The sequence below is a fragment of the Ureibacillus sp. FSL E2-3493 genome (assembly GCF_038077515.1).
Lineage (GTDB): Bacteria > Bacillota > Bacilli > Bacillales_A > Planococcaceae > Ureibacillus > Ureibacillus halotolerans.
Genome location: NZ_JBBOPK010000001.1, coordinates 1,354,488 through 1,412,158, shown reverse-complemented (window position 1 = coordinate 1,412,158; position 57,671 = coordinate 1,354,488). Strand labels below are relative to the sequence as shown.

59 protein-coding genes and 1 other RNA gene (1 of these 60 only partly in view) are annotated in these 57,671 nt (G+C 35.9%); 4 read left to right on the top strand and 56 right to left on the bottom strand.

Features of this window, described 5'->3' with window-relative positions; all coding sequences use genetic code 11:
• Positions 1-127: 127 nt before the first annotated feature.
• The 6 genes from rnpB to MHH69_RS07180 all read right to left on the bottom strand — a co-directional run bounded on the left by rnpB (position 128) and on the right by MHH69_RS07180 (position 5,287).
• Positions 128-508: RNase P RNA component class B (gene rnpB / locus MHH69_RS07205), an RNA gene on the bottom strand.
• A 58-nt stretch (positions 509-566) separates the two neighbouring features.
• Entirely contained in the window at positions 567-872 is a 306-nt protein-coding gene (gene gpsB / locus MHH69_RS07200; RefSeq protein ID WP_122970941.1) for a cell division regulator GpsB, read from the bottom strand.
• Positions 873-1,142: 270 nt separating this feature from the next.
• Complete coding sequence (locus MHH69_RS07195; protein WP_341362008.1) at positions 1,143-2,396, bottom strand: ribonuclease H-like domain-containing protein; 1,254 nt, start codon at positions 2,394-2,396, stop codon at positions 1,143-1,145.
• A gap of 5 nt (positions 2,397-2,401) precedes the next feature.
• Entirely contained in the window at positions 2,402-4,678 is a 2,277-nt protein-coding gene (locus tag MHH69_RS07190) for a DEAD/DEAH box helicase (RefSeq protein WP_122970939.1), read from the bottom strand.
• Positions 4,671-5,039, bottom strand: coding sequence for a YppE family protein (locus MHH69_RS07185; RefSeq protein ID WP_122970938.1), 369 nt, complete (start codon positions 5,037-5,039; stop codon positions 4,671-4,673). Before MHH69_RS07185 ends, MHH69_RS07190 begins: the two co-directional genes overlap by 8 nt.
• Before the next feature lie 50 nt (positions 5,040-5,089).
• A complete protein-coding gene (locus tag MHH69_RS07180) occupies positions 5,090-5,287 on the bottom strand; it encodes an endonuclease (RefSeq protein ID WP_122970937.1) in 198 nt (65 codons plus the stop codon).
• Between the two features lie 279 nt (positions 5,288-5,566).
• Between MHH69_RS07180 and recU the strand changes: the two genes are divergently transcribed.
• The 3 genes from recU (at position 5,567) to MHH69_RS07165 (ending at position 10,359) form a co-directional block, all read left to right on the top strand.
• Positions 5,567-6,211: a Holliday junction resolvase RecU gene (gene recU / locus MHH69_RS07175; RefSeq protein WP_122970993.1), complete on the top strand. Its 645-nt coding sequence runs from the start codon at positions 5,567-5,569 to the stop codon at positions 6,209-6,211.
• Positions 6,212-6,237: 26 nt separating this feature from the next.
• Complete coding sequence (locus MHH69_RS07170) at positions 6,238-8,904, top strand: penicillin-binding protein 1A (RefSeq protein ID WP_122970936.1); 2,667 nt, start codon at positions 6,238-6,240, stop codon at positions 8,902-8,904.
• 121 nt (positions 8,905-9,025) lie between these two features.
• Positions 9,026-10,359, top strand: a protein-coding gene (locus tag MHH69_RS07165) for an IS3 family transposase (RefSeq protein WP_341361629.1) whose coding sequence is annotated in 2 segments (ribosomal slippage) — positions 9,026-9,413 and positions 9,413-10,359 — 1,335 coding nt in all. Because the reading frame shifts where the segments join, the coding sequence is not laid out codon by codon here.
• Positions 10,360-10,430: 71 nt separating this feature from the next.
• Here the strand turns inward: MHH69_RS07165 and MHH69_RS07160 are convergent.
• From MHH69_RS07160 to MHH69_RS07085, 16 genes are all read right to left on the bottom strand, one after another.
• Complete coding sequence (locus MHH69_RS07160; RefSeq protein WP_122970935.1) at positions 10,431-10,781, bottom strand: YpoC family protein; 351 nt, start codon at positions 10,779-10,781, stop codon at positions 10,431-10,433.
• On the bottom strand, positions 10,774-11,439 hold the full coding sequence (nth, locus tag MHH69_RS07155; RefSeq protein WP_122970934.1) for an endonuclease III: 666 nt from the start codon (positions 11,437-11,439) through the stop codon (positions 10,774-10,776). Before nth ends, MHH69_RS07160 begins: the two co-directional genes overlap by 8 nt.
• 10 nt (positions 11,440-11,449) lie before the next feature.
• Entirely contained in the window at positions 11,450-12,172 is a 723-nt protein-coding gene (locus MHH69_RS07150) for a DnaD domain-containing protein (RefSeq protein ID WP_122970933.1), read from the bottom strand.
• A gap of 86 nt (positions 12,173-12,258) precedes the next feature.
• Positions 12,259-13,554: an asparagine--tRNA ligase gene (gene asnS, locus MHH69_RS07145; protein WP_122970932.1), complete on the bottom strand. Its 1,296-nt coding sequence runs from the start codon at positions 13,552-13,554 to the stop codon at positions 12,259-12,261.
• Between the two features lie 66 nt (positions 13,555-13,620).
• Entirely contained in the window at positions 13,621-14,814 is a 1,194-nt protein-coding gene (locus tag MHH69_RS07140; RefSeq protein WP_122970931.1) for a pyridoxal phosphate-dependent aminotransferase, read from the bottom strand.
• 15 nt (positions 14,815-14,829) lie between these two features.
• The gene (locus tag MHH69_RS07135; RefSeq protein WP_122970930.1) at positions 14,830-15,312 is read right to left on the bottom strand and encodes a cell wall elongation regulator TseB-like domain-containing protein; all 483 of its coding nucleotides are present in this window, start codon (positions 15,310-15,312) and stop codon (positions 14,830-14,832) included.
• 30 nt (positions 15,313-15,342) lie between these two features.
• Positions 15,343-18,156, bottom strand: coding sequence for an ATP-dependent DNA helicase DinG (gene dinG / locus MHH69_RS07130; RefSeq protein WP_341362007.1), 2,814 nt, complete (start codon positions 18,154-18,156; stop codon positions 15,343-15,345).
• 306 nt (positions 18,157-18,462) lie between these two features.
• Positions 18,463-18,846 (bottom strand): aspartate 1-decarboxylase, encoded by a 384-nt coding sequence (gene panD, locus MHH69_RS07125; protein ID WP_341362006.1) that lies wholly within the window; start codon positions 18,844-18,846, stop codon positions 18,463-18,465.
• On the bottom strand, positions 18,839-19,702 hold the full coding sequence (panC, locus tag MHH69_RS07120; RefSeq protein WP_341362005.1) for a pantoate--beta-alanine ligase: 864 nt from the start codon (positions 19,700-19,702) through the stop codon (positions 18,839-18,841). The genes panD and panC overlap by 8 nt, the downstream gene beginning before the upstream one ends.
• Complete coding sequence (gene panB / locus MHH69_RS07115) at positions 19,702-20,538, bottom strand: 3-methyl-2-oxobutanoate hydroxymethyltransferase (RefSeq protein WP_341362004.1); 837 nt, start codon at positions 20,536-20,538, stop codon at positions 19,702-19,704. The genes panC and panB overlap by 1 nt, the downstream gene beginning before the upstream one ends.
• A gap of 495 nt (positions 20,539-21,033) precedes the next feature.
• Entirely contained in the window at positions 21,034-22,017 is a 984-nt protein-coding gene (locus MHH69_RS07110; RefSeq protein WP_122970925.1) for a biotin--[acetyl-CoA-carboxylase] ligase, read from the bottom strand.
• Complete coding sequence (locus MHH69_RS07105; RefSeq protein WP_341362003.1) at positions 21,995-23,179, bottom strand: CCA tRNA nucleotidyltransferase; 1,185 nt, start codon at positions 23,177-23,179, stop codon at positions 21,995-21,997. The genes MHH69_RS07110 and MHH69_RS07105 overlap by 23 nt, the downstream gene beginning before the upstream one ends.
• Positions 23,176-24,312, bottom strand: coding sequence for an N-acetyl-alpha-D-glucosaminyl L-malate synthase BshA (gene bshA, locus MHH69_RS07100; RefSeq protein ID WP_122970923.1), 1,137 nt, complete (start codon positions 24,310-24,312; stop codon positions 23,176-23,178). The genes MHH69_RS07105 and bshA overlap by 4 nt, the downstream gene beginning before the upstream one ends.
• A 202-nt stretch (positions 24,313-24,514) precedes the next feature.
• A complete protein-coding gene (gene mgsA, locus MHH69_RS07095; protein ID WP_122970922.1) occupies positions 24,515-24,919 on the bottom strand; it encodes a methylglyoxal synthase in 405 nt (134 codons plus the stop codon).
• Positions 24,920-24,933: 14 nt separating this feature from the next.
• Entirely contained in the window at positions 24,934-25,731 is a 798-nt protein-coding gene (dapB, locus tag MHH69_RS07090) for a 4-hydroxy-tetrahydrodipicolinate reductase (protein WP_122970921.1), read from the bottom strand.
• 2 nt (positions 25,732-25,733) lie between these two features.
• Positions 25,734-26,066 (bottom strand): nucleotide pyrophosphohydrolase, encoded by a 333-nt coding sequence (locus MHH69_RS07085; protein ID WP_122970920.1) that lies wholly within the window; start codon positions 26,064-26,066, stop codon positions 25,734-25,736.
• 283 nt (positions 26,067-26,349) lie between these two features.
• Between MHH69_RS07085 and MHH69_RS07080 the strand changes: the two genes are divergently transcribed.
• Positions 26,350-27,198, top strand: coding sequence for a YitT family protein (locus tag MHH69_RS07080; protein WP_122970919.1), 849 nt, complete (start codon positions 26,350-26,352; stop codon positions 27,196-27,198).
• A 63-nt stretch (positions 27,199-27,261) separates the two neighbouring features.
• Here MHH69_RS07080 and MHH69_RS07075 read toward each other — a convergent pair whose 3' ends face one another.
• The 34 genes from MHH69_RS07075 to sleB form a co-directional block, all read right to left on the bottom strand.
• Positions 27,262-29,463, bottom strand: coding sequence for an outer membrane protein assembly factor BamB family protein (locus MHH69_RS07075; RefSeq protein ID WP_241559267.1), 2,202 nt, complete (start codon positions 29,461-29,463; stop codon positions 27,262-27,264).
• A gap of 179 nt (positions 29,464-29,642) precedes the next feature.
• A complete protein-coding gene (locus MHH69_RS07070) occupies positions 29,643-30,317 on the bottom strand; it encodes a zinc metallopeptidase (RefSeq protein ID WP_122970991.1) in 675 nt (224 codons plus the stop codon).
• 62 nt (positions 30,318-30,379) lie between these two features.
• The gene (locus MHH69_RS07065) at positions 30,380-30,979 is read right to left on the bottom strand and encodes a DUF1405 domain-containing protein (RefSeq protein ID WP_122970918.1); all 600 of its coding nucleotides are present in this window, start codon (positions 30,977-30,979) and stop codon (positions 30,380-30,382) included.
• A gap of 114 nt (positions 30,980-31,093) precedes the next feature.
• Positions 31,094-31,882, bottom strand: coding sequence for a menaquinol-cytochrome c reductase cytochrome b/c subunit (locus tag MHH69_RS07060; RefSeq protein WP_122970917.1), 789 nt, complete (start codon positions 31,880-31,882; stop codon positions 31,094-31,096).
• Between the two features lie 46 nt (positions 31,883-31,928).
• Positions 31,929-32,603 (bottom strand): menaquinol-cytochrome c reductase cytochrome b subunit, encoded by a 675-nt coding sequence (gene qcrB / locus MHH69_RS07055; protein ID WP_122970916.1) that lies wholly within the window; start codon positions 32,601-32,603, stop codon positions 31,929-31,931.
• A 21-nt stretch (positions 32,604-32,624) separates the two neighbouring features.
• Positions 32,625-33,128, bottom strand: a complete 504-nt coding sequence (locus tag MHH69_RS07050) for a QcrA and Rieske domain-containing protein (RefSeq protein ID WP_122970915.1) — start codon at positions 33,126-33,128, stop codon at positions 32,625-32,627.
• Positions 33,129-33,282: 154 nt separating this feature from the next.
• Positions 33,283-33,732: a YpiF family protein gene (locus MHH69_RS07045; protein WP_122970914.1), complete on the bottom strand. Its 450-nt coding sequence runs from the start codon at positions 33,730-33,732 to the stop codon at positions 33,283-33,285.
• A 189-nt stretch (positions 33,733-33,921) separates the two neighbouring features.
• Positions 33,922-34,479, bottom strand: coding sequence for a ReoY family proteolytic degradation factor (locus tag MHH69_RS07040; protein WP_122970913.1), 558 nt, complete (start codon positions 34,477-34,479; stop codon positions 33,922-33,924).
• Between the two features lie 16 nt (positions 34,480-34,495).
• Positions 34,496-35,731 (bottom strand): tetratricopeptide repeat protein, encoded by a 1,236-nt coding sequence (locus tag MHH69_RS07035; protein WP_122970990.1) that lies wholly within the window; start codon positions 35,729-35,731, stop codon positions 34,496-34,498.
• Between the two features lie 161 nt (positions 35,732-35,892).
• Positions 35,893-37,194 carry a 3-phosphoshikimate 1-carboxyvinyltransferase gene (aroA, locus tag MHH69_RS07030; protein ID WP_122970912.1) on the bottom strand — a complete coding sequence of 434 codons (1,302 nt, stop codon included), beginning with the start codon at positions 37,192-37,194 and terminating at the stop codon, positions 35,893-35,895.
• A gap of 32 nt (positions 37,195-37,226) precedes the next feature.
• The gene (locus MHH69_RS07025) at positions 37,227-38,324 is read right to left on the bottom strand and encodes a prephenate dehydrogenase (protein ID WP_341362002.1); all 1,098 of its coding nucleotides are present in this window, start codon (positions 38,322-38,324) and stop codon (positions 37,227-37,229) included.
• Complete coding sequence (gene hisC / locus MHH69_RS07020; protein WP_122970910.1) at positions 38,321-39,421, bottom strand: histidinol-phosphate transaminase; 1,101 nt, start codon at positions 39,419-39,421, stop codon at positions 38,321-38,323. Before hisC ends, MHH69_RS07025 begins: the two co-directional genes overlap by 4 nt.
• 17 nt (positions 39,422-39,438) lie before the next feature.
• The gene (aroH, locus tag MHH69_RS07015) at positions 39,439-39,813 is read right to left on the bottom strand and encodes a chorismate mutase (RefSeq protein WP_122970909.1); all 375 of its coding nucleotides are present in this window, start codon (positions 39,811-39,813) and stop codon (positions 39,439-39,441) included.
• Complete coding sequence (gene aroB, locus MHH69_RS07010; RefSeq protein WP_341362001.1) at positions 39,810-40,901, bottom strand: 3-dehydroquinate synthase; 1,092 nt, start codon at positions 40,899-40,901, stop codon at positions 39,810-39,812. The genes aroH and aroB overlap by 4 nt, the downstream gene beginning before the upstream one ends.
• Positions 40,902-40,904: 3 nt before the next feature.
• Positions 40,905-42,086 (bottom strand): chorismate synthase, encoded by a 1,182-nt coding sequence (gene aroC, locus MHH69_RS07005; RefSeq protein ID WP_122970907.1) that lies wholly within the window; start codon positions 42,084-42,086, stop codon positions 40,905-40,907.
• Positions 42,087-42,344: 258 nt separating this feature from the next.
• Positions 42,345-43,115 (bottom strand): CheR family methyltransferase, encoded by a 771-nt coding sequence (locus MHH69_RS07000; protein WP_122970906.1) that lies wholly within the window; start codon positions 43,113-43,115, stop codon positions 42,345-42,347.
• Between the two features lie 120 nt (positions 43,116-43,235).
• Entirely contained in the window at positions 43,236-43,487 is a 252-nt protein-coding gene (locus MHH69_RS06995) for a hypothetical protein (protein ID WP_122970905.1), read from the bottom strand.
• A gap of 108 nt (positions 43,488-43,595) precedes the next feature.
• Complete coding sequence (gene ndk / locus MHH69_RS06990; RefSeq protein ID WP_174232643.1) at positions 43,596-44,012, bottom strand: nucleoside-diphosphate kinase; 417 nt, start codon at positions 44,010-44,012, stop codon at positions 43,596-43,598.
• 116 nt (positions 44,013-44,128) lie between these two features.
• Entirely contained in the window at positions 44,129-45,103 is a 975-nt protein-coding gene (gene hepT / locus MHH69_RS06985; RefSeq protein ID WP_122970904.1) for a heptaprenyl diphosphate synthase component II, read from the bottom strand.
• 18 nt (positions 45,104-45,121) lie between these two features.
• The gene (locus MHH69_RS06980) at positions 45,122-45,826 is read right to left on the bottom strand and encodes a demethylmenaquinone methyltransferase (RefSeq protein ID WP_341362000.1); all 705 of its coding nucleotides are present in this window, start codon (positions 45,824-45,826) and stop codon (positions 45,122-45,124) included.
• 26 nt (positions 45,827-45,852) lie between these two features.
• Positions 45,853-46,599, bottom strand: coding sequence for a heptaprenyl diphosphate synthase component 1 (locus MHH69_RS06975; protein ID WP_341361999.1), 747 nt, complete (start codon positions 46,597-46,599; stop codon positions 45,853-45,855).
• 79 nt (positions 46,600-46,678) lie between these two features.
• Positions 46,679-46,900 (bottom strand): trp RNA-binding attenuation protein MtrB, encoded by a 222-nt coding sequence (mtrB, locus tag MHH69_RS06970; protein ID WP_122970901.1) that lies wholly within the window; start codon positions 46,898-46,900, stop codon positions 46,679-46,681.
• A 61-nt stretch (positions 46,901-46,961) separates the two neighbouring features.
• The gene (gene folE / locus MHH69_RS06965) at positions 46,962-47,531 is read right to left on the bottom strand and encodes a GTP cyclohydrolase I FolE (RefSeq protein WP_122970900.1); all 570 of its coding nucleotides are present in this window, start codon (positions 47,529-47,531) and stop codon (positions 46,962-46,964) included.
• Between the two features lie 189 nt (positions 47,532-47,720).
• Positions 47,721-47,993: an HU family DNA-binding protein gene (locus MHH69_RS06960; protein WP_004232618.1), complete on the bottom strand. Its 273-nt coding sequence runs from the start codon at positions 47,991-47,993 to the stop codon at positions 47,721-47,723.
• A 206-nt stretch (positions 47,994-48,199) separates the two neighbouring features.
• Positions 48,200-49,678: a stage IV sporulation protein A gene (spoIVA, locus tag MHH69_RS06955; RefSeq protein ID WP_122973066.1), complete on the bottom strand. Its 1,479-nt coding sequence runs from the start codon at positions 49,676-49,678 to the stop codon at positions 48,200-48,202.
• 215 nt (positions 49,679-49,893) lie between these two features.
• The gene (locus tag MHH69_RS06950; RefSeq protein WP_341361998.1) at positions 49,894-50,619 is read right to left on the bottom strand and encodes a hypothetical protein; all 726 of its coding nucleotides are present in this window, start codon (positions 50,617-50,619) and stop codon (positions 49,894-49,896) included.
• Between the two features lie 52 nt (positions 50,620-50,671).
• Positions 50,672-50,929: a DUF2768 domain-containing protein gene (locus tag MHH69_RS06945; protein ID WP_241559363.1), complete on the bottom strand. Its 258-nt coding sequence runs from the start codon at positions 50,927-50,929 to the stop codon at positions 50,672-50,674.
• 130 nt (positions 50,930-51,059) lie between these two features.
• Entirely contained in the window at positions 51,060-52,070 is a 1,011-nt protein-coding gene (locus MHH69_RS06940) for an NAD(P)H-dependent glycerol-3-phosphate dehydrogenase (RefSeq protein WP_122973062.1), read from the bottom strand.
• A 23-nt stretch (positions 52,071-52,093) separates the two neighbouring features.
• A complete protein-coding gene (gene der / locus MHH69_RS06935) occupies positions 52,094-53,404 on the bottom strand; it encodes a ribosome biogenesis GTPase Der (RefSeq protein ID WP_341361997.1) in 1,311 nt (436 codons plus the stop codon).
• A 160-nt stretch (positions 53,405-53,564) separates the two neighbouring features.
• A complete protein-coding gene (gene rpsA, locus MHH69_RS06930; protein ID WP_341361996.1) occupies positions 53,565-54,710 on the bottom strand; it encodes a 30S ribosomal protein S1 in 1,146 nt (381 codons plus the stop codon).
• Positions 54,711-54,836: 126 nt separating this feature from the next.
• Positions 54,837-55,511, bottom strand: coding sequence for a (d)CMP kinase (gene cmk, locus MHH69_RS06925; protein ID WP_341361995.1), 675 nt, complete (start codon positions 55,509-55,511; stop codon positions 54,837-54,839).
• 103 nt (positions 55,512-55,614) lie between these two features.
• Positions 55,615-56,286, bottom strand: a complete 672-nt coding sequence (locus MHH69_RS06920; protein WP_341361994.1) for a flagellar brake protein — start codon at positions 56,284-56,286, stop codon at positions 55,615-55,617.
• A 79-nt stretch (positions 56,287-56,365) separates the two neighbouring features.
• The gene (locus MHH69_RS06915; protein ID WP_341361993.1) at positions 56,366-57,655 is read right to left on the bottom strand and encodes a PepSY1/2 domain-containing protein; all 1,290 of its coding nucleotides are present in this window, start codon (positions 57,653-57,655) and stop codon (positions 56,366-56,368) included.
• Positions 57,656-57,667: 12 nt separating this feature from the next.
• Positions 57,668-57,671 carry the end of a spore cortex-lytic enzyme gene (gene sleB / locus MHH69_RS06910; RefSeq protein ID WP_122973053.1) on the bottom strand. It continues 782 nt past the right edge of the window, so 4 of the gene's 786 nt are visible here — the last part of the coding sequence; its start codon lies off the right edge, out of view; the stop codon is at positions 57,668-57,670.

The window sequence follows — 57,671 nt, the reverse complement described above, 5'->3', positions numbered from 1 at the left end:
ATGTGAGTAAAAACTCTTAAATACATAATGAATACTTGTTCAAATAATCAATTTCAAGGTGATTTTTGAACAAGTATTTCTTAAATTTCTATCATTTCGCATTTAAATTGAATAGTTATCATAGAAATTCATAAGCCATGTTTTGTTCCCGGGTACTCAAACAGCCGAAGCCTCGTACGAATCGGGTAGTAATCATCTATCTACGAAAGAATACTCTTTCGTCCCTCCATCTGTTCATTTCCTTCAGGAGAGTGCCCCTACCATAATTTGGGTTTCTCACTCGTGGGGTTTACCTCGTTCCACCTTTATTGTTTCCAATAAAGCTACGTCACTGTGGCACTTTCAGGAAGTGTCAACCATATCATAAGACTTAGGTTTTCCTTCCGCCGTCAAGCTATAGCTTGCCTTACCTTATTTTTTCAGTAAGCACGAACACTACGGTCATCTCAGAGCCGTGTGAGCATGGACTTTCCTCTACAATTTAACATTGCAGCGATTACTCGAATTTGACTATGATAAAAGAATTATACTAAAAAATTATCACAAAAACAAGATGTTTAGTAAATTTATTCGTACAACTTACTGCCAAACACATGCTTTTCTAAATTTGAAAGACGTTTTAAAATATCAAAATTTGTATTTCCTGCTGGTGGTTGAACTTGTGATCGGCGAGATGCACTGTTTTCAAGTTCTTCTTTTAAACGTCTATTTTCAGCACGAAGCTCTTCTAGTTCTTCTACAACCTTTTCAAATACGTCATAATCTTCCATAATTTGATCTAAAAATTGATCGACTTGGTCAACACTATAACCTTTCATCGCCTTTTTAAATTCTTTTTCTAATATTATTTTTGAATTTAATTTAATTTCCATTCACATCGCCCTTCCATCCGATACGGTACATGATTCAATTATATCATATGAATATAATAAAAGGGATTCAAAGAAACTGTTTTAACAAAATTAACGGTAACTTTTTGAAAAAATTTGATAGAAGTATACCATAGAAGAAAAATGTCAGATTATGCGCTTACCCGGGAAATTATTTTTAAAATATTCAGGAAATAACTCCCCATTATTCCCATAATTGCTTGTACATTGTTTATAACCAACAATGTTAAAGGACATTCAAATAATGTTCTATTATAATTTACTTTTTAGTTTCTTTTCAACCCTTTGCAATCTTCTTGTCCAATTGATGACATACTTCATTTGTTGATCCTTTTTTATAAAAGATTGGCTCTCTAAAAGTTGCAATCCTTCATTTGTGTAATGTAATGCCCGTTCGTATTCTTTTAATTGATGTTCATATAAAATGGCAAGTTGCTCCAATACTTTTAGCTTTTCTCTATTGTTAACAAATGAAAGTGCATTTTGAAAAGACTTGATAGCCTCTTCAACCATTCCATTGCGCTTTTGTTGAAAGGCTAAATAATAATGGGCAAGACCAGCCTCTTCTGTTTGATAATTTTCCGTTACAGTCGTTAACACTTGTTCACTTTGTATAGGTTGTTTTAAATCACCATACCATTTTCCTATGTTTGTATACGTAGTAGCAGACTCTTCCCATTCTCCTTCAAGCAATAGGTTTGTGGAATGGATATAGAGTGTCACTAAAGATAAAAGGTCCCATTCATTGTGATATAGTACCTTCATTAAAGCAGATGCATTTCCGCTTTTGATAGCGTCTGTATAAATAATCGGTGCTAAAAATCCCGGAATGTCACCATTTCTTCTAAATCCGAGTTTTTCTTCCTCGACTTTTGTTAATTTCATTCTTTCCAAATTATTTTTCCATATTCGTTTCGAACTGTGTAATAAATCGATTTGTCGAGGATTTCGTAATTTCGGTAAAACATTTTGGTTTAATGTCCATCTTGTTTCTAATTGGGGCCAATCAAAACTTTTCCCATTATAAGATACAATCGTTTTTGACTGTTGCCAAAATTTAGATTCGAATAAAAACGCTGCTTCATTTGCAGGATCTGCTAATACATACTGGGTAAGGACAAATTGATCCTCTTCTACACTTAATAAGCCTAATAAGAATATGTTTGTCCCTACCCCTTTTAAACCCGTCGTTTCTGTATCAAAAAATAGGACTGGTTCATCTATATGAATAGCATAAGGATGTTCAACAGTCGCCTTCTGCCATTTTTCAACAGCATCAAAAAATAAGCCTAACTTATAAAAACCGTGTTGAAACGTAAAGGGATACGTCACTTCCCTTTTAAATAAAACGCCAAAATCATTTTCAACTAATGCAAGTCCAGCTTTTTGCCATTCATTTATATAGAAAGGTTTTTCTGGTTTTTGAAAAGTAGGTTTATTTTTAGGCTGTTCTTTCTTTTTCCCAAGCATTTGTTTTAATTGCATCATTTTATTTTCGTATGACATGGAGCTCATCCTATTTCATTTAATAAAATTGATAGTATTTTGATGACTTTTTGTTTACTTTCACTAAAGCTATCTTGTGCGCCAATACAAGAAGGACATCCGTTTTGACAAGGACAATTTTGCACATGACCAATCGTTTGCTCAATTATCGGTACTAAAATGTCGTACACCCTTTCGCTTAACCCGATGCCTCCAGGATAACTATCATAGATAAATAGTGTAGGTTTATCATTATGAACGGATTTCACTTGAGGTACAACCGTTAAATCGTTCCGATCGCACTGAATATACAGAGGAATAAAAGACCCAATTGCATAACTAGCGCCAGTTAAAGCATCCGTTAACATTTCCTCTGACCAATTTTCTGGTAAGTTAAAGGACAGCCACGTAGCATTTGTATGCATCTCAAGGGGTGGAATATGAATTTTCCCTGAGCCAATATTTTCGTGGGTTTGGAAACGGATTTTTTTAAAGATTGTTGGAATCGCTAGTAAACTAATATCTCCATAACTAACTGACGCGGTTTTATGCTGACTTGTTTTATCTTCATTTAAAACTTTTAACTCAACAGCTAAATTCGCATCAGTAAAGTAATCCACATCTACTTCACGAACATAGGCTTTTTTCTCTTCCCAGTCGAGCATTTCTACCTGGAATTGTGTTCCTTGGTGAAGATAGATTGCTTCTTCATGTAGAAGGGTCATAGCGCTATACGTATCCATTTCACCGATAACCTTCGTTCCTGCTGGCACCGTTTGATCAATAATGACTACATTTTCTTGGGAAGCAGAGCGCAAACTAATTTCATGGGCTGGGAAACGTTCACTCATCCAATACCAGTTTGAACTAGTTTTCACTAATACACCTTCATCTTGTAAAAACTCAAGTAATTCTTGTACTTCAAATTCCCCGTAGCTATCTGTAATAGAAAATGGTAATTCAAAAGCGGCACATTTTAAATGATCCATTAAAATAAGAATATTATCTGGATTTATTAACGCCTCTTCTGGTGAACTACCTAATAGATAGGTAGGGTTGTTTACGACATATTGGTCTAATGCAGTGGAATTTGCCACATAAATAATTAAAGCCGAATCTTGTCTACGCCCTGCCCGTCCAGCTTGTTGCCACGCACTAGCGATGTTACCCGGATAGCCTGTCATAATACATGCTTGTAATTGTCCGATATCTACCCCCAATTCCAATGCATTTGTACTTACTACAATTTGGATTGTACCGTCCCTTAATCCTTTTTCAATCGCCCTGCGTTCCGTTGGTAAATAGCCTCCACGATAGCCGCGAATAGATTCATCTTGAATTTTATTTTTCGTTAAACTTTTTAAATAAGTTACGAGCATTTCGACTCGAACTCTGGATTTGGCAAAAACAATTGTTTGAATACCTGCTTCAAATAATCTGGTCGCCAAATCACGGACTTCTAATACACTGCTTCGTCTAACACCAAAGGTCGGATGCACAATTGGAGGATTATAAAATAAAAATGTTTTTTTACCGACTGGTGCACCAGATTTGGCGATTAGTTCATGATTGGTATTTGTTAATTTTTCAGCCAATTCTTTCGGATTTTTAATCGTAGCGGATGTACAAATAAAAATTGGGTCACTTCCATAAAAAGCACAAATACGTTTTAAACGTCGGATAACATGGGCTACATGACTTCCAAATACCCCTTTATATGTATGTAACTCATCAATGACAATATACTTTAAGTTTTCAAATAAGGAGACCCATTTCGTATGATGGGGTAAAATTCCCGAATGTAACATATCAGGGTTTGTCATAACAATATGGCCTGCTTTTCTAATTTTTTGTCGAATTGCAGGTGCTGTATCACCATCGTACGTATAACTTAAAATTTCCTCTTCCATATCCTCGATTAAATCATTTAAATCGGCCTTCTGATCTTGAGCTAATGCCTTTGTAGGAAATAAATAAATGGCCCTACTCGATTGATCTTCTAAAATTTTTTGCAAAACTGGTAAATGATAGCAAAGTGATTTTCCAGAGGCAGTTGGTGTAACAGCAGTAAAGGATTTACCATTGACTGCATAATCAAAGGCTTCCCGCTGGTGAGTATATAATTGCTCTATTCCTCTTTTATTTAATGCTTTTTTTATAGAGGGATGAAGTTCGTTCGGAAATTTGGAATAACGTGCCGGAGTTGCTTCAATTGTTTGCCAATGGACGATATTTTGTTTTAATTGTTCGTCATATTGCCATTCGATTAATAAATCATCGATCGTCCGTTTTTTACTAAACATCCTTTTCACTCTCCCCTTCTAAATAACGTAAAAAGAAAGATAACGTGTAATGGACGGATTGGACAGACTGGATAAATCGTTTTTTACTTGTCTCCTTATAAAAAGATTGTACGACAAATTGATTCATTGCATCGACAACGTTTTGTATTTGCGACTCATGCATATATTTCGGTCTGTTTTCTTTAATCCAATTTAACGCATTTTGTTGCCACTCTATTAATAAAGATTGTATGTTATCTGCAAAAGGTTTTACTTCTTCAAAAAATTGAGGTGTTGCGTCAAGTTCCCGCTGTTTATAAAAACGGTTTATTGACGCATCACACTCGTATATTAACTGTTTCGTTTGTTCGATTAATTCCATTTTTAGTACCCTCTTAAGATTCCTATTTTGTTTCTTAAGTGTACCAAAAACTAAGCTAATTCTCTAGCAATAGGGGAACAAGTATTCTTTACATGATAATGCTTTTCTGCTAAGCTTACTTTTTGATAAGTGCTTCCTAGTTGAGAGAAAAATTGGTTATGAATGTATGCCCGTTCGTTTTCAATTTTAGCTGTCATCATTTGGTCGATGTAGTCAATTTGCGAAATGAGTAGTTGAATTCTATTCATTGTCATTCCTCCTTTGACAAATAGAATTCATTGAAAGCATTCAAAACCCTTTCCACTTGTCAAAACTAGACATAGGTTGCTAAAACAACATATTTTTCGATATAAAGTTTCTCTTAAACTTTATCGTAAATTTATTTAGCATCTATTTCTCCATAAACTATTTCATATAATAGTAAAAGTCTAGTCATATATTGATTATAGTTACCTCCGATAGTCTATCCTAATAGAAGAGGTACTTAGCTTAACTTTGATAAAATTATGTTAAACTTGTTGGTAGAAATGATCTTTCAAAAAGGAGTGCTTTTCGTGATACATTATCCAAATGGCAAACTATATCAGCCGAGTGAACCCCTTTCGAAACCGGCAAAACCAGTTAAAAAAAAGGAGCTTTCATTTAGTAATCGCGGAAAAACTCTTGAAGATGAAATTAATGAAACGAATACCTACTATTTAAATCAACAAATTGCAATCATTCATAAGAAACCTGTTCCGGTTCAAATCGTCAAAGTAGAGTACCCGTCACGGAGTGCAGCAGTTATTCGTGAAGCCTACTTTCGAACGCCATCTACAACTGATTACAACGGTGTTTGGAACGGATATTATATAGATTTTGAAGCGAAGGAAACCGAGAGTAAAACGTCCTTTCCTTTAAAAAACGTCCATCAACATCAAGTTCTGCATATGAAAGATGTGACAAATCAAAAAGGAATTGCCTTTACTATCGTAAAATTTTCAACTTTAGATCGTTATTTCGTGGTTCCTTTTTCTGTACTTCATGATGCTTGGAGGCAAATGGAAAAAGGTGGGAGAAAATCTATACCATTATCAATATTCGAAACACAAACTATTGAAATTAGGCCTGGATATAATCCACGAATAGATTACTTATCCGCAATAAAAAAACTGATTACAAACGAAGAATAATAGATTGTTAAAGCGAGGAGATTATTTTGACTGAGAAAAGACGCACTCGTGAAGAGTTAAAACGAGAACGCGAACTACAAAAGAAAAAACAAAAAAAACCAGCAAGTTCTTGGATAAAACGAATTATCATTACAATTCTTATCATTGGTGTTGTCGGATTATTAGGTGGTGCTGGGTTATTTGCCTATTATGCTAGTTCAGCTCCCGAGTTGGATGAAGAACTTTTAAAAGATCCGATTTCTTCCGAGTTTTATGATAAGAATGGTGAGCTATTTGCAAAAATTGGTGCAGAAGACCGTAAATATGTAGAATACGATGATATTCCTCAAGAAATGATTGACGCTATTTTAGCAACCGAAGACTCACGATTCTTTGACCATTTCGGTCTTGATATATGGCGTTTAGGTAGTGCCGTCATTGCAAACGTTACGCAAGGTTTCGGTGCACAAGGGGCAAGTACGATTACCCAACAAGTTGTAAAAAATTCATTTTTAAGTAATGACAAAAAGTTAAAACGTAAAGCACAGGAAGCATGGCTTGCGATTCAACTAGAAAAACATTATTCAAAAGAAGAGATTTTTGAAATGTACTTTAACAAAGTACTTATGTCTGGAAGGGTTTATGGATTTGGAACTGCTGCTGAATATTTCTTTGGTAAAGAATTAGATGAATTAGAATTGGATGAAATGGCTTTACTTGCAGGTATCCCTCAAAGTCCGAACAATTATAATCCATTCAAAAATCCTGACCGAGCGAAAGCACGACGGGATTTAGTACTTGATTTAATGGTTCAACACGAAAAAATTACAGAAGAACAAGCTGCTGAAGCGAAAAAAGTTGAAATTGCTTCCCGCGTTTTACCGGAAGAAGAACGTCAAACTGTAACAGGCACAAAATATGATGCCTTCTTAGATGTTGTATTAGAAGAACTTGAAGAAAACGGAGATGGAGAAGCATTAGCTGAAGGAATAAAAGTTTATACTACTCTTGACCCTAATGCTCAATCGGTTGTAGAAAATATTATGAACGATTCTGAAAACTTCCCTACTGAGGATATTCAATCTGGTGTATCTGTTATTGATACAAAAACGGGTGAGATTCGTGCAATTGGTGGCGGAAGAAATTACGGAGCAGAGAGAGGTTGGAACTATGCAGATGATTTAAAAGATCGTCAACCAGGTTCAACAATGAAACCTTTACTTGATTACGGTCCTGCCATTGAAAACTTAAAATGGTCAACTGGTCAAACGATTGTGGATGAAAAAATGACTTATTCTAATTCAGATAAAGTCATTACGAACTGGGATAATAAATATTTGGGCACAATGACCGTACGTGAAGCATTATACCAATCACGTAACGTACCAGCCGTTAAAACATTACAAGAGGTTGGAACAGATGCAGCAAAAGAATTTATTAGTAAATTAGGTATCGAAACTGAAGATGTATATGAGTCTGATGCAATTGGTGGCGGAGCGATTTATATGTCCCCTATCCAAATGGCTGCTGCCTATGCTGCATTTGGTAATAATGGTATTTATAACGAACCAACTACGATTAAAGAAGTTGAGTACCGTGACGGTTCAAAAAAATCTTATAAATCACAACCAGAAGTGGCGATGAGCGACTATACAGCCTATATGGTAACAGATATTTTACGCGATGTCTTAAGTGATAAACCGGGAGCTTCAGGTTCCGCTGCTGCAGTACCTGGATTAGATATTGCAGGTAAAACGGGTACAACCAATTACTCCCCTGAAGACTTTGATAAATTCAATTTACCAAGTAGCAGTGTACCTGATTCATGGTTTGCAGGCTATACAACAAATTATTCAATAGCCATTTGGAGTGGTTACTCTCAACGTTCCGAACCGATTACTACTTGGGATGAACGTCGTTTACCACAAAGATTGTTTAAATCAATTATGAGCCAAATATCTGATGATGTTGAAACATCAGACTTTAAAAAGCCAAATTCTGTTGTAGAAGCAACAATTGAAGTCGGAACAAATCCATTACAATTAGCAAGTGAATATACACCAAATGAATTACGAAGAACAGAATTGTTTGTTAAAGGGACTGAACCATCTCAAGTATCAGAGAAATACGAAGAGATTGAATTAGATGCCCCTACTAAATTACAAGCGAAGTACAATGAAGAAGGAAGTACTGTTGACTTAACTTGGGACTTTAAAGCGCCTAAAGGGAATGAAGATTTGGATGTTTCCTTTGAAGTATCGATGACTGTTGATCAAGAACAACCTGTAGTCGTGAATACAACGTCCGATAAACAATTACAAATTCCGAATATCGAACCTGGACGTAATTACACATTCTCTGTAGTCGCCGTTTCTGATGATATCCGAAGTGAACCAGCAACCGTTTCAATTTTCATTGAAAATAAAATAGAAGAACCGGAAGTTGAAAAACCAGAAAACCCGAATAATGGAAATAACGGGGATGGAAATGAAAACAACGGGAATGGTAGTGGAAATGGGAATGGTAACGGGAATGGTAATGGTAACGGTAATGGTAATGGTAACGGAGACGATGGTAATTTAGATGACTGGTTTGGACCAGGAGAAGATGGTGAAAACAACGGGGATAATGGCGGAGAAGACGTCAGTGAGGATGGTAATGGCGAAATAGAAGCTCCTACTGTACCGACTGACCCGACTGAAACACCAGAATAATAAAAAGGAACATCAATCAGTAAAATGTACCCTATAAGAAAGACACTTGAAAAAAGGTCTCTCTTATAGGGTACTTTTATTTATAATGAAATAAAATAAATGGTTGATGGAGCGGAAGAACATGTCGAAAAAGTTATTTACAGATCAAGAACAGAAATTACTCAAGAAACATCCTTATGTAAAAGCAGTGAGTGAAAAAGCAATAACATATACAGATGAATTTAAAGCAAGAGCCATTAAAGAATATGAGGAAGGGAAATTTCCACTTCAAATTTTTGAAGATGCAGGATTTGATATTGATATCGTAGGTAAAAAACGTGCAAAGTCTGCTTTAGAGCGATGGCGTGCTGCTTATCAAAAGAATGGTGTAGCTGGGCTTGTGGATACACGTAAACACTCTTCAGGACGTCCACTTGAGCGAGAATTAAGTATAGAAGAAAAGTACGCAAGGTTAGAGGCGCAAAATGCATTATTACGTGCAGAAAATGAACTACTAAAAAAGATCGATTTAGCAGAAAGGTTGTTGATAAAGAAAAAGAGAAATTAACAGCGGAACAAAAATTTCAGTTGATCCAGTATGTGATAGAAAAACACCGCTTAAAAAGAATGGTAAGCTACCTTTGTAAATTAGTTGGAGTCTCTCGATCGGGCTACTATCGTTATTTTTCAGAAGAAGCACAACTTAGTAGACAAGCTAGTGATCAGGCAGATGAGACAGTCAAAGAAATCATTTTAAAAGCGTTCAATTTCCGTGGTCGTAAGAAAGGTGCACGTCAAATTAAAATGACGTTAGAAAATCAGTATCAAATTACATATAACCTAAAGCGAATTCGTCGTATCATGAAAAAGTTTCAAATCATCTGCCCCATTCGAAAAGCAAATCCATATCGAAGAATGGCCAAAGCAACGAAAGAACATAGAACTTTACCAAATCTATTAAACCGTAAATTTAAGCAAGGAATCGCTAGAAAAGTATTATTAACAGACATTACATATTTGAGTTATGGAAAAGGAAAACGTGCCTACTTATCCGCTATAAAAGATGCCGAAACCAATGAAATTTTAGCATATGAGACATCGGATAAAATTACACTAGATATTGCATTAAATACATTAAAGATGTTGAAAAAGAATGGGATAAAATTGGCCGATGGCGCATTCATTCACTCTGATCAAGGGTTCCACTATACCAGCCCCCAATTTCAAAAGATGGTAAAGAAAATGGGACTAGAGCAATCTATGTCACGTCGTGGAAACTGTTGGGATAATGCCCCACAAGAATCGTTTTTTGGTCATTTTAAAGATGAAACAGACTTTAAATCGTGTGAAACATTAGAAGAAGTAAAAAGAGAGATTAAGAGTTATATGACTTATTACAATCATTACCGAGGTCAATGGAACTTAAAAAAGATGACGCCTGCACAATACAGTCACCATCTTCTTCAAGTTGCTTAAAAGCCTTTTTTAAAAATGTCCTTTACAAAGGGTACACTTTACAGATGAAAATGATTGATGTTCCTTTTTTCTTATGATTTAATTCTTAGACGAGCTAATCGCTTCTTTAATTCTTTAAATAATTCATCCAATTGACGGTAGCAAGCATATTGACCTGGTCTTGCTTTAATAAACAAAAGCCGTTCCATTCCGTTGATTGGAAGAACTTCATACTCTTCCTTTTCATCCAATGTTGGTTCACTACTTTGTGAGCTGTTCAATACACAAGCTTCAAATAGCACAATTCCTTTATCCATTAATGATTTCGCTTCGCCACTACGTTGATCGTGGGCTTGATGAATAAGCTGACTTAGTTCCTCCCATTGTGCAAAATAAGGTTCAACCTTCTCCTTTTGAATTGCTTCAGGTCTTACTTTAATCAACGTTTTTCACCAAACCTTTTTTCAAACGTTTCTGCCCTTCTCTACAAATGTCTAATAACGGGCACGTATGACATTGGGGATTTTGAGCTTTACAATGATAACGACCAAAGAAAATTAACTGATGATGGGTTTTAGACCAATTTTCCTTTGGTGTTTTTTTCATTATCGTTTCTTCAACTTCCAACACCGTATCTTTTAAACGACATAACCCTAAACGTTTCGAAACACGTTCTACATGTGTATCTACTGCAAGGGCTGGTATATTAAACGCAACTGACAAAACAACATTTGCAGTTTTACGTCCAACACCGGGTAATGTAACGAGTTGTTCACGACTTTGTGGAATTTCTCCATTAAAATCGGTAATTACTTTTTCACATAAAGCTTGAATATTTTTAGCTTTATTACGATAGAGACCAATCGAACGGATATCATTTTGTAATTCTTCCAATGGTACAGCTAAATAATCTTCAGCCGTTTTATACTTTTGAAATAAAGTCTTCGTTACTTTATTGACAAGTACATCTGTACATTGGGCAGACAATAATGTAGCAATTGTTAACTCAAACGGGTTATCGTGTACGAGCTCACAATGTGCATCTGGAAACATTTCGTCCATCACGTTTAAACAATGCTCCCACTGTTTTTTCGTAAGCATAATGTACCCCCTATTCTCTTTCTTCTAACCAGTTATAAAAGGAAACTTTATTTTGATTTTCTTGCGTCGTCGACTTTTGCTTTTGTTGCACGACGGTTGTTTTTTGATGAAATTGTTCTGTATGATTTTCAACTTGTTTGAGTGAAGTAATATTTTTCTTTTTCCATTCAAATAAAATCCGATCAATATATCGTAAGGAAAGTTTTCCAGCTAGAACTGCTTCTTTTAATGCTGCTTTAATAATTGCTGGGGAGTGACGATCTGCGTCTAACCACATCGAAATCGTTTCAATTTCCATTGGTGATAGAAGGCGCCCAAATTCTTGTTCAAATACTGAAAAAATTTCCCCTTCTTCATTTTTCACTTTTTGAGATTCTTTCTGCATCGCTTGTGATTCGATATAATCCAAAATTCTTTCCCATAATGGGAAAACCGAATATTTTTCAAATAATCTTCCACTGCCATCGATTCCTTGGCTAATTTCTAAAAAGCCCTTTTGTAAAAGACGCTGCAGTTTTAATGAAATATCATTTTCGTTAACATGAAAACGTTTCGCAATATCCGTTGGGGTTGGAAAATCATTGCCCTCAGAGTGAAAAGCTAATAAATGCAATAAAAGTAATGCTTCATCATCAGTTATCTTTAAATCTTTATAGTGTTGAAAAAAAAATTGAGGAACTGTTACATTCCCCTGCTCTGTCCACGTACGGAGTCGCTGTCCTTTATCGTTCATAAGAAGACTCCTTTCTATTCTTATAGTAAGGAAAGCGCCCGTATATACGGACGCTTTTTATGTTAGGAAAAAATCTTCCTTATTTATTATGGATATAAACGATTTAAAAGTCTTGGGAATGGAATACATTCACGTACGTGTTCTGCACCACTAATCCACGCTACAGTTCGTTCTAATCCTAAACCAAAACCGGAGTGTGGTACAGACCCTTGTTTACGTAAATCTAAATACCAAGCATAGGCAGATTCATCTAAGTTATGTTCTGCAATGCGTTGTTTTAACAATTCATAATCATGAATACGTTCAGATCCACCAATAATTTCACCGTAACCTTCTGGTGCAATTAAGTCTGCACATAATACAACATCATCTCTTTCAGGATGGGGCTGCATATAGAATGGTTTAATTCCTACTGGGTAGCAAGTGATAAATACTGGTTTATCGAAATGCTCGGCTATTGCCGTTTCATGAGGTGCTCCAAAGTCATCTCCCCATTGGATATCTGTAAATCCTTGTTCATGTAGGAACTTAATCGCATCATCATAAGTAATGCGTGGGAATGGTGCTTGAATGTTTTCCAATTTAGAAGTATCGCGTCCTAATCGTTCTAATTCCAATTTGCAATTTTCAAGTACGGATTGAACAATATAAGATACATATTGTTCTTGTACTTCTAGATTTTCTTCAAATTCAACAAATGCCATTTCCGGCTCAATCATCCAGAACTCAATTAAATGACGGCGAGTTTTGGACTTTTCTGCACGGAATGTAGGACCGAAGGAGAATACTTTTCCTAAAGCCATAGCCGCTGCTTCCATATACAATTGACCAGATTGAGAAAGATACGCATCTTCATCAAAGTACTTTGTATGGAATAGTTCTGACGTTCCTTCAGGAGCAGAACCTGTTAAAATAGGCGGATCGATTTTAACGAAACCGTTGTTATTGAAAAATTCATATGTAGCTCGGATAACTTCATTACGAATTTTCATGATGGCATGTTGTTTTCGTGAACGTAGCCATAAATGACGATTGTCCATTAAAAATTCGACACCATGTTCTTTTGGTGTAATAGGATAATCCACTGCAGCATGAATCACTTCAATATCCGTTACGGCAAGTTCACATCCAAAACTAGAACGAGTATCTTCCTTAACTTGTCCAGTAATATACATAGATGTTTCTTGAGTTAAACCTTTTGCTGTCGCAAATAGTTCTTCCCCTACTTCCTCTTTTACGATAACTCCTTGAACAAAGCCTGAGCCGTCACGTAATTGTAGAAAGGCAATTTTTCCACTTGAACGTTTGTTCGATAACCAAACGCCTAATTTTACAGTTTCGCCAATATGATTTGGCATGTCTTGAATCATAATTTTCTTCATATTGTTCCTCCACAAAGGACTAATTTTATCAAATTGTCGTTTCGTACTTCCAACTTGTTTACAAAATTAGTCTTGCCATTTTGATTTTACGAAATGATCGATACGTCGAACTGCTTCTTCAAGTAACTCTAAAGAAGTTGCATAACTTAAACGTACAGTTGTTGGTACGCCGAAACCTGAACCAGGTACTACGGCAACATTCGCTTCAGTTAGAAGTGCAGTCGCGAATTCATCTACGGACCCGTATCCAGTTTTTTCAGCTGCTTTTGCTACATCTGGTAAGAAGTAAAATGCACCTTGGGGCTTCACTACACGGAAACCAGGAATCGCATTTAATTTCGGATAGATTGTTTCTAATCGTGTTTCAAATGCTTTTCTCATTTCTTCAACGGAATCTTGTGAGCCATTATAAGCCTCAATTGTTGCATATTGAGAAGTAGTAGTTGGATTCGATGTTGAATGGGATGCCAAATCAGCCATCGAATTAATAATTTGAGCATTTCCAGCAGCATATCCAATTCTCCACCCAGTCATAGAATGGGATTTCGCTACCCCATTGATGACAATCGTGCGTGACTTCACTTCCTCAGAAAGTTGGGCAATTGAAAAATGTTCAAGTCCATTGTATAGAAGTTTTTCATAAATTTCATCCGATACGATTATAATATCTTTTTCCACTGCAACTGCAGCTAATTGTGCTAATTCTTCACGAGTATAAACCATACCAGAAGGATTGCTTGGTGAATTAATGATGACGGCTTTTGTTTTGTCAGTTATTGCTTCACGTAATTGAGATGCTGTAATTTTATAATTTTGTTCACTAGTACTTTCAACGTAAACCGGTACTCCACCCGCTAATTTCACTTGTTCAGGATAAGATACCCAATATGGAATTGGAATAATGACTTCATCGCCTTCATTCAAGATGACTTGGAATAAAGTATAAAGAACATGTTTTGCCCCAACACCAACAAGAATCTCATTCGGTTTGTATTCTAAATTGTTGTCTCGTGCTAATTTTTCAATGATTGCTTGTTTTAACGCAGGAAGTCCACCAGCTGGAGTATATTTCGTATGTCCGTCATACATCGATTTTGCAGCGGCATCCAGAATATTCTTTGGTGTATTAAAGTCAGGTTCTCCTGCTCCTAACCCAATTACATCAATTCCTTGTGCTTTTAATTCTTTTGCCTTTGCCGTAATCGCTAAAGTTGCTGATGGTGTTAAAGTTTTTACACGATTGGCTAATAATTCTTTCATCAAAAATCTTCTCCTCTACAAGTTCAAAATACGTTTCCACCATTGTCCGTCTTCAAATAAAATGTAGACATAGTTCAGTTTGTCTGAGTTGTTTTTATAAGTAATTTCCCAAACTGGACCAACTTCTTCATAGCCCAATTTTGTATGAAGGATTTCTTTTACTTCCTCTTCTTTACTTAAAACAGACAACGCTTGCTTTTCAGTAATACCATCTTTTAAATTTACTTCCTGAATTGCTTTCTCTTCTAAATTGATTGGAACAAATAGTGCCTTTTTGTTACCGTCCTTATCTTCACCGAATACGGTAACGTATGGTTTATTACCATTATAAACATATGAGTCCGATACAGCAGCTAGTGAGTCAGAAGATAATGCCAATTCTTCTGCTTTCGTTTCAATTTCATCAAATGGTGCATCAGATTTCCAAATTACGAGAACCGAAATGACAAGTGCCAAAGATAGAATAAAAACGGAAATGAAAATTATCCAGTTCTTCATCGGATCACCTTCGAAATTTGTACAGTTTTATTATTCATTTTTGTCAACCTGCTTTCTTTTCCCATCTTTGTTATTATACCAATGTTCTATCTCTAAAACCATATCTTGTAGAGGTAGTTTATTAACAGAAATTTGCGGTAATGCACGTAAAAATTCTACTCCATACGATTTTGTGTCAATTCTTCTATCTAACACAACAAATACGCCCTTATCTTGCGACGCTCTTATTAATCTACCGAAACCTTGTTTAAATCGTAATATCGCTTCCGGCAATGATAATTCAGTAAAAGCATTTCGACCTTGTTGTTGTAGACTAATCGATTTCGCTTTAAAAGTTGGTTCCTCTGGTGCTGAAAAAGGTAAGCGGACAATAACAACGGACGATAGACCATCCCCTGGAACATCTACACCTTCCCAAAAGCTATTTGTTCCAAATAACACCGAATGGCTGAACTTTTGGAACGACTTTAATAAGCGCATACGGCTACCACTTGTTACGCCTTGGGCAAACAGCATATAGTCATAGAGCAATTCACTTTCTTGAATTAGCTCTACCGTCTTTTTTAACATATCTTGTGATGTGAAAAGAACAAAACATCTTCCTTCTGTAGCTCGGACAATTCTCGTAATAGCTAGAGCTACCGATTCAATATAATCCGTTTGGGACACCGATTGAATATCTGGCATATCGTTTACAACATATGCTTTTGCCCCTTTATAATAAGAGGCTGGTGCCTGCAAAACGATCATTGGTACCCTTTCATCAATTCCTAATTGATTCGCAATAAAACGTTCGTTTTTTGGAACAGTTAAAGTTCCAGAAGTCCAAATAACAGCAGAAGTCTTTCGTATAGACTCAAATAATTGTTGAATGGTTGCAGTTATACTAATAGGTTTTTTGAGCACACGAATACTACCAGGTAAATTTCTTCGATCAATTTCAATCCAAGCCGTATAATCGTTATCAGTTTGTAGGAAAATTTCATCCCATTCCGTTGCCTTCATTTTATATTCGCGAACGAAAAAGTCCCACTGCTCTAATATTAATTGATGTTCTGGAGCAATTTGTTCGATATCCTTTTTGAACATGACAGATATTTGCTCAGCTAAATCAACCCAACCTTGCAAGGCAATCGAAAAGTTATTCATCGTTTCACGATTTGTTAAGACATTGTGTACAAAGGCAATTTGTTTTGATTCAAACTTGGAAGGTAATGACGTTTTTTGCATATGATATAGAATTTCTTGTATTGTTTTATCAAATAATTCAACCATCTGCATAAATTTCTTCTCTAATTGTTGGAAATAAGTTAACGGAACCCTTTGTTTTTTCAATGCAATTTTTTGAAAGATAGAAAATAACTGATGATCAGAAGCATAACCGATTTGACCAAATAAATATTTCCAATTCGTATAGGAAAAGATTGCTTGATCCCGTTGTATAGCAGCTTGCACAAATTGATGGGCTTCATCGATTATCCAAGCATCAATTTGATTAAAAACTGGTTCATGACGTACAAGATCTGCTAATAACATCGAATGGTTTGTAATAATTAAATCTGCATGTTCGCTTTCTTGAATCGCTCGATCATAATAATCAAAAAGCTGTTTTTTCTTTCCATATTCTGCATTTTTACGAATTTTATCGATGAACAGTTGACCTCCACCGGAACAATTTAATTCGGATAAATCTCCTGTTTCGGTCTTTGATAACCATACAAGTACTTGAAGGGTTGTTAATGTTTCGTCGTAAGATAAATCATTACTTTTCATTAATTGTTCAAACACAACAACATCTACATAATTTCTCCGCCCCTTTAATAACGTTACGTTAATTGGACAGCCTAGAATTTTTTCTACCTTTGGAATTTCACTACTTAATAATTGTTCAAGTAAGTAGGTCGTGTACGTACTAATACATACTTTTCGATTGTTTTGTTTAGCATAGATGATTGAAGGAATTAAATAACCAATCGTTTTCCCAATACCTGTTGATGCTTCAATCATCACTTCAGATTTGTTATTTAAATGTTCCCAAATGATATCCATCATTTGATATTGTTTCGGTCGTTCTTCAAAATGCGACAGCGCTTTTTTAAATAATGTACTTTTTTCCGCGCTCGTGGCAGGAAAATCAATTTGATGGCGTATCTTCTTATTAGTGGCGTACGGTTTCTTTAAAGCCAATTTTTTATAATAAATAAAGTCATCTTCGTTCGAGACAGTACTTCGACGGATTTGCAATGCTTCAAAAAACAATTGGGATAAATTCGATTTTAATCGAAAGGACTTTTTATGCATTTGTTCTAAAGTCGAAAGAGGCAAAACTAAAAGTTCTTCCCAACATGTTTTTAACAGAAAGGCACATGCCTTAGCATCATCATCTGCCCGATGTGCATTAGTTAAAGGAATATTTAATTCTGCTGCTAAATCTCCTAGTTTGTAGCTTAAAGCCGAGGGAAATAAAATTTTTGCCAGCTCAACCGTATCAATTTTCTTTCCATTCCATTTCGGCAATCCGACTCGTTTAAACTCCCCTTGTAAAAAGGAAAGATCAAAATCGGTATTATGGGCAACAAAAATAGCATCTTGTATCAATTCATATATCGTATCTGCATGAGCCTCAAAAGGTAATGCATCTTTTACGTCATCATCTGTTATGTTTGTTAAATCTTGAATAAATAGTGGGATTGACTTCCCAGGATGAATGAATGATGTAAAAGTCTTCTCAATACACCAATCTTTCATAATGACAATTGCTATTTGAATCATTCGGTCCCCATTTGCTTGGGAATGTCCAGTTGTCTCGATATCAACAATTGCATATTTCTGACTTTCCATCATTTTCTCAACTCACAATTTAAATAATTATAAGCGAATTTTATCATATGTACTGTCAACCGGTCATGTTATTGTAATACAGAAACGAAAAAAATCTCAAAAGTCACATGGACCTTTGAGACAAATTGTTCATTTTTATCTTTTATTGGAAATGAAAAAGAGCAGGGGCTCATCTCCCTGCTCATAAAAACAAAGTACTCCGACAAATCCGTGTCGTAATGAGTACTTTGGTTGTAAAGTATATACTTTACTAGGTTTGGCACCTTCTATATATATTATATGGTATTAAAGAGAATAACAAGTAAAATTTTATTTTATTGTCGCTTCTGGTTCATAGGAAATCATTTCTTTTATCGTATTATTATCGCCCATAATCGCCACTGTTGGCTGGTGATCCTTTGCTTCTTCATCTGTCACAAAAACATAAGAAATGATAATGACAATATCACCCTTTTGAACGAGTCTTGCGGCTGCTCCGTTCACGCAAATAACCCCGCTTCCACGCTCTCCTGCAATAATATAAGTTTCAAAACGGGCTCCGTTATTATTATTCACTACATGAACCTTTTCATTTGGAAGCATGCCAACCGCATCAAGAATGTCCTCGTCAATTGTAATAGAGCCGACATAATTCAAATCTGCTTGTGTTACTTGTGCCCGATGGATTTTACTATTCATCATCATTCTAAACATTTGCTGTTTCCCCTTCTATAGAAAAAATAATATTGTCAATGAGTCTTGTTTTACCAATATAGACAGCTGTAGCTAGTAAAAACTGCTTTGTGTCTTCAGTAACTGGCTGTAAATCTGGATAAGATAATAGCTCTAAGTAATCGATTTCCCCGGTTGTTTTACTTAAAATGTATGCTTTAGCTTCATCTAAGGCCATTTTCACATGATAAGAAGAAAGAAATGTTTCTTTTGCTATTTGCAATGCTTCATAAATAGCTGGTGCTTCTTCTCTCTCTAATTTTGATAAATAAACATTACGAGAAGATTTTGCCAATCCGTCTTCTTCCCTTACAATTGGAACAGTCCGAATTTCTAAAGGAAAATTATAATCCCTTACTAACGTTTGAACGATCGCGACTTGTTGGGCATCCTTTTGTCCAAAGTATGCTCGATTTGGTTCTGCTAAATGGAACAACTTCGTTACAACTTGCAGTACACCATCAAAATGCCCTGGTCGGGATGCTCCACATAAAATTTCCGATTGTCTACCAGCATGGATAGAAATCCCTCCATTTGTCGGATACATTTCTTCTACCGACGGAGCAAAAATGACATCCACACTAGCTGACTCTGCTAATCTTTTATCGCGTTCTAAATCTCTAGGATAAGATAGAAAATCTTCGTTTGGACCAAATTGGGTTGGATTAACAAAAATGCTCATAACGACAAAATCATTTTCTTTTCTAGCTTCTTTTGCCAAAGTTAGATGGCCTTCATGCAAGTAACCCATTGTTGGTACAAGACCAATCGTTTTTCCTTCCCCTTTTACCCGACTCACAATGGATTTTAACTGGACAATTTTCGTTACAACTTCCATTACTTGACGCCCCCATAAATTTGCGATAATTCTTCTTCCTTCATCGTAAAACTATGGGCAACGGTCGGAAACGAACCTTCTTTTACAGCTTTTTTATAGCCTTTTATTCCTTTTTCGACTTCATCTCCTACGAAGGCAAAACTTTCAACAAATTTAGGAATATGATGTTTTCCATAACATAATAAATCATGATGAACGAGCACTTGACCGTCAGCAGTTGGACCTGCTCCAATACCAATCGTAGGAATGCTTAATTCCTTTGAAACTTCCTCTGTTAATTGATAAGGGATACATTCAAGAACAACCGCACATGCACCAGCAGCCTCGCATTCTTTCGCTTCTTTCATTAATTTTAACGCCTGTTCCGCTGATTTCCCTTGTACTTTATAGCCGCCAAGTACGCCTACAAGTTGAGGTTGCAATCCTAAATGGGCAACTACTGGTATCCCTACACTTGTTAATTTCCCAATAGCTTTGGCTACGTCACCAGCGCCCTCTAGCTTTAATGCATCTGCTCCCGTTTCTTGCATCATTCTCACGGCTGTTTTTAACGTTTCATTTACATCACCATGGTAAGAACCAAAGGGCATATCGACTACAACAAAGGTATTTGGAGCACCTCGTCGCACCGCCTTTGCATGATGAATCATATCTTCCACTGTCACAGGAATGGTAGAATCATAACCGAGAACAACCATCCCTAAAGAGTCACCAACTAAAATCATATCGACTTCAGCTTCTTCTGAAAATTTGGCAGATGGGTAGTCATACGCCGTAATCATCACAATTTTTTCACCTTGTGACTTCATCTTCAAAAAATCATTTGTACTTTTCATTACTTTTTCTCCTCCTTTTTTAAAAGAAGAAAACAAGTCGAAAAACACTTTTGAACGCCATTAATGACGATACGATGTTTTTCTTATGCTGATAATTGAGTCAACGAATCTTTTATCAACATAAAAATATCCTTCTGTCTAAAAATGGACAGAAGGATAGCGTTATCGATCAAATACATCTACTTCAGATGCATTTTTTATACTGATTTGTGTGAATTTATACCTAAATCAGTATAATTCAATAATTCAACGCATTGTTTTCTTCCGTCCCTGTCTTTCCAGATCAAGGCAGATCTTTTTTAGTATTTAAACATGTTTTAAGGTACAGTTCTATATCGATACTGTCCTTACCGCTACTATAACAAGTTTTGACGAAAAGGTATAGCAAAAATTCCATTTGTAAGAAAAATAAAACCCTCATTCATAGTTGAAGTAATCCACTACAAATAAGGGTAAAATTTTTTATGGAGAAGGAAAACATTCTCTTTAAAAAGGTTATTTTAATTCAATGTCTGCTGAATAAACGTTTTTAATTTCCCCGTTATCCAATTGAATTTCTAATACACCCGATTCCGTAATACCAATCGCTTTACCTTCAATAACTTCTGTTAACGTTGTTGCTCTAATTCTTTTACCGATTGTTCCAGAAGCTTCTTCCCATAATAGTTTAATTGGGGCAAATCCATCTTTCACATAAAGGTCACAATACTTCTCTAAATAATTTAATATAGTTCCAACAAGTTCAGCCCGGTTCAAAGGTTTCTTTTCTTCAATTCTCAAAGATGTGGCGATTGGATGAAGCTCCTCCGGAAAATCAGAAAGTTCTTGATTTACATTAATGCCCATCCCTATTAAAAGGCATTGAACTCGATCCATTTCAGCAATCATTTCCGTTAATATTCCTGTACATTTACGTCCATTGATTAAAATATCATTTGGCCATTTAATATAAGGACTAAATTGATGACAAAGGGATTTCATCGCATTGACAATGGAAACTGCAGCCACCAATGTAAACTGGGGAGCTTGATGAGGTAAAATATCTGGACGAATAATAATCGTCATCCAAATCCCTTTTCCTTTCGTCGACTCCCAAGGACGGCTCATTCGCCCTTTCCCCATTGTTTGCGTCTCTGCGATTACTAATGTTCCATCCTTTGCCCCATTCCGCGCTAATTCATAGGCAATTGTTTGGGTTGACGTACATTCTTCTAAATAATGAATGGTTTGACCGAAGCGTTCAGTCTTTAAAAACGCTGTTACTCTTGGTGCTTCCACTTTGTCTGGCTTTGTCATTAAAACGTATCCCTTTTTCTTTATCGTTTCAAATGTATAGCCTTCCTCTTGTAACGTCTGTAAATGTTTCCATATTGCCGTTCGAGAAATACCTAAATCATCTGCTAATCGTTGCCCACTAATGGGCTCACCATTAGCAGATAAAAAACGTTTTAATATTTCATCTTTCATCGATAAAGTCATTTAAGAACCATTCCTTCAGTTTCTCTTCTTCATTTTCCACATATCTATTTAAAACCGCTATTAGTGCTGCATCAAGTGCCACTTTAATCCATGGTCCTCTTTTTTTATCGGTCCAATTGATAAGATGGTTTCCGTTGATTGCCAGTTCATCCACTTTTTGAATTGGCAAGTTTTCTTTTACTTTTGCAATATCCTCTTTTGAAAAGGGAACGGAATGATGTTGCCATATAGCGAAATCGTAGGCAGTTTCTAAAACTAATAGTTCATTTGAAAAATAATCCATTAATGTCCACTTTTGTAACAATGCGTCATATAAATTTAAAACATCTCGAATAAATGTTTTTTCTTTTTTCGACAATCGGTAAAAATCAAAAATATGTTGAATGTCCTTTCGATTTAACAAACACAAATAAGCCCAACCAACTTCCGGCTTATTCGATCGAAATTCCTTCCAACTTTTCAGTTGATTTTTAAAATTTCCAACTAAATAGTGGGCTAATTTACTTACAACGAGCCATTTTAATCCTTCATATACATAGTCACTTTTCCATATTTTTGCCATTTCCATTGTAATTCGTTCTTTGGCAATAAAATCAATTAAATCACTATCAATTTGAATTGCTTTTAATGTTTTTTCCTCAATCGTAAATCCGAGTTGAGCGCTAAATCGAATCGCTCTTAACATTCTCAAAGCATCTTCTCGAAATCGTACATTCGGATCTCCTACTGCTCGAATAACTTTCTTTTCAATATCCTCTTGACCGCCGAATAAATCAATAATCGTACCATTTTTTAATATGGCCATTGCATTAATGGTAAAGTCGCGTCGTTCGAGATCCTCTTGTAAAGTACGTACAAATGTTACTTCTTCTGGTCTTCTGTAGTCTGTGTATGTACCTTCAGTACGAAATGTAGTTACTTCAACAGGTTGCCCTTCATCTAGAACTAAAACCGTACCATGATCAATTCCAACATCAACGGTAGATGAAAAAATTTCCTTTACTTCAGAAGGTAATGCACTTGTTGCCACATCTACATCATTAACACTTTTATTTAGTAAGTAGTCTCGTACGGCTCCACCTACAATGACCGCATCAAATCCAGCCTTCTCAATTTTGTCAATGACCTTTAAAGCAACAAGCCATTCCTCACTTTTTTTCATACTCTTAGTGCCACCAATCGTTCATATAATTGTTCATAATGATCAATAATCGGTTTAGCTAAAAATTTTGTTTGTACCGTATTAATTGCTGCTTGACGGAACTTAATCAGCTCTTCTTCGTCTTGTAATAACTCGATTGCATACTGGGCAGCTTGGTGAACGTCCCCTAGTTCTACAAGGTAACCATTTTCTCCATGGTCGATTACTTCTGGAATTCCACCAATATTCGTGCCAATACCAGGTACACCACAAGCCATTGCTTCTAAAAGAACTAAACCAAAGGATTCTTTTTCAGACATTAATAATTTTAAATCACTAATACCAAATAACTCTGCAACATTTTCTTGTTTTCCTAAAAATAAAACATCTTGTTTATAAGGTGATAACTTCACTAAATCCATCACCCGTTGTTTTTCCGGTCCATCACCAACAAGAAGTAACTTTGCAGGCATTTGTTCACGTACTTTATAAAATACATTGACGATATCTGGTAAGTTTTTAATTTTCCGGAAGTTAGATACATGTATCATAACCCGTTCATCTGGCCGAATGCCAAATTGTTCTTTTAAATGACTTGAATCAATAGGTTTAAATACCGATTCATCGACAAAATTATAAACAGTTTCAATTTCTTTTGTCGAATCAATTAATTCATAAGTTTGTTCTTTTAACGAATTTGAAACAGCCGTTACAATGTCGGATTTATTAATACCGTATCGAATCGCTTGTGCCATGGTCGAATCTTGACCTAAAACAGAAATGTCAGTTCCATGTAATGTTGTTACAATTCCTATATTTTCACCGCTCATTTCACGGGCTAGAACTGCACATACGGCATGGGGTATCGCATAATGAACGTGCAATACATCTAACTTTTCCTCTTTTATAACATCGGCCATTTTACTCGCTAAAGCTATGTCATATGGAGAATATTGAAATACTGAATAATTACTCACTTCTACCTCATGGAAAAATACGTTCGGATAAATTTTCTTCAGTCGAAATGGCACACTGGAAGTAATGAAATGAATTTCATGACCTCTTTCTGCAAGCATTTTACCTAGTTCTGTTGCAAGTACACCCGAACCTCCAACTGTTGGATAACATGTAATACCAATTTTTAATTTTCTCATCCGACGTTCATCCTCTCTAACCAAAATATTTAATTACTTTAATCTAAAACAAATTAATTAATCAAATATGAGTAGATTCATTAATGCGCATCATTGTTCGTTTCATAAACATAGAGTCGCATCCGCCAGAAGTTCACTATATATTCAGCTAATTAACAACCATTTTAAAGATAAATTTTAGAATCAGTAACTTAATATGAATTTATTTACGTCTCTCTTGAATTAATCGCCAATCTACAAAGCCTTCTTGTAATCCTTTTAGTAAAATTTCAGCTGTTCCCATATTCGTTGCTAACGGAATGTGGTAAACATCACATAAACGTACAAGAGCCGTCACATCTGGTTCATGGGGCTGTGCAGTTAAAGGATCTCGGAAAAAAAATACCATATCCATATCATTATTAGCAATCATCGCACCAATTTGTTGATCGCCTCCTAATGGACCTGAACGAAATCTTGTCACTTTTAAACCAACTTCATCATGAATTCGCTGTCCCGTTGTCCCAGTTGCAAAAAGGTCATGATGTTGTAATATCTCTTTATATGCAATAGCAAACTCAACTAGACTATCTTTTTTTCGATCGTGCGCAATAAGGGCAATTTTCATTTCAAATCTCCATTCTATAGGATGTTTTCTAATCCATAAACTAATTCTTCTAACGTCATCACAGTTTCAACACAATAAACGACTCCACCCATGAATGATTCCCGGTTATACGAATCATGACGGATCGTCAGCATTTGCCCTTCTCCACCAAATAGTACTTCTTGATGGGCAACTAATCCAGGTAAACGAACAGAGTGAATTCTCATCCCTTCAAAATCTGCACCTCTTGCACCAGGCATCGTTTCAGTTTCGAATTCGTGCCCCTGTCTTCTAGCCTCTCGTACTTCCGAAATCATTTGAGCTGTTTTCTTACCTGTCCCTGAAGGCGCGTCGAGTTTTCGGTCATGGTGTAATTCAATAATTTCAACATGGGGTAAGTATTTTGCTGCTTCCTTTGCAAATTTCATCATTAAAACAGCACCGATAGCAAAATTAGGAGCAATAATACAGCCAACTTTGTTCGTTTTCGCTAAGCTTGTTAATTCCTCCAATTGTTCATCAGTAAAGCCTGTCGTACCAACAACCGTTCGTACATTATGTAACATTGCTTCTTTTGTATGTTCATACACAGAGTCCGGATTTGTTAAATCAATTAATACATCTGGCATTGTTTCACTGATTAATTGAGTTAAGTTTGTATATATCGGAACATCCAAATTTGGAGGGAAGATTTCTAGTTCAGATAAACTCTCTCCAACATGTTTATAATCTAAGGCAGCCACTAGTTCTAGCCCATCCCGTTTATATACGGTCTTCACTGCTTCTGAGCCCATTTTTCCTCTTGCTCCAGCAATTGCTACTCGAATCGTCATTGTTACTCTTCCTTTCGTGTCCAACGATCTTTATCTCTCGTTTCAAATTTATGTAATACTTTTAATAACGCATCATCTAATTGGATACCTTGTGCGTTTGCAAAACATACTAATACAAAGAAAAAGTCTCCTAATTCTTCTTCAATACTATTTTTTGATTCAGTACTCTTTTTCTTTTTATGACCATAAACATCTTGAACTTCTCGCGATAATTCGCCTAACTCTTCTGTTAATCTTGCTATCATTTCAAAGGGAGGAAAATATCCTTCCTTAAATTGACTTATGTAATCATCTACTTTTTTCTGTAATTGTTGCAAAGAAAGCTCACTCGTCATCATAACACGCTCCTACTAACATCGTAAATAATTTAAGGCTCGGTTGTCAAAAGATGAAAAATACAACATAATAAGGTGAAACTATCAATCAGTGGAAAATTCATTTATCACACTTATTGGTCGTTATCCAATCATGCTTTTCTTGTAGAAACTATATTACACCTTTTTAATTTTTCATTCACAATATTGAAGGGTGTACCACTTTTGCAAGTTCATGCAAATACATCGTACAGCATGTTACTAGAAATGAAAATTTATTTGGCTTACAGTAGGAGGTTTACATTTGAAAGGGTTAAATATTCGAAACATTATCGGAATTATAATTGGTGCAGCCATTTATAGTTTTGGTTTTGTCCATTTTAATATGCAAAATGAGCTTGGTGAAGGCGGATTTAGTGGAATTACGTTAATATTATACTTCACTTTAAATTTGGATCCAGCAATTATGAACTTAATTCTAAATATACCAATGTTTATAATAGGATGGAAATTGTTCCGCAGAATCGAATTTATTTATACAATTATTGGTACCGTAGCTGTTTCCATCTTTTTAAGACTGTTTCAAGTATATCAGTTTAAACTAAATTTACAGGATGATTTATTATTAGCTTCTTTATTTGCCGGTGTTTTTGTCGGTATAGGTTTAGGAATTATCTTCCGATGTGGTGGTACTACAGGAGGAGTAGACATCATTGCACGAATTGCCAACAAGTATCTAGGATGGAGCATGGGCCGTACGATGTTCCTATTTGACGCCTTTGTAATTCTTGCATCTTGGGCTACTTTCTTAGATGCTCGCTCTATGATGTACACATTAGTCGCTGTGTATGTCGGAGCAAGGGTGATTGATATGGTACAAGAAGGAGCTTATTCAGCAAAGGCCGCATTAATCATATCAAACCATCCAGAGGAAATTGCCAACTTCATTTCTGAAAAAATGGAAAGAGGGATTACAGTGTTTCACGGATACGGTCATTATACAAAACAATCGAAAGATGTGCTGTATTGTATCGTTGCGACAAGAGAAATTGTGCGCCTAAAATCCATTGTACGAAGTATTGATCCGAATGCCTTTGTTTCAATTATTGATGTTAGAGATGTAACGGGTGAAGGTTTTAAAATAGATGATTAAACGTATCACTACAAGCTCAACGAAAAGTGGGATGGCTGTCATACTAGCCACCCCATTTATTTTTTATTCGTCTGCTTTTGTTAATACTTCATTTACATATTTAGCTACTGCTTCAATTTCTTCTTCAGTTAAATTTTCTCCAAAAGCAGGCATTACCTCTCCTCCATTTTTAACCTTTTCCACTACATTTTCATAGTTTTCGGCAAACTCACTTAGTTGTAAGTTCGGACCATTATGGCCATTTTCCCCCATATTCCCATGGCAAGATAAACAATTTCCTTCATATACTGAAAGGCCTAATTCATAAGGATCTGTTGTATCACCTGTTGTATCGGATTGTTCTGTTTCTTTAGGTTGTTCCGTCGTTACAACTTTCTCACCAGAACTTTTTTCAGAAGCATCAATCGGCGTTCCGTTCCATTTTCCATCTATTTTAAACGTATATACTTTATCACCGTGAACAGAACCGGCTAATGAGTTTCCTGCCGCAAAAATGGATAAATATTGTTCCCCATCAATTTCATATGTGACTGAAGGTGCATTTGCCCCTGCATCCATTTTATAGCTCCATACTTCTTCTCCAGTTTTAGCATTGTAGGCAATGAGTCGACCGTCATTATGTCCAACAAAAATGAGATCACCTGCTGTTGCAAGCACTCCAGAATAGGCATTGTCATCCCAAACAACTTGCCAAGCAATTTTATTTGTTTTTACATCCATTGCCGTAACGGTACCTCTTTGCGGAGCATCTGAAACAGGTACCATAATACTGCCAATGTACATACCACCCTCTTCGTATATATCTTCATCCATTCTTGATAAAGCAATATATCCATCCGTTCCTAAAACATAAAAATATTCCGTTTCAGGTGAATAAGCTGAAGGTGGCCAATTGGCACCACCAAATGCTGAAGGTTTTAACGTTACTGGTTCATCCCAGAACGGTGTGAAAATGGATCCAATTTTCCCTTCGAAATCATCAGCTAAATCCCTTTCTACATCTTCCTCCGTTACTTCCTGTGGAACGAAAGAGTCTCCAATCGGGAATGGCTGTGTCGGTGATGTTTTTTGTTCCGCCAACTGGGGTACTTCCTTTTCTTCAATTCCAATTAATGGTGTTCCATCTGTTCGATCTAAGAAGTAAATCCATCCTGTTTTCCCAGCTTCACCTAATGCTTTTCTCTTTTCACCATTGATTTCTACATCAAATAAAATAACCGGGTTCGTGGGATCTAAATCCCATATATCATGATGGACTTGTTGAAAATGCCAAATGTATTCTCCTGTTTCTGCATTTAATGCAATAATCGAATTGGCGTATAAATTATCTCCTTCCCTTTTACTTCCATCTAAGTCTGGTGATGTATTTCCGGTTACAAAGTAAATATAGCCAAGTTCAGGATCCACTGCTGGTGTATTCCATATTGGTGCTCCACCATGTAGCCAGTTTTTATCTTCATCGTCTGGCCATGTATCACCATTTTCTTCATATGGTGAAGGAATGGAATACCATCTCCAAACTTCGTGGCCATATTCTGCATCATAGGCCATTATCCGTCCACGAATTCCATATTCCCCACCAGCAACACCTGTATAAATTTTGCCGTTGTAATATAGAGGTGCACTTGTAATCGTATATCCTTCTTCCCAGTCAGCTACTTCTGTCTCCCAAAGAAGTTCTCCAGTTTTTTGGTCTAAAGCTATTAATCTAGCATCTAATAGGCCAGCATAAACTTTTCCATCTGCTACAGCTACTCCCCGAGTCGTCCAACCACAACAAACCGTGTCTAATTTCTGTTCAATTTCAGGGCGATATTCCCAAATTTTCCCACCCGTTTTAGCATCAAGGGCTAAAATATCATTTTCTGCCGTCGCAATGTACATTACACCATCGATTACGATAGGTGTTGCTTCACCTGAATATTTCATATCAAGACTTGCTCCAAGACTTGTTACCCATTCAGGCTTTAAATTTCCAATTGTTTCAAGATTAATTTGATCTAATTGTGAAAAACGGCGATTGTAATAATCACCCCCATGAGTCAGCCATTCATCCTCTGCGTAACTAACTTTAATATTCGGCTGACCCGGATCCCTTCCACTGCTTTCTTTATCATCTGAAGAGTCAATAATAAATCCACTTTCCTCTTCTTTACCATCCTCTACAATTTGTTTTGATAACACCCCTGCCCAATAAGCTAACCCGATAATAACAATAAATGTTATAAACCCAAACAAAATCATTTTCGTCCCACTAATTTTCATTGTTCTCCCCCCTTTATTTTCCTTTATGCAAAGCACTTGGTTGCGCTTTCATAACATCCAACGATTTCTATATTCTATTAATCTAGGTCTATAGATATTATTTGTTATAAAATATTTTGTAAAATAAATAAAAAAACCGACCTATAATAGGTCGGTTACATTTTGGATTAAAGTTATATTTAATCTTCTGATTTCATGTTTGTATATATTAACACTAAACGAAGTAACTCAAGTACTGCAACTGCTGCTGCAGCAACATATGTCATGGCAGCTGCACTTAATACTTTTTTCGCACTACGTTCTTCATTGTTTGAAATGATTCCTAGTGAAACCACTTCATTCATTGCTCGTCTAGAAGCATCAAATTCAACAGGTAAAGTAACAATTTGGAATAATACACCTGCTGCTAATAACACAATACCTAACAACAACATATTTGTACTTGCAGCAAAAATACCGATCATAACAAAAATCCATGATGCATTAGAAGAAATATTTGCTACTGGTACAAGTTTTGAGCGTAAAGTCAGGAAAGAATAGGCTTCCTTATGTTGAATTGCGTGTCCAACTTCATGGGCTGCAACTGCTGTTCCTGCGATTGATGAATTGTAGTAATTATCTTCAGAAAGGGCAACCGTTTTTGTCGCCGGGTTATAATGGTCTGCCAAAACACCTTGCGTTGGTACTACCCGTACATCAAATAATCCATGATGGTCTAAAATCATACGAGCAACCTGTGCACCAGTCATACCTTTCGTTGCAGGTACTTGAGAAAACTTTCTATAGGCGTTTTTTACTTTAATTTGTGCATAAATTGGTAAAATTAATATAATCAGAAAGTAAATTATATACATCCCTGTTGTCAATTACCCTCGTCCTTTCTTTAACTTACTATATTTATAATTTTAATGATTTACTATAACTTATGCAAATATTCACGCTTATTATATACAGAATAAGCAATGATAATGCAGACAATAGATAACCAAAAAGTAAAATAGCCAATATGATTTGAATATTGTTCTAATATTCGATAAATCGGCATTTGCCCATATACATAGTCAATTACGTCATTATGCAATGTCCAAATAGCAGCTATTGCAATATGAATCATCGTAAAACGATATTTCGCCATATACAGTAATCCTTCAACAGCCATTAAACCATGGGAAACAACAAGCATCCAACCAGCTAAACCGATGGATCCCGTTTCTCCTAAAGTTAGTAAATTCATGACCACTGCCCAAACTCCATATTTCACTAACGTAATGAGTGCTAATGCTTCAATTAATTTAAAATGTTTTCCAAAAATCCATCCAATGATTGCTATACAAAAAAATAAACTCGCTGTTGGACTATCTGGTACAAATATTAAAAATTGAGGCTCCGTTACAGATAATTGCCACCCATACCATATATAACCGTAAATTGTTCCAAAAAGGTTTATAAAGAATAATAATGTTAAAAATGAGCGATGAGTTAATAGAAACCAAGCTTGCGTTAACAATGACTTCATACCTTATCCCCTTTTGTCTGACAAATTTTATGTATTTTTTTCATGGAAGCTTATATGTAAAAAAGATAAAAGAGAAGAGAGTCAGTTTCCCGACTCTCTTTATAAATACAAATATTATTCTTCAGCTTTTAAGCTTGCGATAAATTCAGCTAAAACTTGAAGTTCTTCATCCGTACCTGCAAATTGACCAGCTGGCATTGCACCACGACCATTTTTAATTACTTCTGCAACTTCTTCAGCAGTTAATTCGTTACCTACTAAAGGAGGCGCAGCTCCTCCACCTTGCATGTCAGCTCCGTGACAAGCGATACAAGATTTACCTTGTTCACCAGTGAAGATTAAGTAACCTTCTGCAGTTTCATCGATTTCGATATCTACTTCTTCTTTAATTTCACCTTGTTTTGCTGCAGCTTCCCAGTCATGGTTAACTACAGATTCCCAAGTTAAGTAAACCATTGAAGCAAGCGCTAATAACATAAATGCTGTTGGCAATGGACGTTTAGATGGTCGACGTTCAGGACCTTTGTCTAAGAACGGCATTAATAATAACGCGCCAATAGTTAAACCAGGAATAATAATTGCTCCAACAATATTGTAAGGACCAGAAGCATAAGTATATTTTAATAATTGGTATAAGAATAAGAAATACCAGTCTGGTAATGGAATATATGAAGCGTTAGTTGGATCTGCCGGACCTTCAAGTGGTGAAGGGTGTGCGACAGTTAATAATAAATATCCAATTAAGAAAACGGCACCAACCATCCATTCTTTTAATAAGAAATCAGGCCAGAACGCTTCAGTTTTACCTGGATATTCGGAATAATCTTTAGGCATATTGACCATACGGTTATTAGCTTTAACGCGCGAGTCACCTACGAATTTCATCCCTTTTCCGCGATGCATAGTGTCCCCTCCTTTAAAAAATCATAGACCTTTCAAATGAACTAAATCATAGAGGTCCTGAAATACCTTGACGACGAATCATGATAAAGTGTGCTGCAAGCAATGCAAATAATGCTGCTGGTAAGAAGAATACATGAATAGCGAAGAAACGTGTTAACGTTTGTGCACCAATTATTGTTGCATCCCCTGCAAGTAAAACTTTAATCAGCTCACCAATAAACGGAACAGAAGCTGCAATCTCGATACCAACTTTTGTAGCGAATAGCGCTTTCATATCCCAAGGTAATAAGTATCCTGTGAAACCTAAACCTAACATTACACAGAAGATTAATACGCCTACAATCCAGTTTAACTCACGAGGTTTTTTATAAGAACCTGTGAAGAATACACGAAGTGTATGTAAGAACATCATTACGATAACTAATGAAGCTCCCCAGTGGTGCATACCACGTACAATTTCACCAAAGGCTACTTCGTTTTGTAAATAATAAACTGATTTCCATGCATTTTCTACGTCTGGCACATAGTACATTGTTAAGAACATACCGGATAAGATCTGGATAACAGTAACAAAGAATGTTAAACCGCCGAAACAGTATACAAATGCTGAAAAGTGATGTGCAGGGTTAACGTGCTCTGGCACTTCGTGGTCGGCAATATCACGCCAAATTGGAGTAATATCTAGTCGCTCATCGACCCAATCATAAATTTTATTTAGCACTCTTGTCTACCCCCTAACTAATTAAACTAAAGTATTTGCCATTTTTTTCCCAAGCAATAAGAAGCCATCTTTTTCTGATACTTCATACTCGTCCAACGGACCTAATGGTGGTGTACCCGGAACATTTTTACCAGTTTTCTCATAACGTCCACCGTGACATGCACAGAAGAATTGATTTGGGTGTGCTGAATCACTGTTCCAGTTTACAGTACATCCTAAATGTTTACACACCGGTGAAAGAGCGATAATTTTATCTCCTTCTTTATACACCCAAGCAGTATCAGTAACCTCTGATTTGTACCAAGCATCAACTTGTTCATATGAAAAGTCAACTTTTACTGGCTCTTCTGTAAGATCTGCAACTTTTGTACTTGTTTGTACAAAATCACCATCTGCATGTGTTTGTAGCGCTGGATCAATTGCAAAACGTACCATTGGCATTAAAATGCCCGCCGCCATAAATCCACCAACACCAGTTAAAGTGTAGTTAAGAAATTGACGTCTTGAAACTCGATTGTTACTCATCCTTTTCCCCCCTCTAACTAAAAGGTCAGTCCAACGGACATACTTTTACAAATAGTAATACTAGGACATATCTATGATATATCAAGAAAATAGGTTGGTCAATAATGCATTCAGTAGATTCGACAAGATTGTGAACATTTAATGAAACAATTTACTAACTTTGAGACCATTTGGTAGAAAGTATTGGGATGACTTGTTTAAGTTGCTCTTCAAGCACCGATTTTTTTACCCCACTATCCATAAATTCCAATGGAATTGAAGGTAACCATAGAATATCCATTTGCTCATTTAAGCTTGTCCATGAATGGTCTGTTGTAATAAAGAGGACATGTTTAAAACCTGCTTGATTCAGTTCCTCTTTTAATAACGAAACATTCAACCCACTTTTCGTTTGCTCTGTATAAGAAAATGGCGGGATTAGCATTAAACGCCCTTTAAATTGTTGTTCAATAAAAGAAGTAAGGGACATTAAAAATTCTGCTGCCGAACTACTTTGCTTCATCTTTCCTTCTTCAAAATCTAGAGATAATAATGGTACGAGAGCCGTATCGATAAAATCCTTTTGGCTTTGAAACTGTTGCACATCATTTACATTAAAAAACATTGCTTCTCCTCCATCTATATCAATATTTACTATTGCCAAAAATAATAAAAAATTATCATCTAAAAATAAAAACTATCTCTCTTTTATGTATGTATTCGTTTTACTAAAATAATATTAATCGAATTATCCAAACTTATCCAAACAATTTAATTCCCATTCAGCCGATTTTCCACGGCTGAATGGGAGAAATTAAAAGTTTTTTGATGTTTGTTTTAATGCTTGGAGTAAATTGGATAGCGAATAAAATCTTTCTTTATCCCCTTTATCTAATGCATCGTCAATTTCTTTTAACAGCTTTTCTTCTTGGAAAGCCAACAAGCTATTATTTAACATTTCTTCTGCAATGAGTCGATCCTTTTCACTAATGTGTAAAAATTTTGGCATATAAGGATTTTCCTCTAATACAGCTAAATACTGGCCACTTGGTGGTATGTTAGGAAAATTCAATTGGATATACATGCTTTCATTTGGATGTAATCGTAAATCATGAAAAGACTTCTCTGCATCACTTGTCATAATATTCCCTTTGTAGAAACGAAACGGTACCCCATTTGAATCAACAGATGACATAACGATTGCACGAGGACAATAATGGGCTTCTTCAACAAAGTGGATATTTTCCAACAAGTTATCATTACTTAATAAGTAATTTAAAATCCAAACACATTCTCTTCTTTTCAATTGGAAATTTTTCAGAAACCAACGAACAAAAGTTTTTTTATCTATAATCGGAACGGAAGAAGTCATTTTGCTATCCCTCCTTTTATTCAAGAGTGTAAAGCAGATCAATCCATTGTTGCTCAGTAGGTTCTAAAGCAATTAATTGATTAACAATATCACGTGCCTCGTCTCTTTTTCCTTCTTCTATCAAGAAATAACAATATTTTTCTAAAAACGACGGTTCGTCTTTAAAATCATTATATGCTACCTTGTAAATTTCGTATGCGCGTTCATACTGCTCATCTTTTGCATAAGCATCTGCAACTATTGGATATAAAGCGCTCCAGTCAAAATCATCGTTTTTTAATTCTTCATATAAATCGATAATTTCCCCGAAGCGTTCTTGATTTGCATAAATCGACATTAGCACTAAAATGGCTTCCATATATTCTGTATCTAAAGCAATCGCTTGCTGTAAATATTGAATTGCTTTATCTGGAAGATTATTTTTCAGCGCCATCTTGCCGGCAAATAAATAAAAGGATTTTTCATACTCATCCCGTTTTAAACCTTCTTCAATTATTTTCAGTGCTTTTTTGTTATCTTCTATCATCGCATAACTTTCTGCTAATAATAAGTAGGCACTAAAGTAATCGATATCCAATTCCTTCAAATCTTCTAATTGTTTAATGGCAAGTTCATATTTTTCTGATTGAAAAGCGGCATAGGCAGATCCGAATAATAAATCGGGAGTTACAGACTTTTCTAATGCTTCCATGTAATAGTCAAGGGCTGTTTCATATCCCCCACCAGAACGATAAACCTCCGCCAGTCGTTCAGCAAGTACTACCCCAGCTATTTCGCTCTGTTTTCCATGTAATTCTTCATAAATACGAGCCGCTTCGGTAAAACGTCCCGTTTCAAATAATAATTCCGCTTTAGCAAATTGTAATAATGGTTCGTTTGGCAATAACTCTAATGCCTCATTAATCCGTGTTTCAGCTACTTCATATAATCCTTGCATTTGATAATAGTCTGCTAGTAGTAATAAACTTTGAGGATATTCGGGAGACTCTGAGTCAATACCCATCAATAATTGCAGCGCTTCATCTTCTTCCCCTAATTCAATTAAGACGGAAGCTCGATCAATGGCCACTTGTGCTTCATCCGGAAATAAAAACTGTAAATGTTCATATACTCGATTTGCTTCCGGTAAATAGCCAAATTGCATAAGTAAATCTGCTATTTCATACTGAACCTCTGGATTTTCATTTAACAAAAACGTCTCTAAATACGTATTAACTTGTTGTAAATCACCATTTTGTATTGCTTGAATCATTTCATTCGTTGTATTTGTCAAATTTACTCACCTTTTTATTCATAGTCAATATACTATGCTACCGCACTCAATTAATAGAAACAAGAAAAAGGACCTGTCCCTTTTCGGGAAGATCCTACCTACTATAAATAGTAATCATCCAGTGATCAAGTGGACTAATTTTAGTATATTTCATTTTTTAGCTCACGAACATGGTCAAAGAACGAAGGATATGACACTGCGATACAATCTGTGTCATCTATTTGAATTGGTGACGAAGAAATGAAAGATGCGACCACCGACATCATACCAATACGGTGGTCTCCATAGGACTGTAATTGGCCTCCGCCAAGAGCCGTTGGTCCATGGATAACCATGCCATCATCTGTCGCTTCAATATTAGCTCCAAGTTTTTTTAGCTCTGTTACAACTGCTGTAATCCGATCTGTTTCCTTTACTTTTAGCTCTTCAGCATTACGAATAACTGTTGTTCCTTGTGCTTGCGTAGCTAATAAGGCAATGATTGGGATTTCATCGATTAGTCGTGGAATAATCTCTCCTTCAATCGTTGTAGCTTGAAGAGACGATGATCGTATCGTAATCGTTGCAGTCGGTTCAGCAGCATGCTCATCTTCTATCGTTACCGTTATATCTGCGCCCATTTTTTCTAAAACTTCTAAAATACCTGCTCTAGTAGGATTTACTCCCACATTTTCCATTGTAATTTCACTATTCGGTGTAATTGCTCCTGCAACTAAAAAGAAAGCAGCAGATGAAATGTCCCCTGGCACATTCACATGGGTTGCTTGTAATTGTTGCCCTCCTTGGAAGGATATAATCCCTTCCTGAACTTCAATGTTAGCGCCAAATTGCTTTAACATTCGTTCAGTATGATCCCGGGAAATCTCTTTTTCTCGGACAATCGTTGTCCCTTCTGCACGAAGTCCAGCTAAAAGAATGGCTGATTTCACTTGTGCACTAGCTACTGGCATCGTATAATCAATCGCTTTAAGTTTTGTTCCTTGAATAGCTAAAGGAGTATATTGTCCATTTTCACGACCGGCAATTTTCGCCCCCATTAAACGGAGTGGGTCCGTTACCCGTCGCATCGGACGTTTACCAATGGAAGCATCTCCAGTCATGACGGTATGCAAATGCGTACCAGACAAAATGCCCAGCATTAATCTTGTCGTTGTACCTGAGTTCCCAGTATAAAGCACTTCTTTTGGCTCTTTCCAATTGTCCATACCATCACTTTGAATGGTTACATCCGTGCCGTTCACTTCAATGTTCACACCTAGTTTACGGAAACAATCAATCGTACTTAAACAATCTTCACCAAGAAGAAAGCCGCTAACCGTTGTCTTCCCCTTCGCAATGGCTCCAAACATAATTGAACGGTGGGAAATTGATTTATCACCTGGTACAACAATCGATCCTTGAAGACGAATGTTTTGATTATCTAAAACTTTTGTAGAAGACATGTAAGTACTCCTTTCAGAAACAAATGTGCCGATTACGAAACATACATTTCATAATTTGTTTTTTTACTAATACATTTTTCAGCTTTATCACGATCATCTGCATTTTGGAAACTAATGACTAAAATACCGAAAAGGTCTTCCCGCGCTTCCACAACTCGAATGTTCGTTATACTAATTTTTTCTTCAGCTAAATATCCAGTTAACTCTGATATAACACCTGGATAGTCAGGGATATCGACATATAAATCGTAAGTTGAATAGAATACACCTGTTGAAATGGGTAACTGATCCCTTACTTCTTTTGCAGTTGCAAAATATTCTTCAATTGCCGATTGATCCAGACCAATCAATAAAGATTTTACCCGGTTCATTTCAGCTAACCATAAATTTAATTGGGATAGTAATTCCTCACGATTTTGAAGTACAATATCTTTCCACATTAGTGGGTTAGAAGAAGCGATGCGCGTAATATCACGAAAACCACCAGCAGCGAGTAAACTTGTCATCGGGTAACGTTTTTGTTCTGCATCTAATTGATGAACAAGGGAAGCTGCCACGAGATGTGGAAAGTGACTAACAACTGCTGTCATATGATCATGTTCATGGGCATCTACTCTAACTAATTTCGCTAAAGTAAATTTTAATAATTGTTCTAATGCATTGATGTTATCTTCTTTTTCATTGTGTAAAGGTGTTAACATGTAATATGCATTTTCAAATAAATGGGCTTTTGCAGCTTGAACACCACTTTTATGGGAACCAGCCATAGGATGTCCCCCTATAAAGGTAATCCCACATTCACGAAGCTCTGCCCCTTTTTCCATTATTAACCCTTTTGTACTTCCTGTGTCCGTTACAATGACATTTTTCTTTAACGGCCATTTTTTTAATTGTTCTAACCATTCAATAGTCGCATTGACAGGTGTTCCGAAAATAATAATATCTGCCATGCTCGCAGCTTTTAACACATCATCCACTACTTCATGGACAATTTTTAACTTTGCAGCTTGGGCTCTTGTCTTTTCATTGTAATCGTAACCAAATACTTTTGTATAGGGGGCTTTTTGACAAGACAAAGCAATAGAGCCCCCAATTAACCCTAATCCAATTACTAAGACATTACGTGTCATGCAAAAACCCCTTGTTCTGTCAGCACTTCTTCAAGTAAAGATAAAAACTTTTCATTTTGTTCTTCTGTACCAATTGTTACACGAATATATCCAGGGGCTTCTAACGCATTACCGCTTCGAATAATAAAACCGCGTTTCATCATTTCATTGAATACAACATCACTATCAGCTTTTACTTCAAATAATATAAAGTTTGTTTGGGATGGGTAGTAATGGAAATGATGTTTTTCACAGAAACGAACAAATTGCTTTTTCCCATTTTCATTTTTTTCTTTACAAGAACGGATAAATTCTTGATCTTCTAAAGCTACAATCGCTACTTTATGGCTTAATATTGTATTATTAAATGGCGCACGAACTGGATCAAGTTTTGCAATAACTTCTTCGTTGGCGATGGCATAGCCTACGCGGAAAGAGGCTAAACCGTAAGCTTTTGAGAATGTACGTAAAATAATAATATTAGGATATTCATGTATAAAAGGAATGGAATTTTGATAATCCGGTGAATCAACATATTCAAAATAAGCCTCATCGAGAACGACTAATACATCTTGAGGAACATTTTGTAAAAATGTTTGTAATTCATGATGATGAACAATCGTACCTGTTGGATTGTTAGGATTACATACCCAAACGACGGAAGTATTTTCATCAATTGCTTCAAGCATCGCCTTTAAATCATGTTTGCCATCTTTTAAAGGTACTTTTCTTACTTCTGCGCCTTCAATTTCAGCATTATGACTATATTGGGAGAAGGAAGGGGTTGCCATTACCGTGTTTACTCCCGGATATAGAAGGGCACGGGTAATAATTGCTATTATATCGTCTGAACCATTTCCAAATAGTAATTCCGTTTCTTTAACTCCTAAATGATTTGCAACAGCCGTACGTAAATTTTGTGCATATCCATCCGGATATATCGCATGATTTGTATTTTCATTATTTAAAAATGCCTTTACTTTCGGTGAAAAACCATAAGGATTTTCATTTGAGGCAAGCTTTACTACTTCATCTAAGCCAAACTCTTTTTTCACTTCTTCCATCGGTTTACCGGGTTGGTAAGCTTTCATTCCGAAAATTTGTTGTTTCCACTTCATATAAACGTCTCCTCTACCTATTTGTTTGTCTCTTGTACTAAATCAGGTCTCAGCACGACTGCATTATTTAAATAAACATGACGAATTTCCTTTTGGCTTAGATCCGTATTGACATGCACTAATACACGAATACACATTGGAAGAGCATTTGGGACATTCATCTCATGAGTACACATTGTCGGAACGTATTGCCACCCTTCAATGGAGCGAACCGCCTTAGCTGGAAATCCTGAAACTAAATCCGTCGTAGTAGAGATGAAGACCGAAATAATATCTTCCGGTTGTAATTGATTAAGTCTTACAATCTCCTTCATCAAAATTTCAGTTTCGTTATAAATTAATTCTGGTTGATCCGCTGTTACCGTCGTTGCCCCTCTAACTCCTCTAATCATTTACATACCTCCATAACTAACGCTCGGAACTCGCTATCTACGTTTCTACATTCAGCTAGTTCAATTGGTTGCATAAAAGGCGTTCCAATTTTACTAAGTAAAACGAACTTTAACTCACCATATTCCGCCTTTTTATCTTTAACGATAAATGGTTGTAATGTTTCAAACGGATATTTTACTACTTGTTCAAACGGATACCCATTGTGATAAGCGTATTGTAAAAATGATTTCGTAAATGAACGATTAATTTGACCATAACGCTCACTTAATAGTAACGCATAAACCATCCCTATCATGACCGCTTCACCATGGGCAAGTCCCCCATATCCTGCTGCCGCTTCTAAGGCATGACCATATGTATGACCAAAGTTCAAATACTTTCGAACAGATTGTTCTGTTTCATCTTCAGTTACAATTTTCGCTTTTACTTCAATTCCTGATTTCAAATGAAAAGCTAATTCATCCTGTGCCATTTTATTTAGGGAAGGACAAGCCATTAATTTTTCTAGCCATTTTGCATCGGAAATCATCGCATGTTTTACGACTTCAGCCATTCCAGAACGAACTTCCCGCTCATTTAACGACTGTAAAAAATGAATATCATAAACAACCCCTTCAGGCTGATAAAAAGCACCAACTAAATTTTTCCCTTGAGGATGATTGATAGCCGTTTTTCCACCTACTGCAGAATCATGAGCTAATATAGTCGTTGGAATTTGAATAAAAGGGATTCCACGCATAAATGTTGCTGCAACAAATCCGGTTAAATCGCCAACTGCTCCGCCACCAAATGCAAATAAAATTGATTTCCGAGTACCATTTTTTTCAATTAAAAACGTATGGGCCCTTTTAAAATTATCAAAGCTTTTACACTCTTCCCCTGCAGGCATTACAAAAACTTCAAAAGGGTATGGAAAATGATCTTTAAAATAAGTGCCTTGATTATTCCATACATTTTCATCTGTCAATACGAATAGTTTATCTGCCTTATTTATTATATCTTTATAGGATTCCATTGCAGTCGTTAGTATTTCATTACCAATTGTAACGTCGTACTGATGGGAAGCTGTATTAACGGGGATTTTCATCAACTAAAACTCCTTCGCAACTTTTCTCATCTCGTCAATTTGAGCTTTTAATTGGGGCAATTGATCACTATGGAATTGATCCACAATAACACTTGCAATTTCCCAAGCAATGACATTCTCGGCAACAATAGAAGCAGCTGGTACTGCACAACTATCAGAACGTTCCACACTTGCTTTAAATGGTTCCTTCGTTTCGATATCTACACTTTGAAGCGGTTTATAAAGAGTAGGGATTGGTTTCATTACGCCTCGAACGACAATCGGCATACCCGTGGACATACCACCTTCTAACCCACCTAAACGATTTGTTCTCCGTGTATATCCCATTTCTTCATCCCATAAAATTTCATCATGAACTTCTGACCCTTTTCGGCGGGCCATTTCAAAACCAATGCCAAATTCTACTCCTTTAAATGCATTAATCGAAAGCATCGCTTGTGCTAGTCTACCGTCTAATTTCCGGTCGTAATGTACATAAGAACCAATCCCAGCAGGAAGACCTTCCACAATAACTTCAACTACTCCACCGATGGAATCTCCTGCTTTTTTCGTTTCGTCAATCATTTGTACCATTTTTGCAGAAGCTTCCCCGTCAACACAATAGCATGGATCTTGTTCTACGATCTCACGTATTTCGTCTACAGATTTCCCTTCAATTTTCGACGTATCAGCTTTAATACCTGCAATTTCCGTAACATGACTTACAATTGAAATTCCTAATTCATTTAGCAATGCCTTTGCAACGGATCCGACAGCTACACGAACCGTCGTTTCCCGTGCACTAGAACGTTCTAATACATTTCGCAAATCACGATGTCCATATTTAATACCACCAACTAAATCAGCATGTCCAGGACGAGGACGGGAAATTTGGCGTTTAATCTCGTTAGGATTTATATCTTCTGGTAAAGGATCTGCTCCCATAATTTTTGTCCAATGCTTCCAGTCATCATTTTTCACTACTAATGCAACAGGCGAACCTAATGTTTGTCCATGGCGAACACCACCAACGATTTCAACTGTGTCCGTTTCAATTTGCATCCGTCTACCACGTCCATGACCACCTTGGCGACGTTTTAAATCATAATTTATTTTTTCTGACGTAATTGGTAAAAGGGATGGTAACCCCTCGATAATAGTTGTTAATTGGGGTCCATGAGACTCTCCTGCAGTAAGATAACGCATAAAACACTTTCTCCCTTCAACTCGCTAAAGTATGTATTTTTTACTATAACATATTATACATTAAAAATCAGTGGCAAATTTGAATCGAAACATAAATAGTACCGAATATTCAGAAATACGTATATAACGGTGCATTTTTTCATGTTAAGTCGACAATAGTAAAAATACGCTTTCCGTTTATACGAAAAGCGTCATTCCATTTCAAAAAAGTTTTAAAGTCATATTCACTTAACACTTTCTTTTCACAAACGATTTTATTTATATTTTTCGATAGAAAAATGTATCCACTACTTCAAATCCATAACGGCTAGGATTAAAAATTTGTTCCGTTGAACCTACAAATAATACCCCACCAGGACGTAACGATTGACTGAACTTTTGATAGATTTGATCTTTTGCTTCCTCTGTAAAATAAATCATTACATTTCGGCATACAATTAAATCTAAATTTGAATCGTATGTATCCTTCAGTAAATTATGTTTTTTAAAAGTGACTGTACGTTTAATTTCATCCTTCACCTTGAAGAATGGCCCTTCTTGAATAAAGTATTTATGTTTCACATCATTCGGCACTTCATCAAGGGAACGTTCAGGATATAGTCCAAGTTTTGCCTTTTGAATGACATTTTCATCGATATCAGTTGCTAAAACTTGAATTTGTGATAATGGTATATGATGGGATAATACCATACTAATTGTATAAGGCTCCTCACCAGTTGAACAAGCGGCACTCCAAATTTTCAATCGCTTATTATGATTTAATAATAACGGAAAAATTTTGTTTTGCAGCACATCCCAACGTTTGCCATTACGATAAAATTCCGAAACATTAATCGTCATGCGATCTAAAAATTCATTCATTAAATCCCGATCTTTTTCGAGGGCATGTAAAAATTCAACAAAGTTTTGATAACCCTTTTTTTCGTAAAGAGATGTTAAACGTCGCTTCATCTGAGCTTCTTTATATAGGGCAAGGTCAATCCCTGTCTTATTTTTTATACCGGCAATAAATTGTTCATAATCTGACATCGATCCATCTATCCCCTCATTATTCGTAAATTTATTATAGCGAAATTTTGTAAAATCTGAAATATATATCATTCCAACTATATTGATATCGTCATGGGGATGGAAAATATAACAGTTCTATTATTGTTTTTCTTGTAACAAAGGTTGTTTAGTAGTATCCAATGCCAATTGCTGTCTCGTTTTTTCTATTTCTAAACGAAGCTTTTCTGTTTCAACAAGGAAGCTTTCTTGTCTTAATTTTTCTAATTTAACCTCTTGTTTCATCGCTTCTATTCTATACTTGGATTGTTTATTTAAGTAATCCGTAACAATCCCAGCAGTTGATACGGTCGTTATAAATAAAAAAGTGCAAATTACGATAATCGTTCCCATTAGAAACCTCCACTTTATTTTTCCATATTTCGCTAATTATTCTGTTAATTTACACTAAAAAAACAACTATCGCAAGTAAACGACAGTTGTTTTTTGTTTTGTATAAAATTAAGCTAAGCCTTCACTGAACCATAAGCTAATTTCACGTTCAGCAGATTCTACTGAATCTGAACCGTGGATAATGTTTTCAGCAACTGATACAGCGAAGTCACCACGGATAGTACCTGGTTGAGAATCAGCTGGGTTTGTTTTACCCATCATTGTACGAGCTAATGAAATAACATTTTCACCTTCCCATACCATTGCGAATACTGGACCAGAAGTGATGAAATCAACTAATTCACCGAAGAAAGGTTTGTCCGCATGTTCTGCATAGTGAGCTTCTGCGATTTCACGGCTAGCTACCATTAGTTTAGCACCTTTTAATTCAAATCCGCGACGTTCAAAACGATTCACGATATCTCCAATTACTTGACGTTTAACACCGTCTGGTTTAATCATTAAAAATGTTTTTTCAATTGCCATGTTTATTTACACTCCTTAAATTCTAATAAGGCATTTACACCTACCGATAAATATTACCAAAATAACTTAGATACATCAACTAAAACCAATATATACCGAATTTTTAATGAGCTATTTTAAAATTTTCGTTTACCAATAAATAAGGCGATATCCCGCAATTTCTTTTTCATAGGATGATTTGGTAAAGCCTCTACTTCCTTCAAGGCTTTTCTTAAATATTGATTGCTGATTGTAATAGACTGTTTGATGGAATCGGAATTTCGAACAACCTTTAACATTTCCAGGCGACCGCTCTCTGTAACCTCTCCTACAGAAGCTTGGTCTATAAATTGATCAATTGTTGGATTTCCTTTTAATAAAAGAATCGGCAATGTAATATTTCCTTGCAATAAATCACTACCTGCAGGTTTACCAAGCTCTTTGTCAGTAGCCGTAAAATCTAAAATATCATCTACGATTTGATAGCTCATCCCTACAAAATAACCAAATCGTCTCAAGTGACCGATGCTTTTATCATCTAATCCACCAACGACCGCACCTAACTCACAACTAGACTCGATGAGTAATGCAGTTTTACGTTTAATACGACGAAAATAATCTTTTAAGTTTTGATCTTTACGAAACTTATCTTCTATTTGTATAACTTCACCATTACAAATTTCAACCATTGTTTTAGCTAAAATCTGATGAACTCTTTTATTTTCGATAGATGTCACATACTCCAATGCCCGCGCAAAAATAAAGTCACCTGTATACATGGCAACCCGATTATTCCATTGGGCTTTAACAGTATGTGTACCCCTTCTCAAATCCGAATTATCAATAACATCATCATGGACAAGAGATGCCATATGAATTAACTCTAACGGCACTGCTATGTTTTTCACCTTATCAATGTTATATTGCCCAAACTTAGCACTAACTAAAACAAATACAGGGCGAATTCGCTTACCACCAGATTGTAGTAGATGGAGAGAGGCATCATTTATCAAGTGCGAAGACGAGTTTAACGCTTTTTCCAATTCTTTTTCGATGATGTCTATATCCGATTTCAAATCGGAATAGAGTATTTTTAACTTCATCTTTTCCACGCGTGAAACCTTCTCCCCCTAATGTTCTTTTTTAAATCCCATATGCATAGCAGCTGCCCCACCGCTATAACCTTTATAAGTTACCTTTTCAAAACCAGCATCTTGAAACATTTTGGCAAGTTTTTTCATGCCTGGGAAATCACTTGCAGATTCTTGTAACCAAGAATATTCTTTATAGCTTTTAGCAAATAGCTTACCGAATAAAGGCATAATATGATTAAAGTAAAAACGAAATAGTTGTCTATATACAGGAATTTCAGATTGTGACGTTTCAAGACAAACAGCCATTCCACCCGGCTTAAGAACTCGATTCAATTCCCGTAACACTTGCATATAGTCCGGAACGTTACGAAGACCAAAACCGATTGTCACATAGTCAAAAGTGTTATCTTCAAAGGGAAGTTCCATTGCATTTCCATGAATTAATTCAACCTGTGGATAAGGAACAACCTTTTGTTCTCCTACTTTCAACATATTTTGACTAAAGTCCAATCCTTTTACAACACCGTTTTCTCCTACCGCTTTCGCTAAAGCGACGGTCCAGTCCGCTGTTCCACAACAAACGTCTAAACATTTAGAGCCCGGTTTTACATTCATACGCTTCATCGTATCTTCACGCCATTTGACATGTAATTTAAAACTAATGACGGAATTCATTTTATCGTAGCTTTCGGAAATGCTTTCGAAAACTTCGTGTACATGTTGTTCTTTCGATTTTGCCATTTTTTCAAAACCTTTCTAGCGCTAAATTAATTCAGCGCAATTTGTTGCTTTATGTATAACTTTAAATCGTCTTTTAATACAGTAGACGATTGAAGATATTCGTTTAATAAATTTTTAAGAGATGAAATTTGTTTCTCGATCATACTCTCAAATATTTTTTCATCCTCAGCACTTTCAATCATTTTTTTAAATAAAATAGATGGTTTGCCTTGTTGGAGATGACGATATTCCTCAAGTAGTTGAAGCAACAATAATCCTGTATGCATAAATGTACTATATTGTTCAAATTGATAAACTTGATAAAATCTTTTAATTAGCTCAGTTTGTATGACTGAAATCGTTTCATACCATTGGTCCATTGTATATTGATTGGATTCATATACTTTCATTTGATGTTCACAACGACTTACAATACCTTCAGAAAGCTGTCGAATTAATGGAATGTTTCCAGAACGAGCTAAAATTTCATAATAACGTCCACTATAAAAATCCCCCGACAGAACTGTCAGCTGCTGCTCTTTATCTAATGCATGTTTTTCGTTTATTTTCTCATGTTCATAAAGAGAGGCATGGACGATCCCTACTGTAATAGCGCTTTCGTCTATTTGTTTACTCCATTTTTCCCCATTCAAAAATGGTAATAATAAATAAAACAATTGATTTTCATTCACCACTGGTGTTCCAGTATACTGCAGTAAAGTTCTATGACGAACATGCATGAAAATATTTGTTTTTAATTGTTCTATTGATTGTTGAATGTATGTTGCATCCATAGATATTACTCCATTCTACTTAAAGTGCAACTGTTTAAACAATTGCATTGGTTCGATTGGTTCACCAATCAAATGAATTTTACTTTTTTGAGCCGCTTTCTACTATACCATGGGCAGAAATAATTTTTGCTTTCCCGCGAATTTTCATCGCAGATGTATGTTCTGTAAATTGCGCAATCATTACTTCTCCAGCATCTAATTTTTCAGAATGATGGAATTTTGTATCTGTACCACGTGTTAAACCGATTACATGTACGCCATCTTCTTGTGCTTCAATGATTATATAATCTGGTTGTGTCATAGTATCGTTTCTCCTCAAATAAACATATTCTTGTACATCATATCACAATAAAACACTATATTTAAGACATTTGAATAAATGAAATTACTTCTCTGCGTAAAACTTCGTCTTCCTCATATACTCCCCGGGCTACGGAAGTAACTGTTTTAGACCCTGGTTTTTTTAACCCTCGCATTGTCATGCACATATGTTCGGCTTCTACAACGACATATACTCCTTGTGGTTGTAACATTTCCATGATGGAATCTGCAACTGTAGACGTAATACGTTCTTGTAATTGGGGTCTGCGGGCAACAGATTCGACACAACGACCTAATTTACTTAAACCCGCGACACGTCCATCCTTTGGTAAATAGGCAATATGAGCTTTTCCGTAGAATGGAACTAAATGATGCTCGCACATAGAGTAAAATGGAATATCTTTTACTAACACTAAATCCTCATGATCTTCATGAAAAACGGTGCTAAAAAATTCTCTAGGATCTTCATTGATACCGCTAAACATTTCTTCGTACATTTTGGAAACGCGTTTCGGTGTATCTAGTAAACCTTCCCGATCTACATTTTCACCCACTGCTTCTAATATCATTTTTACGGCTTCTTCTATTTTTTGTAAGTTCACTTTCGACATCTTTCTTCCTCCTAAACCGATGCAACGTTGCACTGTCAAAATGAATCGTAGCACATACTGACTTTATTCGCAAAAAGGGTTTCTCTTCTTTTTTAAAAAAATATTAGTAAATGTTATGTATGGAAATATTAAAAAGAGCAGCCATCATGCTTGTCCATGACGACTGCTCTATGTAACTGCTGGATGCTATTATTTCACAGCATCTTTAAGCGCTTTCCCTGGTTTGAAAGCAGGTACTTTGCTAGCAGCGATTTCGATTTCTTTACCTGTTTGTGGGTTACGCCCTTTACGAGCGGCACGTTCACGTACTTCGAAGTTACCAAAACCAATTAATTGTACTTTGTCACCCTTTGCAAGAGCATCTTGAATTGTATCAAATACAGCTTCAACTGCTTTAGAAGCATCTTTTTTTGAAAGACCTGCAGCTTCAGCAACAGAGTTTACTAATTCTGTTTTATTCACACCATTCACCTCCTCTCAAAGGGTCATGAACCTAAATCATGTAAAAAGAGTAACATATAGAAAATCGCGACGCAACAATATTTATCCATGTTTTTCTATAATAAATTGTCTTTTTTAAAAAAAAACACAAATAACAGGACTTTTCTCCTAAAAAAGGGAAAGGTCCTGTTACTAATTTGTGCCAAATTTTATGAAATTATACAATGTTAAATAATAAAGGTTACTAAACCGCGTTCACCCTCATTGACCATTCTTTCGATCGTTTGACGCATTCTTTTCTTCGCACTCAATGGTACTGCATTCATTTTGTAACGAATTCCTTCTTTTAACACTTCATGTAATGTCGTACCAAATAGTTGGGTTTTCCATAATTGCTCTCGATCATGCTTATAGGCATACTGTAAATCTTTTAACAGCTGTTGGCTATAAAATTCTGTACCGATTAATGGAGCAAATTCTGTTTCCATATCTACACGAATAATGTGATAAGATGGCGCAGAAGCCTTCATACGAACTCCGTAGAAATTATTTTGTTTAATAATTTCTGGTTCACTTGGTTCAAATTCTTCCATTGTAGGAAGGGTTACACCATAGCCATGTTCACTAGCCTCTTCAATCGCCTCACGGAATCGTCTATGCGCTTGTTTTGCCTCTGCTGCTTCTTTTATAAAGAGCAGCCAATCTTTTTTCGTCGCAATCGGTGAATCCAACCACTCATTACAAACAGCTTTATAAATTTCAGGCTTTAACGTAATACGAACCGTTGCCAAACCAAGACCAGCATCCACTCGTTCAATTTCACTTTCTTCTACAAAGTCAATTTCTCGTAATTGGGAAGCAGCTTGGGATACGTCTCGAATTTTAGTAACTGAATTTAATACGTTTCCAACAGCGTCAGAAAGCGTCACATTCAACGGATGAGTATAATCTAATACATCTAACCAATCTGGCTTTTCAACCTCAATATCTTCAATTGGAAACTCATATAAAGCTTCTTGAAGAATATACTCCATATCCTTCACTGTCATTTGATCAATAGCCACAGGGATTACAGGTACCCCATACTTCTCAAGAAGCTCATTTCGAAGGGCCATTGTATTGTTATGAGTAGGCATTTGACAGTTTAGGACAATGACAAATGGTTTGCCAATCGCCTTAAGTTGATCAACAATTTGTTCTTCCGCAACTTCTGCAGCAATACGGTTAATACCATTAACTGTACCGTCCGTAGTCACAACAACGCCTATGTTGGCATGATCACGAATTACTTTGTCAGTACCGATTTTAGCCGCTTCCTCAAAGGGAATTGCTTCAGAATGCCATGGAGTATGAACATATTTCGGGCCTTCATCATCCTCATAACCTTTTACACCGTCAATAATGTAACCAACACAGTCTGCAAATCGAATTCGGAATGGGATTTCGCTTTCTCCAATATTAATCTCTGTTCCTTGGGCAGGAACAAATTTTGGTTCAGCTGTCATGATGACAGGACCTGGTGAACTTTGAGGCAGCTCGTCCAGTGCTCTTTTGCGATCTTCTTCATTTACGATATTCGGGAGCACAATTGACTCCATCATTTTTTTCACAAAAGTAGACTTACCAACTCTAACAGGCCCTACAACACCAATATATACGTCCCCATTCGTTCTTTCTGCTATTTGATGAAAAATTTCTTCGCCTATTGTAGCTCCTCCTTTACGTAATTCAGTTTATGATTGCCTTACCTCAATTATGAAACAACCATGTATAATTTCAGAAAAATAAATAGATTATTTTTTCCTCTAGTTCATTTAGTGAGTGACCTCTACTAGAATGCATGGACTAATTTTCCATTGTTTAAAAATATGAAAAGGTGTCCTTAAATATGACAACATTTAAGGACACCTTGTTTTATAGTTTATTTTTCTTCAGTTGTTGGATCATACATAAATACTGGTTCGTTGTTCTCATTTACTGTATACGGCAATGAATAAGCTGGTACAACTGGATAAGCTTCTACTAACAACATTCGAATATCTTCTCCTGGAGTAGGCTTTAAATTATTTTCTTTTATGAAAGTATTTAAGTCCATCGAATAATCTACATAAAGATCCCCTTCCGTTGTTACAATAATCGGTAGTTGATTATTCGTATACGGGCTAGGAACAGTCAATTCTTCTTTATATCCAATTTTTTTAAAATCAATTGTATAAATGTAATCGGTAATTTTATCTTTAAACGTTGGGTATTGGGAACCCATAAAACGAATATTTAACTCGCGCATACGTTCTGCAGCTCGCAAATCTACTAATTTAACAGTCGGGTTTTTTTCTGGATCCCAAATAATATATTGGAAAATGCCACCTTTTTCATAGGAATTTGCCGGAGCATTTGCTAAATATTTGGGTGCTAACTTTTCAAAATCAATCGGATATTTGATAAACATATCCGTATCCATATCACGATTTTTAATTGGAAGTACTCCTGTATCCGCTTGGTATTCCTCCACTGCCTTTTGAACAGAGGCTAATTGTATGTCATCAGGCACTTGATTTTCCACTTTTTCCTCTTCAGGAAATAGACAGCCTGATAATAACACGGTTGTTAATGCGAGCATCAAAAATAAGCTCCATTTTCTTATCATTTTTTCTCACCTCAAATGTTATTCCCGATTATCGACCTATTTGTATATGTCATTAGTTAGGCCATGTAAAAACAACGAGTATCATTAAAATGGAACCGATTGCAAAAATTACGAAAGCAATTAATCGTAAAAGAAGAGATAAACATCCATTATTAACCCATTTTCTTGTTATAGAAACGATGAGTACGGATAATAACATGGCTCCTATCGAGTAAAAAGAAACCCACATAACATCTAATGAATGCATACTAGCAAGGGGTCCCCTTGCTGTTAAGAATGTTAAAGAATTCATTGATAACAAGTTTTGCAAGTAAAAAACCACCTTTCGAACTACTTCTATGTATAAAAAATACTTTTAGACGATACCAAAAGAATAGGAGGTATCTTAAACATACCTCCTATTTCACAATATAACAAATGAAGAAATTATGAAATCTTCCTTATAAAATATCAATTTCTCGCTTTTTCATTCGAATCATTAACTCATCGACAGCTTCTTTAGGTTCTTTGTCGTTGAATAACACATCATAAAGTGCAGTCGTAAGCGGCATTGGCACATCGTATTCTTGAGATAATTGATAGGCAGCCTTTGTCGTTCTTACCCCTTCTACAACCATCCCAATATTGTCTAATACTTCATCTAATTTCATGCCTTTCCCAAGCATGTTACCAGCTCTCCAGTTTCGAGAATGGACACTTGTACACGTAGCGATTAAATCACCCATTCCAGTTAATCCGGCAAAAGTGAAAGGATTACCACCCATTTTTACACCTAGTCGAGTAATTTCTGCTAATCCTCGTGTAATTAACGCAGCTTTAGCATTATCACCATAATTTAAACCATCAGAAACACCAGCTGCTAAGGCAATCACATTTTTCAATGCACCACCAATTTCAACACCAACGACATCTTCGTTCGTATAGACACGGAAATATTGGTTCATAAACAGATCTTGAACTTTTTCTGCCATTTCTAAATTTCCGCATGCCGCTGTAATCGTTGTAGGATGGTGTAATACCACTTCTTCCGCATGACTAGGACCAGATAGTACGACAATTTCTTCTATTACATCTGGTGATAAATTTTCCTTCAACATTTCAGAAATGCGTTTTAATGTATCTGGTTCAATCCCTTTTGAAACATGGACAAATAATTTTTTATCGTTCAAGAAGGTCATCATTGAATGACATACTTCTCGAATAGCCTTTGTCGGAACAGCAACAACAATAATGTTTGAATGGTTTACCGCTTCTTGTAAATCTGCTGTAGCCGTTAGTTTTGTCGGCAATTGTATATTAGGTAAATATTTTTCATTTGTATGTTGTTCATTAATTTCATTTGCTTGTTCTATACGATGGGTCCATAAAAGGGTATTGTGGCCATTTTCAGCTAACACGATGGCTAGAGCAGTCCCCCAAGAACCAGCACCTAATATCGTTACATTTTCCATTTGTTTATCCCCCTCTAATACGGTTATTCGCGAGCACGTGCAATTAAGCGAATAGGCGTACCTTCAAAATCAAACGTCTCACGAATTCGATTTTCAAGGAAACGTTCATAAGAGAAATGCATCAGTTCAGGATCGTTTACAAATGTAACAAATGTCGGTGGCTTTACTGCAACCTGAGTCGTATAGTAAATTCGTAAACGGCGCCCTTTATCCCTTGGAGCTGGATTTCGAGCTACTGCATCCTCAATCACTTCGTTTAAAATGGATGATTGAATACGCATCGCGTGATTTTCACTTACTCGTTGTACAATATTTAAAATTTGATGCACCCGTTGTTTCGTTTTAGCGGAAACGAAAATGATTGGTGCGTAATGTAAATAGAGGAAGTGTTCTCTAATTTGTTGTGTATAGAGATTCATCGTTTTCTCATCTTTTTCAACTGCATCCCATTTATTCACAACAATAATGACCGCTTTTCCAGCTTCGTGGGCATAACCTGCAATTTTTTTATCTTGCTCTTGTATCCCCTCTTCCCCATTTAATACAACTAAGACAACGTCGGATCGTTCAATAGCTCGCAACGCTCTTAGTACAGAATACTTTTCTGTCGTTTCATATACTTTCCCTTTTTTACGCATCCCAGCTGTATCGATGATGACATAGTCTTGTCCATCGTAAGAGTACGGCGTATCGATAGCATCTCGAGTTGTACCAGCTATATCACTAACAATTACCCGTTCTTGCCCAAGGAAAGCATTAACTAATGAAGATTTCCCAACATTCGGACGACCAATTAAACTGAACTTAATTGTATCATCTGGATATTGTTCTTCATCTTCTTTCGGGAAATGTTTTGCACATTCATCTAATAAATCCCCGATACCTAAACCGTGGGAACCGGAAATCGGGAATGGTTCACCAAATCCTAAGGAGTAGAAATCATAAATCATTTCACGCATGTCTGGATTATCAATTTTGTTGACTGCCAAAACAACTGGTTTTTTTGTTTTATATAAAATTTTCGCTACTTGTTCGTCAGCTAATGTCACACCTTCGCGGCCATTCGTCATAAAAATAATGACATCTGCTTCTTGTATAGCAATTTCTGCTTGAGAACGAATTTGATCTAAAAAAGGTTCGTCTCCTATTTCAATTCCACCTGTATCAATAATGTTAAATTCATGGGTTAACCAATCTGCCGAACTATAGATGCGGTCACGTGTTACACCTGGAATATCTTCCACGATTGATACGCGTTCTCCAACAATACGATTAAATATTGTAGACTTCCCAACGTTCGGACGACCTACGATGGCGATTACTGGTTTTGTCATCTGTACTTCATCCTTCCAAATTCTTATCTTTAGTATTATACACGAAAATGTAAATTATATCATTTTTTGACTACAAATCAATAATATCTGTCATATTTTGTTAATGAAAATAAAAAATACAGACATGCATTTATTATGCACGCCTGTATAATAAACAATCTTATTTATTCGTAAAACCTTTTAATTTATCTCCGATCACATCACTGAAGGAGAAACCAGTGTTTTCCTCCGGTAGTTCATAATCAAACTCTTCTTCTTTTACCGGGTTCGTTTGAAGCTCTTTAATACTTAGAGATAAACGTTTTTCAGCTTCATTTACATCTAATACTTTTACGTCAACCTCTTGACTTTCTTTTAGTTCTTCGTGTGGAGTATTAATATGTTTATGTGAAATTTGTGAAATGTGTACGAGTCCTTCAACTCCAGGGAACACTTCTACAAAAGCTCCAAAGGATACTAAACGTTTAACTGTTCCTGTTAAAACACTTCCCTTTGATACTCGTTCTTCAATATTTGACCAAGGTCCAGGTAAAGTATCCTTTATAGATAAGGAAATTCGTTCATTTTCCGGATCAACTGATAACACTTTCACTTTTACTGCTTGGCCTTCAGATAAAACTGTACTCACATCGTCCACATGTTCATGAGAAACTTGTGAAATGTGTACTAAACCATCAACACCGCCAATATCAACAAAAGCTCCAAACGGTGCTAATCGTTGTACAGTTCCATCTAACACATCACCAGCATGAATTTCTTCAAATACTCGTTTCTTCTTATTCGCTTTTTGATCTTCAAGAACAGCGCGATGGGATAAAATTAATCTCCCTTTTTCTTTATCTAACTCTGTAATTTTAAACGATAACGTTTTCCCTTTATAATCTTCGAAGTCTTCAACGAAATAATCTTCAACTAGAGATGCAGGAACGAAGCCACGTACGCCCAAATCAACAACTAGGCCACCTTTCACAACATCCTTCACTTCTGCTTCAAAAATTTGCCCTGATGCAAATTGTGCTTCAAGCTTATCCCAAGCTTTTAGCGCATCTACTTTGCGTTTTGATAATACAAAGTTTTCCTCTTCCACTTTGGTAATCATCAGCTCTAGCTCATCTCCGACCGCTACTACATCAGAAGCTTTTTCGATATGCAAGCTTGAAAGTTCACTGATTGGTAATATACCATCGAAAGGAGCACCTTCAATCGAGACTGTTACTGCTTTATCTTCCACTTGTGCAGCAACACCTTTCACAATATCTCCTTCACGAAATTCTTGGTTTGATCCTAAGTTCATTTCTTCAGACATATGTAACCCTCCTTCGCATCTTCCAATTTCTATTTTATTCGAAATTGTCCATAAAAACAAAAAATTTTCCTTTATTATCAAAAATTTCACGAAAAAAATTTTTTATACCTATTAAAAAAATAAAGTTTATTCCATTTTTTGCTTTGCTAAATTTAATATTTCGTTGGCAGCTTCTTCAATAGATAATTCCGTTGTATCCAAATAAATTGCGTCTTCAGCTTGGATTAAAGGTGAAGCTTCACGCTCACTATCTAATTTATCCCGTAAAGCAATTTCTTCCTTCAATTTTTCAATTGTAGATGGAATACCCCGTTTTTCATTATCAATAAAACGTCTTCTCGCTCTTTCCTCAACAGAAGCTGACATAAAGATTTTTAATTCAGCATCCTTTAATACATGGGTTGCAATATCTCGTCCATCCATTACAATTCCGCCATTCGCTGCAAGTTCCTGCTGTTTTGCTACGAGTATTTCACGAATATTTGCATGGGCAGCCACTTCACTGACGTTTGCGGTTACTTCATTGGAACGGATTAATTGAGTCACATCTTCTCCATCTACGAAAACAAGTTGTCCCTTTGAAGATGGCTTTAGAACAATGCTTGTTTTTAATAACATTGCTTCTAAAGAGTTTGCATCACTTAATTCTATGTTTTGTTTTAATGCTTTATACGTAACTGCACGATACATAGCTCCCGTGTCAATATACGTATAGCCTAAGTTTTCTGCTACAATTTTTGCAATCGTACTCTTGCCAGCACCTGCTGGACCATCGATTGCAATTTGAATTTTCTTAACCATAATATCCCTACTTTCCCTGTACATTGTACCATATTTACTTAGTAATTACTTTCTCAAATCCACCTCGGAAATGAAAATATCCGCTAAAAGAAAAAAGCCACTATTAAGAAATAGGGCTTTTTAAAATCGGGCTCGATTCTTTTTTTCGTATCATCAATTGACGTTCAAAACAAAATCGAACAATATATTGCTTATCTACTTCGTCCGTTTCTACAAGTTGTAGTGATGCTAGACGAATTGTATCCCTTTCAAAAATTCGAATAACTTCTGCATTTGTACGGACATATCGCATATCCCCATTTGCAAAAGGTAAAACAATAGTTAATGGAACGATTTCACCTTCATTAAAGGGTACATCCGACTTAAGTCGAATTAGTAAACCTCCGGCACTTATATCTTCCGTAACAAATTGAAAATATCCATCGTTATATTCAATTGCTACATCAATAGACGTTTGAACTCTTACAAATTCCCGTCTTTGGATTTTCATAATTTCTTCTTGCTCAGGAAGCGATAACATTATTGTCGGAATTGTACCCATTTTTCTTCCGATTACTTTCGTTTTAAAAGCAAAACTAACATTACCTTCAGAAATAAATGTTCCATAATATTCGGAACCATCCACTAAAAAAGCGGTTTTTTTTGTTAGTGAACTTTTTGGATAGTCAATATAAACGATATTGTCTTTTATTTCGACAATTTTACAATGGAATTTTTCTTCTTTTTCAGTTATTTTCTGCTCTAAAGTTAAGACAGTACCAACTTTTAGATCCATAGTAATCCCCTCGCACAATAATAATAACTAATTATTGCACGAAAACCCGTTTTTTTCTAGGGCGTTTAGTATTTTTTTACTATGGCATATATTCGACTTTTAAAACATCGTGATTTTCAGTATCCACGACAATTCTAAAGGTTTCATTTTGTTTACTATCAAACCTTGCGATGACTTCATAACATTTTCTAAGTTGGAATGCTTCATTTTCTGTGTAAATTAACTTTTCTTCTTCTACATGAGTACCCGGGCGGAAGAACGTTTTCCAATTAATCGGAACAACTTTTTGATCCTCGTTAATTTCTTCCCTTTGAACATATTCCATCGCATTTAATCCTAATAATTCGCCGCTATCCTTTGATATTTTCAATTGAATACCATCTGGATATACAAATGCCTTATCTTTTCCAACAACTCGAGCTAAAGCAATGTGCCATGCTTGATGATTTTCACGCATTTCAACTATTTGCACATCATTATAGCCAGCACGTTTTAAAAATTCATTTGTTAAATCCCTCACTTGTTGTTGGCTAACACCTTTTTGTTCCTGGATCGGTCGTTCTGATAAGAAGGATAAAATATGCCCACCTTTTACGGTAATATCGGCATATCCAATGCGACTACCTTTTACAAATTGAATATGGTAGAACGGGTAAGGTGCATCTTCTTTACTTTTCGTTACAGTATAAGTAGCATCCTTGATTCCTGGAATAAGTATTTCTAATCGTTCGATTGCTTGTTCTTTTGTAATTTCTTTATCATCTAAATTTTGTAAATCCCTTTTCTTTAACCAATCCGATTCACTTGCTGTTAAAGGGAAATCTGTTTCCGAATAAGTTTTTAAATTGGAAGCAACATTTTTAAATGGTGATTGCTCCGTTTCTTTTTCAGCTACGTTTGTCCATTGGGATAAATCAGCATCATTTTGATAGAAATTGGATGTGGCTACAGTCCATTCATCGGATAATGACTGTAAGTTTTGATTGACAACTTGCATTCTATCATGCCAACCTTCAAAATCACGGTTATCTGAAGCATATTTAGCCTCTTCACCGATATTTCCAACATATCGTAGCCATTCATTTGCTACTTCCCTACTTAAAGGTAAACTACTGATCGTAGATCGAAACTCGTTACTTATTCGCCATATATTATCCAGCTCAGCCTCTAATGCATGTTGGTCTTGAAATAGTAATGATTGAGAGACAGAACGTTGAAGTGTAGATAGTTTTTCAGAGGCATTTGTTAATGCATTTGTATATTGGGCTTGCACTGTTTGCTCAAGTTGCGTATTTTGTTGTCTTACTTCAAATGAATATAACCCTAGCGCTAACACGGCAATAGAAAGTAAATAAATAGCACTTTTCATGTTGTCCCTCCTTTAA

Excerpts from the sequence above, each read along its gene's own strand:
- gpsB (WP_122970941.1), bottom strand. The coding sequence starts at position 872 with ATGGAAATTAAATTAAATTCAAAAATAATATTAGAAAAAGAATTTAAA.
- MHH69_RS07195 (WP_341362008.1), bottom strand. The coding sequence starts at position 2,396 with ATGTCATACGAAAATAAAATGATGCAATTAAAACAAATGCTTGGGAAA.
- MHH69_RS07190 (WP_122970939.1), bottom strand. The coding sequence starts at position 4,678 with ATGTTTAGTAAAAAACGGACGATCGATGATTTATTAATCGAATGGCAA.
- MHH69_RS07185 (WP_122970938.1), bottom strand. The coding sequence starts at position 5,039 with ATGGAATTAATCGAACAAACGAAACAGTTAATATACGAGTGTGATGCG.
- MHH69_RS07180 (WP_122970937.1), bottom strand. The coding sequence starts at position 5,287 with ATGAATAGAATTCAACTACTCATTTCGCAAATTGACTACATCGACCAA.
- recU (WP_122970993.1), top strand. The coding sequence starts at position 5,567 with ATGATCTTTCAAAAAGGAGTGCTTTTCGTGATACATTATCCAAATGGC.
- nth (WP_122970934.1), bottom strand. The coding sequence starts at position 11,439 with ATGCTTACGAAAAAACAGTGGGAGCATTGTTTAAACGTGATGGACGAA.
- MHH69_RS07150 (WP_122970933.1), bottom strand. The coding sequence starts at position 12,172 with ATGAACGATAAAGGACAGCGACTCCGTACGTGGACAGAGCAGGGGAAT.
- asnS (WP_122970932.1), bottom strand. The coding sequence starts at position 13,554 with ATGAAGAAAATTATGATTCAAGACATGCCAAATCATATTGGCGAAACT.
- MHH69_RS07140 (WP_122970931.1), bottom strand. The coding sequence starts at position 14,814 with ATGAAAGAATTATTAGCCAATCGTGTAAAAACTTTAACACCATCAGCA.
- MHH69_RS07135 (WP_122970930.1), bottom strand. The coding sequence starts at position 15,312 with ATGAAGAACTGGATAATTTTCATTTCCGTTTTTATTCTATCTTTGGCA.
- dinG (WP_341362007.1), bottom strand. The coding sequence starts at position 18,156 with ATGATGGAAAGTCAGAAATATGCAATTGTTGATATCGAGACAACTGGA.
- panD (WP_341362006.1), bottom strand. The coding sequence starts at position 18,846 with ATGTTTAGAATGATGATGAATAGTAAAATCCATCGGGCACAAGTAACA.
- panC (WP_341362005.1), bottom strand. The coding sequence starts at position 19,702 with ATGGAAGTTGTAACGAAAATTGTCCAGTTAAAATCCATTGTGAGTCGG.
- panB (WP_341362004.1), bottom strand. The coding sequence starts at position 20,538 with ATGAAAAGTACAAATGATTTTTTGAAGATGAAGTCACAAGGTGAAAAA.
- MHH69_RS07110 (WP_122970925.1), bottom strand. The coding sequence starts at position 22,017 with ATGACTTTATCGATGAAAGATGAAATATTAAAACGTTTTTTATCTGCT.
- MHH69_RS07105 (WP_341362003.1), bottom strand. The coding sequence starts at position 23,179 with ATGAAAAAAAGTGAGGAATGGCTTGTTGCTTTAAAGGTCATTGACAAA.
- bshA (WP_122970923.1), bottom strand. The coding sequence starts at position 24,312 with ATGAGAAAATTAAAAATTGGTATTACATGTTATCCAACAGTTGGAGGT.
- mgsA (WP_122970922.1), bottom strand. The coding sequence starts at position 24,919 with ATGAAAATTGCCCTTATTGCGCACGATCGAAAAAAAGATAGTCTAGTT.
- dapB (WP_122970921.1), bottom strand. The coding sequence starts at position 25,731 with ATGACGATTCGAGTAGCAATTGCTGGAGCAAGAGGAAAAATGGGCTCA.
- MHH69_RS07085 (WP_122970920.1), bottom strand. The coding sequence starts at position 26,066 with ATGACGAGTGAGCTTTCTTTGCAACAATTACAGAAAAAAGTAGATGAT.
- MHH69_RS07075 (WP_241559267.1), bottom strand. The coding sequence starts at position 29,463 with ATGAAAATTAGTGGGACGAAAATGATTTTGTTTGGGTTTATAACATTT.
- MHH69_RS07070 (WP_122970991.1), bottom strand. The coding sequence starts at position 30,317 with ATGTATATAATTTACTTTCTGATTATATTAATTTTACCAATTTATGCA.
- MHH69_RS07065 (WP_122970918.1), bottom strand. The coding sequence starts at position 30,979 with ATGAAGTCATTGTTAACGCAAGCTTGGTTTCTATTAACTCATCGCTCA.
- MHH69_RS07060 (WP_122970917.1), bottom strand. The coding sequence starts at position 31,882 with ATGCATCGCGGAAAAGGGATGAAATTCGTAGGTGACTCGCGCGTTAAA.
- MHH69_RS07050 (WP_122970915.1), bottom strand. The coding sequence starts at position 33,128 with ATGAGTAACAATCGAGTTTCAAGACGTCAATTTCTTAACTACACTTTA.
- MHH69_RS07045 (WP_122970914.1), bottom strand. The coding sequence starts at position 33,732 with ATGTTTTTTAATGTAAATGATGTGCAACAGTTTCAAAGCCAAAAGGAT.
- MHH69_RS07040 (WP_122970913.1), bottom strand. The coding sequence starts at position 34,479 with ATGACTTCTTCCGTTCCGATTATAGATAAAAAAACTTTTGTTCGTTGG.
- MHH69_RS07035 (WP_122970990.1), bottom strand. The coding sequence starts at position 35,731 with ATGATTCAAGCAATACAAAATGGTGATTTACAACAAGTTAATACGTAT.
- aroA (WP_122970912.1), bottom strand. The coding sequence starts at position 37,194 with ATGTCTTCTACAAAAGTTTTAGATAATCAAAACATTCGTCTTCAAGGA.
- MHH69_RS07025 (WP_341362002.1), bottom strand. The coding sequence starts at position 38,324 with ATGACACGTAATGTCTTAGTAATTGGATTAGGGTTAATTGGGGGCTCT.
- hisC (WP_122970910.1), bottom strand. The coding sequence starts at position 39,421 with ATGAAGTGGAAACAACAAATTTTCGGAATGAAAGCTTACCAACCCGGT.
- aroH (WP_122970909.1), bottom strand. The coding sequence starts at position 39,813 with ATGATTAGAGGAGTTAGAGGGGCAACGACGGTAACAGCGGATCAACCA.
- aroB (WP_341362001.1), bottom strand. The coding sequence starts at position 40,901 with ATGAAAATCCCCGTTAATACAGCTTCCCATCAGTACGACGTTACAATT.
- aroC (WP_122970907.1), bottom strand. The coding sequence starts at position 42,086 with ATGCGTTATCTTACTGCAGGAGAGTCTCATGGACCCCAATTAACAACT.
- MHH69_RS07000 (WP_122970906.1), bottom strand. The coding sequence starts at position 43,115 with ATGTCAGATTATGAACAATTTATTGCCGGTATAAAAAATAAGACAGGG.
- MHH69_RS06995 (WP_122970905.1), bottom strand. The coding sequence starts at position 43,487 with ATGGGAACGATTATCGTAATTTGCACTTTTTTATTTATAACGACCGTA.
- ndk (WP_174232643.1), bottom strand. The coding sequence starts at position 44,012 with ATGGCAATTGAAAAAACATTTTTAATGATTAAACCAGACGGTGTTAAA.
- MHH69_RS06980 (WP_341362000.1), bottom strand. The coding sequence starts at position 45,826 with ATGGCAAAATCGAAAGAACAACATGTACACGAAGTTTTCGAAAGCATT.
- MHH69_RS06975 (WP_341361999.1), bottom strand. The coding sequence starts at position 46,599 with ATGGATGCAACATACATTCAACAATCAATAGAACAATTAAAAACAAAT.
- mtrB (WP_122970901.1), bottom strand. The coding sequence starts at position 46,900 with ATGACACAACCAGATTATATAATCATTGAAGCACAAGAAGATGGCGTA.
- folE (WP_122970900.1), bottom strand. The coding sequence starts at position 47,531 with ATGTCGAAAGTGAACTTACAAAAAATAGAAGAAGCCGTAAAAATGATA.
- MHH69_RS06950 (WP_341361998.1), bottom strand. The coding sequence starts at position 50,619 with ATGATAAGAAAATGGAGCTTATTTTTGATGCTCGCATTAACAACCGTG.
- MHH69_RS06940 (WP_122973062.1), bottom strand. The coding sequence starts at position 52,070 with ATGGAAAATGTAACGATATTAGGTGCTGGTTCTTGGGGGACTGCTCTA.
- der (WP_341361997.1), bottom strand. The coding sequence starts at position 53,404 with ATGACAAAACCAGTAATCGCCATCGTAGGTCGTCCGAACGTTGGGAAG.
- rpsA (WP_341361996.1), bottom strand. The coding sequence starts at position 54,710 with ATGTCTGAAGAAATGAACTTAGGATCAAACCAAGAATTTCGTGAAGGA.
- cmk (WP_341361995.1), bottom strand. The coding sequence starts at position 55,511 with ATGGTTAAGAAAATTCAAATTGCAATCGATGGTCCAGCAGGTGCTGGC.
- MHH69_RS06920 (WP_341361994.1), bottom strand. The coding sequence starts at position 56,286 with ATGGATCTAAAAGTTGGTACTGTCTTAACTTTAGAGCAGAAAATAACT.
- MHH69_RS06915 (WP_341361993.1), bottom strand. The coding sequence starts at position 57,655 with ATGAAAAGTGCTATTTATTTACTTTCTATTGCCGTGTTAGCGCTAGGG.